This window comes from Serratia sp. GW822-FHT06E05 (genome assembly GCF_058799445.1).
In genome coordinates, this window is record NZ_JBXALM010000006.1 from 171,244 (window position 1) to 228,914 (window position 57,671).

Consider the following 57,671-nt stretch of genomic DNA (forward strand, 5'->3'; position numbering starts at 1 on the left):
CGAGGTCGACCTTTGCCCCATTGATGAATGAGCAAGCGCCGCAGGCCAGAGCCACGGCCTGTTTGCGATCGTCTATGTCTATGGCGATCACCCGTGCTCCCATTGCTGCAGCAGCGGCTATGGCCCCCAGACCAATGACACCGCAACCTATCACGGCCACCCATTCTCCAACCTGAATGGCACCACGACGGGCGGCGTGCAGCCCAACGGCCAGAGGTTCAACCAGAGCCAGTTCATCAAAGCTCAGGGCATTGCAAACAAGAATTTTATTCGCTGGGATAACCAGCCTTTGCGCCATACCCCCCTGACGCTGGACGCCGAGCGTTTGATTGTGCTTACAAGCGTTCGGCCTGCCAGCAAGGCAACTGCTGCAAACTCCGCATTCTGTGCAAGGCAAGACCACCACACGATCGCCCGGTTTGGCCGTCGTGACATTGCACCCTGTGCGGATAACTTCGCCGCTAATTTCATGGCCGGGGATGCAAGGGTAGATAACCAGGGGGTTAAACCCACGGTAGGTATTTAAATCGGAGCCGCAGAGGCCGACGCGCTGGACATCAATAAGAACATCATTATCACCGCATACGGCCTCAGGGATGTCGACGAACTCGGTATGGGAATTTTTATCAATGGTTAATGCTTTCATTATTATTGTTTCCTCAGGTTTGTTAAGGTGTCCGTGAGAGGTTGTGCTTTTTTATTTGAATTAATGGGTTTGACAAATAACGCTACGCTTAATGCGCCGAAAATACCTACGATACCAGCTAATACGAAGGCTGAAATAAAACTGCCACCGCTGTATTGAACAATAAAACCGGTCAGAATAGGGGCGATCATGCCTGAAGTATTCGCCAGCAGGTGAACAAAGCCGCCCACGCCACCCACTTTATCTGCGGAAATACTGTCGGAAATAATAGACCAGGGCGATGATGCTGCCAGATACATAAAGAATATGCCGAATGACATCATAATGACGGCAAAGGTCACGGAGTCTACGATCCCGGCAATACAGATGCATATAGACGAGGCAATTAGCCCGACAACAATAAGCAGCTTCCTGGAAAAAAGTAATCTTCCGCTTTTCTTGTAAATATAATCGGAGACAGCGCCTCCCATGACCATGCCCACACTGCCAAGTAACCATGGGATCGAGGAGGCAATGCTCATTTCAGCAATGTTCAGCCCTTTTGCCATTGAGAGGTAGCTGGGAAACCAGGTCAGGAAGAAATAAAGAATATAGTTGATAGCAAAGAACGCCATGCCGGTCGCCAAAACCAGTGGCTGTGTCAGATAAAAGCGAAACGGCAGCTTGGTCTGGGTATCATGGTTTACCGGCGCATTGTGCAGAGCCGTTTCAAACTCTTCAATTTCAATAGGCTGGGTCTTCGGGTGATCTTTAGGGTGGTCAGTAAAGTTTTTCAGCCAGAAGAAGGTCCACACAAAGCCAAGTGACATGAGGATGATAAAGGCCACTCGCCAGTTCCACATAATGATCAGGAATCCAACGATGGGGCCCGCGATAGCCCCTCCGAGTGGGTTGCCTGCATTGGCAATACCAATGGCGCGTGCACGCTGGTGAATCGGGATCCAGTGGGTGATGACCTTATTGATGTTGGTGCTGACCGGGCCTTCGCTCATCCCAAAAATGACTCTAATAATAAATAGGATGATGTAGCTGAAAGCGACCCCTGTCAGACCACAGAATAACGACCAGGTAAGCATGGCAATGGCCATCACTTTGCGCGGGCCGTAAATGTCAGACAGGTACCCCCCGACGAAGTTAAATAAGGCATAGCCGAAGAAGAAGCTGCTCAGCATTACACCAATTTCAGCAGGAGAGAGTTGTAGATAATCTTTTATATAGGGCATGGCAACAGAAAATGCAGCCCGATCCAGGTAGTTAATAATGCTGGCTATAAACAAGAGTGTTATTATTTTATTTCTCTGTTTCATGATTGCATACTCATATTGTATGACTAAATATAAACCCACCTTGCCAATCAATATTATGGGCTTAGTGAAATTACATTACGCCAAAGGTTTCGAATGCCTCTACCGTGCTCATGCCATTGCTGATGGCCGTCCTGACGCGATTCTCTGTGGAGACTTTTTCTAATGCCAAACTAATGGCGTCACGTTCAACTTCTTGCGGGATGATTAAGATGCCATCGCGGTCGCCATAGACGATATCGCCTGGGTTTACCCTTATTCCGTTAAATTCAATAGGAACGCGATAATCGATCACCTTTCCTCTGGGGCCTTGATCTTGTGCATAAGTGCCGTGTGAGAACGTGGGGAAATTTAATTCCAGGATTTCATTGCTGTCGCGTACATAACCATCCAGCACGGCGCCAGCCGCTTTCAGATGACGAGCCCGGGTTGACATCAGGCCGCCCCAAAGCGCGTAACGCAGAGAACTTCCTGTGGCGATGTACACCTCGTCTTCTTTCAACGAATCCAGTGCTTCAAACATTAACCCAAAAGGCTGTTGGGTGATTTCGTTATGCCCAGAGCTGGATTTGAGCTCGTAGACATCGGCTTCGAGCACCGGCATCGTTCTGCCGGCAACCACCATATTCATCTGAAGCGGTTTAATGGAGGGGGCAAAAAACTGATGTAAAAATCCCATAGTATCAAGAATATCCCCCACAACGGCGGGGAACAGCTTGGTGCGCATCAGTTGGAACAGCTCTTTATCATTCGACCACATTTTTTTCTCCTGAAAAGACAATTTCTATTTGGCCTTAAGAGCAGGCTCGGGTGTTTGCACAGGAAAAATTACGCGCAACCTATCAACCTGTCAAACAGGTTGATAGGGATGATTTTATATATGATATTAAGCTCACATTTTTAGTAAAATGGCGGCGAGAACCGCCCGGAAGGGGCCGTTGATGGTGTTGAATTGTGGTGGTGGTCTGAGAGAAGAAAATATCGTGATGTTTTCTGCTTTGCTTTCATCTAGTTCATTTGAAGTTGTAAATTTTGGAGTCGTTTAAAATGGATACAAAGATGCCGATTCAGAGCCACACATTGTCCTCGCAAATCAAGCATTACGTGCTGGATATGATAAGCCAGCAACAGCTGACGCCGGGGATGGCGGTTCCAAGCGAAGTAAAATTAATTGAGGAGCTGGGTGTCAGTCGTGGGGTGATCCGTGAGGCATACCGTTCGCTATCCGCTCTGGGTATTCTGGAGATAAAAAGCGGTAAAGTCCCGCGAGTGAAAGCGTTCGACAGCAGCGTGCTTGAGCTTATTTTTGGCTTTGCCATCGCTTCAAACCAGGTGTCGGTCTCCCAGATTTTGAGCGTGCGTCAGTGGCTTGAAATCGGCAGTGCCGGCATGGCGGCGACCAACGGCAATGAAGAGGATTTTCGCCAGTTACAGGATGAGATGAAGCAGATTGAGGATTGTATCTTCGATACAGACAAATTCATTCAGCATGACATTAACTTCCATCTCATTATTGCCAGGGCATCTCGCAACCCTCTGTCCGGTATTTTATTGCAATCCCTGCATGAACAACTCAGACGTTCTATCCATGCCGGTCTCGAAGCGCAAAGTGGAACCGACGCCGAAAGAAAACAGATTGTCTCTTTGCATCAGGATATTTGCGATTGCGTTTGCGCCAAGGACGCGGAAGGAGCGATGAAAGCGATGACGAACCATTTTAATACGGCGGTCAACTCTTTGATTGAAAAGGGCGAGAAGGCCAATGACGGGACCTGAAGAAGGGCATTTATTTTTGTGCGGCGAGCGCTTAAACACTCACCGCATTTGAGAGCGGCATCAGCCTTCGTGTTGAGTATGTACCATGTAGTTCACATCAACGTTGCCGCCCAGCTTGAAGTGGTCGGTGATCGGGTTGTAATGCAGGCCAATCATGTGTTTTTCGCGCAGCGGCGTGTGGTCGATCCAGCCGATCAGTTCAGAAGGGCGGATGAATTTCTTATGGTCGTGGGTACCCTGCGGGACCATCTTCAGAATATATTCCGCACCTATGACCGCCATCAACCAGGCCTTGGTGTTGCGGTTGATGGTGGAGAAGAACACATGACCTCCCGGTTTGACCAGGTGAGCGCAGGCGCGCACCACCGAAGCCGGATCGGGAACGTGCTCCAGCATTTCCATGCAGGTCACGACGTCGTATTTTTGTGGGTTGGCCTGGGCGTGGCTCTCTACCGTTTCCTGCACGTAATTCACATTCATGCCGGTTTCCAGCGCGTGTAATCGGGCCACTTGCAATGGCTCGGCGCCCATGTCCAAACCGGTCACTTTGGCACCTTCACGCGCCATGCTTTCCGCCAGAATGCCGCCACCGCAGCCCACGTCGAGGACGGTTTTATCAAAAATGCCGCCTGAACGTTGCAGGATATAATTCAGACGCAGCGGGTTGATACGGTGCAGCGGTTTGAACTCACCTTCCAAATCCCACCAGCGAGAGGCCACGGCCTCGAACTTGGCGATTTCCTGATGGTCTACGTTTTGCGCTTGGCTGGATGATTCTGCATTCATGGGCGTATTTTGCTCCTGGTTCTCGTTGCGCGGATTATACATGTTCCGGCGCAGCGCCGTCTGCGCCGATGCATTTTTAGCGCACATATATGCACAATTTCAGTGAATCGGCGGCGGTTATTTTCCCGTAAAGCGTGCTTTGTGATATAGTTTTACACCTTTGCCACTATGGCAGCGGGCAGATGAATCATTAGTAGAGGGATAGCAGCTCCATGAGCGACCTTGCCAGAGAAATCACACCGGTAAACATCGAAGACGAGTTGAAAAACTCGTATCTGGACTACGCGATGTCCGTAATTGTCGGACGTGCGCTGCCAGATGTTCGTGATGGACTGAAGCCGGTACACCGCCGCGTTTTGTACGCGATGAACGTACTGGGTAACGACTGGAATAAACCATACAAGAAATCGGCCCGTGTCGTCGGGGACGTCATCGGTAAATATCACCCACACGGTGACAGCGCGGTTTACGACACCATCGTGCGTTTGGCCCAACCGTTCTCACTGCGCTATATGCTGGTGGACGGTCAGGGTAACTTCGGTTCTGTCGACGGCGACTCCGCCGCGGCGATGCGTTATACCGAAGTGCGCATGTCAAAAATTGCTCACGAACTGCTGGCGGATCTGGAAAAAGAAACCGTCGACTTCGTGCCTAACTACGATGGCACCGAGCAGATCCCAGCCGTCATGCCAACCAAGATCCCGAACCTGCTGGTTAACGGCTCGTCGGGTATTGCCGTGGGTATGGCCACCAACATTCCGCCGCATAACCTGTCAGAGGTTATCAACGGCTGTCTGGCCTACATCGATGATGAAAACATCAGCATCGAAGGCCTGATGGAACACATTCCGGGGCCGGACTTCCCTACGGCGGCGATCATCAACGGTCGTCGCGGTATCGAAGAGGCCTATCGTACCGGGCGCGGTAAAGTTTATGTCCGTGCGCGCGCTGAAGTGGAAGCCGATGCCAAAACTGGTCGCGAAACCATTATTGTTCACGAGATCCCGTATCAGGTGAACAAGGCGCGTCTGATCGAGAAGATCGCCGAGCTGGTTAAAGAAAAGCGCGTGGAAGGCATCAGCGCACTGCGTGACGAGTCCGACAAAGACGGCATGCGTATTGTCATTGAAGTCAAGCGCGATGCGGTTGGCGAAGTGGTACTGAACAACCTGTACTCACTGACGCAATTGCAGGTCACCTTCGGTATCAACATGGTGGCATTGCACCAGGGGCAGCCGAAGTTGCTGAACCTGAAAGACATTTTGCAGGCGTTTGTTCGTCACCGCCGTGAAGTGGTCACCCGTCGTACCATCTTTGAACTGCGTAAAGCTCGCGATCGCGCCCACATTCTGGAAGCCTTAGCTATTGCTCTGGCCAACATCGATCCGATCATTGAACTGATCCGTCGCGCGCCGACCCCTGCGGAAGCGAAAGCCGGATTGGTTGCTCAGGCATGGGAACTCGGTAACGTGAGTGCCATGCTGGAACGCGCGGGTGATGACGCGGCACGTCCTGAGTGGCTGGAGCCGGAGTTCGGCATCCGTGACGGCAAATATCACCTGACCGAGCAGCAAGCTCAGGCAATTTTGGATCTGCGCCTGCAGAAACTGACCGGTCTGGAGCACGAAAAGCTGCTGGACGAGTATAAAGAGCTGCTGACCGCCATTGCCGAGCTGATCTTTATTCTGGAAAACCCAGACCGCCTGATGGAAGTGATCCGCGAAGAGCTGATTGCAATCAAAGAGTTGTACAACGACGGCCGTCGTACCGAGATCACCGCCAATACTTCAGATATCAATATCGAAGACCTGATCAACCAGGAAGACGTGGTAGTTACGCTGTCGCACCAGGGCTATGTGAAGTATCAGCCATTGAGCGACTATGAAGCGCAACGCCGCGGCGGTAAGGGCAAGTCCGCTGCACGTATTAAAGAAGAAGACTTTATCGATCGTCTGTTGGTGGCTAACACCCACGATACGATCCTGTGCTTCTCCAGCCGTGGCCGCCTGTACTGGATGAAGGTGTATCAACTGCCTGAAGCCAGCCGTGGCGCACGTGGTCGTCCAATCGTCAACTTGCTGCCGCTGGAAGCCAATGAGCGTATCACCGCCATTCTGCCGGTGCGCGAGTATGAAGAAGGGCGTCATGTGTTCATGGCAACCGCCAGCGGCACCGTGAAGAAAACCGCGTTGACCGACTTTAGCCGCCCACGCAGCGCCGGCATCATCGCCGTTAACCTCAATGAGGGTGACGAGCTGATTGGTGTTGACCTGACCGACGGCAGTAACGAAGTCATGCTGTTCTCCGCCAACGGTAAAGTGGTTCGCTTCCCGGAAACGCAGGTGCGTTCAATGGGCCGTACTGCTACCGGCGTGCGCGGTATCAACCTGGGTGAAGGCGACAGCGTTATCTCCCTGATTGTGCCTCGCGGTGAAGGCGATATTCTGACCGTTACCCAGAACGGCTACGGTAAGCGTACTGCGGTCACCGAATACCCGACCAAATCACGTGCCACCCAGGGGGTTATCTCCATCAAGGTGAGCGAGCGTAATGGTCAGGTAGTGGGTGCGGTACAGGTGGATACCACCGATCAGATCATGATGATCACCGATGCCGGTACGCTGGTGCGTACTCGCGTTTCGGAAGTCAGCGTGGTTGGCCGTAATACCCAGGGTGTTACGCTGATCCGTACTGCGGAAGACGAGAATGTCGTCGGCCTGCAGCGCGTTGCCGAACCGGTAGAAGACGAAGAGCTGGATAGTCTGGAAGCCGGCGCAGAAGCCGTAGAAGAAGACGCTACGCCGCTGGATGAAGGCGACGACGATTCTGAAGCGGTAGACGACGCGGAAGATGACAACGTCTAAGCCATAGTGGGCGGCATAACGCCCCTATCGCACAGATGAATACAGGGCCTGGCAGCGATGCTAGGCCCTTTTTCAGTTATATGGTTTAATTAGCGAACTCAAGCTAAAGCTCCCGGCTCTGCTATGAACGCGCTGGTCGCCACTCACATTCGTATGGTATCCGATTGAAATATTTAGCCTCTTTTCGCACCACGTTAAAGATTTCCCGCTATCTGTTCCGGGTGCTGGCGATAATGCTGTGGTCGTTGGGGGCGTTGCTCACCACTTTCTATATCCTGAATATCCTGCATCAGAAAGAGTCTGACATCCGCCAGGACTACAATCTCAATTTTGATCAGGCACAGGGCTATATCCGTCATTCGGCCGATATCATTCGTGATATCAAATATATGGCAGAAAACCGCCTCAATGGCTCGGTCAGCAGTATGGATATGTTCAGCGGCATTTTTCCCGGCAAGACCAGCTCGCCGGAGTTTTTCCCGCTGTATCCTGAGTCTAACTGTTCACTTAATACCACCTATCGCAACTCGCTCAATGCATTGAGCGGGCTGATCCAGTACTGGAAAGAGAACTTCGTCGCGGCTTACGATCTCAACCGGGTATTTTTCATCGGTGGCGATAGCCTGTGTATGGCAGAGTTCGGCAGCAGCAGCGGCGTGGCTAACCGCGCAGAGGCCTTGAAAACCCTGCATGAGCGTATCCTTAAATATCGCAACGCTAAGTACCAGGATAAAGACAATAACCTGTACTGGATCAGCCCAAGCCAGCAGCGACCGGATGTCGGCTATTTGTATGTGCTGACGCCAATCTATATTGGTTCCAAGCTGGAGGCGTTGCTGGGCATAGAGCAGACTATACGTCTGGAAGACTTCGTGACTACCGGCAACTTGCCCATTGCTGTGACCTTGCTGGACGAAAACAACGAACCGATACTGCAACTGGCGGATGGTGAACGCAATGCGCAAGCGCCCGACAGCTATCCGCCCGATCAGGCCTACTTTGGTTATGTCGATAATTACCACGACCTGATAATGAAAAAGGCGTTGCCGCCGTCCTCGCTCAGCATCGTGTATGCGGTGCCGGTGAAGACGGTGGTCGAGCGTTTCAAGATGTTGATTCTCAATGCGGTACTGCTGAACTTGCTGTCCGCCATTGTGCTGTTTACGCTGGCCTGGCTGTTTGAGCGAAAAATGTTCCTGCCGGCAGAGGATAACGCCTTCCGGCTGGAAGAACATGAGCAGTTTAACCGCAAAATTGTCGCCTCGGCGCCGGTAGGCATCTGTATTCTGCGCATCAGCGACGGCACCAATATCCTCAGTAACGAACTGGCACACAATTACATCAACTTACTGACCCACGAAGACCGTGACCGCATTACACGTATCATCTGCGAACAGCAGGTGAATTTTGTCGATGTGATGACCAGTAATAATAATAACCTGCAGATCAGCTTCGTTCATTCTCGCTATCGTAATGAGGATGTGGCGATTTGTGTGCTGGTGGATGTTAGCGCCCGCGTGAAAATGGAAGAATCGCTGCAAGAGATGGCCGCCGCCGCGGAACAGGCCAGCCAATCGAAATCGATGTTCCTGGCGACCGTTAGCCATGAATTACGTACGCCGCTGTACGGCATTATCGGCAACCTCGATTTGCTGCAGACCAAGGCGTTGCCGCAGGGCGTTGATCGACTGGTCAATGCGATGAACAACTCTTCCGGGCTGCTGCTGAAGATCATCAGCGATATTCTGGACTTCTCGAAAATTGAATCCGAGCAGTTGAAGATTGAACCGCGGGAGTTCTCCTGTCTGGAGGTGATTACCCACATCGCCGGCAACTATTTACCGCTGGTGGTGAAGAAGCGGTTGGGGCTGTACTGCTTTATCGAGCAAAACGTGCCTGAGCGCATTTCCGGCGATCCAGTTCGATTGCAGCAGGTGTTGTCCAACTTGTTGAACAATGCCATTAAGTTCACCGATACCGGCTGCATCATCCTGCAGGTCTGCACCCGTGGCAATTATCTGGAATTCAGCGTTCGCGACACCGGAGTCGGTATTCCTGAGAAAGAAATTACCCGCCTGTTTGACCCGTTCTTCCAGGTGGGCAGCGGTGTGCAGCGCCATTTCCAGGGTACCGGATTGGGGCTGGCGATTTGCGAGAAGCTGATCAACATGATGGACGGCGACATTGCCGTTGAATCCGAACCGGGATTAGGCAGCCTGTTCACCATCCGTATTCCTCTGTTTAGCGCCCAGTTCCCGATCCCGCAGCCGAGCGATACCTGGCAGGGCAAAACGCTGTGGCTGGATATTCGCAACCAACGGCTGGAAAGTTATCTGATGGAGATCCTGGGCGGTTATGGTGCGACGGTATTACGCCATCAGGGGCAGGACACCGCCGAAGGCGAAGTCATGCTCAGCGATCACCCGTTGATGATTAGCACGCCGCTGCTGGCGCAGATCCAATTTTCCATTGAACACATCGGCCCGTCGCAGGAAACGCGCCCGGGTTACTGGATGCACAGCACCTCTACGCCGCGTGAAACCCTGGTGCTGCTTAACCGGCTGTTTGGCACTCAAGGTGAAAGCGGCAATACCCTGGCACAATTGCCGTTGCCGGCCAAGGCTAGCTTGATCGACAACGGTGATATTCATTTACTGGTGGTGGACGACCATCCGATCAACCGTCGGTTGCTGTCCGATCAGCTTAGCTCGCTGGGCTACCAGGTGGTGACGGCCAATGATGGGGTCGACGCGTTGGATGTACTCAGTCGTAACACCGTCGACATCGTACTGACCGACGTCAATATGCCGAACATGGATGGTTATCACCTGACTCAGCGTCTGCGTGAGTTGGACTTTACCTCTCCGGTGATCGGTGTGACGGCGAATGCCCTGGCGGAAGAGAAACAGCGCTGTATTGAGGCGGGGATGGATAACTGCTTGTCGAAACCGGTGACGCTGGAAACGCTGGAGCAAACATTGGCGTATTACAGCCTTCAGGTGCGTAACATGCGTGCCGAATCGGAAAACGCCTGAAAGCAAAAGGGCGCAGCATTATGCCGCGCCCTCGTTAACTACCGGGAAGCTTACTCTTTGTCCAGCGGTGCCATGCTGACGGAAGAGAGGTAGTTGAGCAGTGCAATATCGTTCTCGACACCCAGCTTCATCATTGCCGATTTTTTCTGGCTACTGATTGTTTTGATGCTGCGGTTGAGCTTCTTGGCGATCTCGGTCACCAGGAAACCTTCGGCGAACAGACGCAGTACTTCGCTCTCTTTTGGCGACAGACGCTTGTCACCGTAACCACTGGCGCTGATCCTCTCCAACAGTTTGGAGACGCTTTCCGGCGTGAACTTCTTGCCTTTTTGCAATGCGGCCAGTGCTTTCGGCAGGTCGGTAGGCGCACCCTGTTTCAGCACGATACCTTCGATATCCAGATCTAGCACGGCGCTCAGAATCGCCGGGTTGTTGTTCATGGTCAGAACGATGATCGACAACTGTGGATAATGGCGCTTGATGTATTTGATCAGCGTAATGCCGTCGCCATATTTATCGCCTGGCATAGAAAGGTCGGTGATCAGTACATTGGCGTCCAGTTTGGACAGGTTGTTGATCAGTGCTGTTGAGTCTTCAAACTCCCCAACGACATTCACCCATTCAATTTGCTCAAGTGACTTCCGGATGCCAAACAGTACGATAGGATGGTCATCAGCAATAATTACGTTCAGGTTATTCATGTTGTTGGCTACCTTGCTCCAGCAGTCTGCTGACGAAAAAATCAATCTGACTGATGTTATTCTCGATCTTGAGCGCATCACCGTCTGCGATGTGCTGTTCTAACGATTCACACAGTTGCTTGCCGGGAAGCAGATTTAACATGGCAAACACGCCTTTCAGGCGGTGTGCTGTCTGTGACAGAGCATTGAAATCACTGCTGCCCGCCTCAGTATACAGTTTTTTGATATCGTCGGGTACTGTATCAACAAACAGGCCATAGTAATCACTTGATTTCAATTGTTTTTCATAGAGTTGGATGTCGTCGGCGGTCAGCGAAAGCGGGCTTTCCGGCTGTTCCAGGGCGGCCATTTGCTGCTCAATCAGCATCAACACGGCGTCTATCATTGCGCCACTCAGGTTATAGTTTACTCGAATATAGCGTTTCTCAAGCTGTTGCCATCCGGCCTCATCGCTGGTCAGCAGCAGGGTATAATCGTCAGCCCTGTGTGGATTGTCGGTCAGCAAAACATCGTAGTCGCGGTTAATCTGGCGTTCATCGGCAATGATGCAGCTCGCGCCATAGGCGTGCAGCAAGTGGGTAACAATGCCGCGCACTTCTTCGGACGTGATGTCCAACAGGGCGGTTACGCCGTCGAGCAGTTTTTCCTGCGCTTCCGTCTCCTTTTTCTCCATTTCCATCGGCACGCGAATGGTGTAGCGGGTGCCGATGTCGACCTTGCTGCGAATATCCAACTGGCCGTTGAGTTTCTTGCACAGCTGGTTGCACAGGAAGAAGGTCAGCCCGGAGCCATGATTAAAGCGATCCACCAGCGTCTGGCTGAGGAACGGATAGTTGAGGTTACTGATTTCCTCGTTGGAAATACCCGAGCCGGTATCATTGATGTGGAACACCAGGCGATCGGGATGCTCGGGTTCATGATCAACCACCAGAGAAATCTTGCCGCAGGCGGTAGTGATAATCGCGTAATGCACCAGCAGCGAGATCACCTTGCGTAGCGCGTTAGCGTCACCGATGTATTGCTGCTCGACATCAAGCTGGAAATGATTGAACAGCGACAGTCCTTTTTGATTGATGGAAGGCAGGGCCTCGCGCAGCAATTCATCTATCAGGGTCGAGGGGCTGAACGGGTGGCGCGAAGGTTGCCAATCCTGGGTTTCCAGCCGGGTGAGCAGGGTGATGTTTTCAATCAAGCCCAGCACCGAAGACGACTGTGCGGTCAACTCTGTTAGCAGCGCTTGCTGTTGTTCTTCATCCGGTTGCGTACGCAGGCGATCGGCCAGATCGTGCATTTGGCGCACCGGTTGGTTGAGCTCGATCCCCAGATTGTGCAGCATCAGTTTGCGTGCCTGTACATTTTTGTCGTACTCGCGCTGTGCCTGCTGCAACCGCTTGTTGACCATGACTTCCTTGTCCTGATCGTTTAACAGGAACAGGTAAGTTTCCGCTGAGAGCTGGCTGCGGAAAATGCGAATTTCATACACCTCATTGTTGACCGTCGCTTGAATCACCCCGTGGTGCTGTTCGGCCATATGGGCAATTTTTTGTAGGCTCAGGTGAGGCAGCAGATGTTGGGCAATCTTATTGCTGGCGATCACCGTATTGCTGGCAAAGTTGTACACCAGCAGGCCGGAAGGCAGGCTGGCGATAATCTCTTGATTCAGCGCGCGTTCGGCCTCCAGTTCAACCGCCATGTTCTCGCTAGGGCGAATGTATTGTCGACGAATAAAGTAGATGCCTGCCAGCGACAGCGCCAACAGCAACAGATTGATGGCGATTAACCAGATATTGTTACGCAGCAGGTCGATCGCCAGGCTGATGGCGGAAACCCGATAAACCACTTTTAGCGGTGCGTTGGGCAAGGAGGCCGTGAAGTCGACCCAGTTGCCACTCATCGTTATACCGGCGTTGGTGGTGCCTTCAATCGGCAGAGTTCCATCGTCCAGATTGCTGTTATCGGGCAGCAGCATAAAGTTGGCACGCGCCATATTAATCGGGATGATATCGTTAATCGGCAAATCGAAGGCGATCACCGTGGCCAGATGCCCCGGTTGATTGAAGGTCGTACGGATTGAAAACGAATAGGCGTTTTGGAAACGCTGCTTGCGTAAGGCGGAGAAGCTTTCGCGCTCGTCGAGCATATTTGCCTGTTGCAGCATTTCGGCGCGACGATCTTCCGCCGACGTCGTCAGGTAGTTTTCCTTGAAGCGAGAGGCCAACTCTTTTAACGGCTGAGTGGTGATCAGACTCAGGCTGTTGTCCTGACCATTAAGGTAATACATGGCGTAATTTTCGGTCTTGGCACCCCAGCGGGCATCCAGATAGTCTGAAATATTGGCGATCATCGCCAATGTGCTTTCTTCATGGCTGCCGAAAATCACCGCGTCGGTTTTCTTGTGAGGTTTTTCCAGATAGTAAACGTCTGGCCGCAGTCGGGTTTCTTGCAGGCTGGGATCGACGTTCAGGGAGGCCGCATTGCCGAATTTATCGTAGATCTGATAGGTGACGTAGCGATAGTTGTCGATGCGCTTTTGCAGCCCATTGGCGATGCTGTTCAGCGCATATTTTTTCTCCGCCAGCCAGGCGTTGGTATAGTTGTAGCCGTACAGGCCAATGGCAATCGTCAGCAGCACGGCAAATAGCAGGAAGCAACGGGTAATATTGCTTGAGCTAATGGTCAGTTGTTTGTTTTGCATAGTTGGCTGCGCATTTCCTGAATCAACGGGTTATCGCCCGGGCGCTGGCGGTAACAGCCAGGAGTAAGACGGCAACGCAGGCAAAGGCTACCGTCAGGCTGGAGAACTGGGCGATAAAGCCGATTAACGCCGGCCCGGCGAGAATGCCGGCATAGCCTACGGTAGTCACTGAGGCGATAGCCAGATTGGCAGGCATATCATGTTGATTGCCTGCGGCACTGAACAGGATCGGCACCACGTTAGAGGCACCCAACCCTACCAGCATAAACCCGATCAGCGAGACCATGGCATTATCGAACACAATCGCCATGCTCAGACCGATAGCGGCACACAGGCTGCCGAGTAGCAAGACCTTATATCTGCCCAGGGCGTTGACGATGCGGTCACCGTTCAACCTGCCGAGGGTCATGGTAATGGAAAACAGCGCGTAGCCTAAACCGGCCTGGCTGTGGTCAACCCCACGCAGGGTAGTGAGGAACAGGGCGCTCCAGTCAAGCATCGAACCTTCGGCCAGGAACATGATAAAGCACAGGATGCCGATAAACATCACCCAGCCACGTGGCACGACGAACATCGGTCCACCTTCTTCACCGCCGCTTTCACGCAGCAAATTTCGGCTGGCAACGGCCAGCAGTGCCGCGATGGTCAATACGGTGACACAGGTCGCCAACAGAGGGGAGAGTCCCAGCCACAACATGATGCTAACGCCCCCGGCGCCGGCAATGCCGCCAACGCTGAAGAAACCATGAAAGCCCGACATCATTGCCTTGCCGCTGGCACGCTCGACCACCACGGCCTGTATATTCATTGCCACATCGATCATGCCAATTGCTGCGCCAAACAGCAGCAGTGCCAACGCCATGCCTAGGGTGGTATCCATCAGCACCAACAGTGGCAAATCGATGCACAGCGCCAAACCAGCAAGCAAGATCACCGGCCGACAGCCCAATCTGCCGGTGAGATAACCGGTGAGCGGCATCGCCAGCATTGAACCCGCACCAATGCACAGCAGCAGCAGACCCAGGGAGCCATCATCAATGCCGATGCGCGCTTTGGCGAAGGGAACCAGGGGCGCCCAGGCGGCCATGCCGAAACCGGCGACAAAAAAGGCCAATCGTGTGGCGATCTGCGCCGGGACGCCGGGTTTTTGCTGTTCGTTGCACAAGGTGGATGTCATGTGGGCATCAGGATCTGTTGTGGAAATGCGGGCTGAAAGTTATGGAGTGTTTTTATCACAATCCGCGATCCGGGTCGAAAGGATTTGCGCCATCATCGGGCTTTGCTGCCGCTCGACGTTCCAGCCACAGGCTAATGATGTGCACAATATACTGCTTTTGCTGTTCGTCCAGTGCCTGTCCTTGCGGAATACTATGCCACTTGGCCAGACAACCGCGACAGCACGTGGCGGTGGCATGCTGGGCGACAAACACCGGGTGGCCCCGCATGGGGGTCTGCTTGCCGTCATTCTTCGGAAAAGGCGGCGCCAGGCGTTGTTCGATGAAATCTCGCGCGTGACTAAGGATCAGCGGCAGCCCTTTGGTATCAAAATAAAGCTGGTCTTTAGAATTCAGGCGAAATTTGGCGCGGAAAGGGGAACTTTGTAACCGACGCCACAGCGCTTCGGGTTGAAATAGCATGGGTCATCTTCTTCAGAGCATTTTGGGCAGGTTAACAAAATAGAAGGGGGACGGCCAATGTTGTCGCCTCAAACAGGTTGCCGCACGTAGTGTAAGATATTTCAGTAATCGGGGGAGTTTAAAATTAATGCGGTTAATAAGTAGTCTAAAATACGAGAAAAGATTAGCGATTAGTGCTGAAGTTAATTAGGGTAATGATATCTTTGTGTGATTATTTTTTGGCATAAAGTGCGCATTGAGGTGAAATGTGAGCAAGATTTTAGCCAATAAAAAACCGGCCATAAGCCGGTCGAATTGTACAGAGTGTACGAAAATTATCTTACAGATAATGAAGGTAATAATGAAAATAATGATGATAGCGGGATTATTATAACGTCAGCGTTATGTGATGCTTTTGGCACAATGTGCTTATTGCGAGTGAGTTTTGTATGGCTATCTTTTTTTTCTTAAGTTTTTGTATAACTCTATGATTTTATGTCTATAAGTATTTTTGTTGGCATTGCGTGCCTTATTTATTGTGTTTGTAATGTTCTGTGGAAGTTCGCTCAAGTTTACATTTGGAAACCTTTAATAATCACACTGAAACACTATCGGATACTTGGTATCATTTTCTTTCTGGATTAATATTATCCTTGTTACCAGAATGGTAATGCACAGTCGTGCTAATAATGCTCAAAAGGGCAGTGGCCATAGCTCGACAAAATAAACGAGGATAATAACAATGAAACTTCGAGTTCTTTCTCTGATCGTACCCGCACTGCTGGTTGCAGGCACCGCAGGCGCGGCAGAAATCTACAACAAAGACGGCAACAAACTGGATTTGTACGGCAAGGTTGACGGCCTTCACTATTTCTCCGACAACAATGGCTCTGATGGTGATATGTCTTATATGCGTTTCGGCCTGCGCGGTGAAACACAAATCAGCGACCAACTGACCGGTTTTGGCCAATGGGAATATCAGGCAAACCTCAATCACGCTGAAAGCGAAGACAACAAAAACTTTACCCGTTACGGTTTTGCCGGCCTGAAGTTTGGCGATTACGGTTCATTTGACTACGGCCGTAATACTGGCGTGCTGTATGACGTTGCGGCTTATACCGACTTGCAGCCTGAGTTCGACGGCTCCACTTACGGTGCCGACCAATTCATGTTCCAACGCTCCAGCGGTTTGGCAACTTACCGTAACACCGACTTCTTCGGTCTGGTTGACGGCCTGAACTTTGCTCTGCAGTACCAGGGCAAAAACGGCAGCGGCGAAGAGTCGAACAACGGCCGTGAAGTTCTCAATCAGAACGGCGACGGCTACGGCATGTCGGTGAACTACGACATCGGCTATGGCATCAGCGCTGCAGGTGCCTTCTTTAGTTCCAAACGTACCAGCGAGCAAAACGGCGGTGGCGCATACAGTGGCATCATGGGCCGTGGTGACCGTGCAGAAGGTTATTCTGGTGGTCTGAAATATGACGCCAACGACGCTTACCTGGCCCTGATGTTCACCCAGTCTTACAATGCCGCACGCTTTGGTTCTACCAGCAGCGATGCTTACGGTTATGCCAACAAGGCGCAAAGTATCGAAGCTTACGCACACTACCAGTTTGACTTCGGTCTGCGTCCATTCGTTGGTTATAACCAAACCAAAGGTAAAAACCTGGGTCTGGCCGCTAACGGCAAGGATTACGGCGACGAAGATCTGGTCAAATTTGTGGATCTGGGTGCGACTTACTTCTTCAACAAAAACATGTCCACCTACGTTGACTACAAAATCAACCTGTTGGACGACAACGACTTCACCAAGTCTGCCGGTATCAATACCGACAACGTGGTTGCCGTGGGCCTGGTTTACCAGTTCTAAGCAACAGAGTGTGAATGTGATCACGCGGCCTTCGGGCCGCGTTTTTTTTGCCTGCGCTTTGGCACGAATTGGCATGAATGAGGCACGGATTGCCATTCTGAGATCCTGCGGCTTACCTAAACTTTCTGCACAGTGATAAATCAGGAGGTTAGCATGGAACTCAGCATAAATCGGGTGGTTGAAACCGTACTGTACGTCAAGGATATCGAACGCGCTGGCGCATTCTATCAGCAGGTTTTAAAACTGCCGGTGATGGTGGCGAACGAGCGTTTCCGCGCTTACAACGTCGGTGAGCAAAGCGTATTGCTGTTGTTTATCGAAGGGGACTCGCTGAAAGGCGCGCATTATCCAGAAGGGTATATCCCCCCGCATGATGGCCGCGGGCCACTGCATATCGGGTTAGCGGTGGCGAAAGAACAGTTGCCGCATTGGGAGCAACATCTGACGACTCAGGGGATCGAGATAGAAGGGCGGATGAGCTGGGATCACGGTGGGGAGAGCATCTACTTCCGCGATCCCGATGGCCACCTGCTGGAACTGGTGACGCCGGGGATTTGGGCGAATTACTGATCACCCCATACTTTGGCTAATGACTTCAGCATTTCCCTCAGCAGCAATAAGGCATTCTGCGGTTGCTGCTCTATTTGCACCTTGACGATCGCCCCGTCAATCAGCATCGCCAGCATCTCTGCCCGTTGTTCTCGTTCCGGGCCAAGGGGCAGATAGCGGGCGATCTCCTCGGCCATTTGCTGCTTGTGTCGGCGGGCGATGTCCAGGCTTTCTGGCAACATATCCGCCAGTTCAACCGCCGTATTGATAAAAGCGCAGCCGCGGTAGTGCGGATCGCTAAACCATTCCTCGAGACAAGGCACCAAGGCAGGTAAGACATCCCCGAACTGCTCGACATACTGTGCCAGTGACTGACTGAACCAGCTCAACCATTGCTCATGGCGGTAAGCCAGAAACGCCTCAATCAACTCGTTTTTGCTGGGGAAATGGCGATAAAAGGTCACCTTTGCCACACCAGACTCGCTGATGATGCGATCGATACCGGTCGCTCGCACCCCATCGCGGTAAAACAGATCGTGGGCTGTCAGCAGGATACGCTGGCGTGGGGGCAGAACCTGAGGGGGAGCGGACATTGAAATATCTCCTGAGCATCGATTTCAATGATTGTAGACAACTCTGTCTACATGCGCTAGCTTAATGATGTAGACAAATCTGTCTACATCAATTTAACCTCCGAGGTAAGCTATGAGCATTAAACCCCCCTTGCCGCCCTTTACTCGTGAATCGGCGATTGAGAAAGTCCGTTTGGCGGAAGATGCCTGGAACAGCCGCGACCCGGAAAGGGTAGCGCAGGTCTATTCGGTCGATACCCATTGGCGTAATCGCGCTGAGTTTGTTGATGGCCGTGAGGCTGTCTGTGCTTTTTTGCAACGCAAGTGGGCCAAGGAGCTGGAATATCGGCTGATCAAAGAATTATGGGCATTTGACGGGGCCCGCATCGCAGTGCGTTTTGCTTACGAATGGCGTGATGACTCCGGGAATTGGTACCGCAGTTTTGGTAACGAGAACTGGGAGTTCAATGCAGATGGCCAGATGATCAATCGACATGCATGTATCAACGATATGCCGATCCGCGAGCAGGATCGGCAATTCCACTGGCCGCTCGGTCGCCGCCCGGATGATATTGCGGCCCTGAGCGAGTTTGGCTTCTGATTACCGTTAGTGATAATAGGGTTTAAGTTCCGCATGGAGAGTGGAGATCAGCCGTTTTTTCCACTCGATTTCACCCTGGCGATAGTGTGAAAACAGATAACCAATCGCCAGATCGTCCAGGATCGGCAGGGCGTACAGTCCCTGCTTGTCCTGCTGTGCATTGAACCAGGGTTGCGGAACTACCGCCATCAGTGGCGCTGCGCGCAGTACCGGTGGCAACTGCGCGTAATCGGCACAGCTGAGCTGGATCCTGCGTTGTAAACCCTGGCGTTCCAACTGACGGTCAAGTTCGTTCTCTGCTTGTGGCCAGGGATGGCAGTAATAGTGCGGGTAGTCTGCCAGTTCACCAAATGTCAGCCCGCTTTTGTGACCTAATACCTGGCGCAACGGCGATCCGAATACCGCCACCAGGCGGGTGCTGCCAATAAGCTCATAACGCAGCGCGCTGGTGCGCTGTTGGTGATCGCCAACGGCAATCACCATATCTACCGCGCCTTCCAGCAGCTCAGTGCGCCATGAGCGTCGCTCAAAATTTTGGCAGCGGATATCGGCATTGGCAAGCGTGCTTTTCTGCGCCAGCAACGGCAATAAGATCGGATGCAGTGCCGGCGGGACGACCAGGGTGAAATGCCGTGGCGCGTCCGGCACATGGCCGAACAATTCACTGTCCAGCGAAGAGAACAAGGGCGTTAGCGTTTCTTTAAGCGACAGGGCAAACAGCGTCGGCACCTGGCGATGCCCTTCCCGCCGGAACAGAGGCTCATCCAGCACCTCACGCAGGCGGGCCAGGGCGTGACTGACGGCAGAAGTGCTGATGCCGAGCTTATCCGCCGTTTTCTGGCTGGATCCGGTGCTGGTCAACAGGTAGAGCACTTTCAGCAGGTTCATGTCCATTTGCAGAATGTTCATTAATAGCCTTTTAAATTGAATACGCTTCAATATTAGGCTGAGTATACTTCAGCCCTGTTTTTCCCCGTAGAGCTGAAACATGAAAAAAAACATGGGTTATCTGATGGCTATGACATTCTCACTGTGCTTTAACGCTCAGGCACAGCTCGATCCTGCGCAACCGTTGTCCAGTGCGCCGCCCTATTCACTGTTTGAGCAATGGGCGCAGCCGGTGGCGCCATTCCAGATTTTCCCTCAGCTGTATTATGTCGGCACACGCAACCTTTCATCCGTGCTGTTCAGCACGCCGGAAGGATTGATTCTTATTGACGCGGGGTTGGATGCCAGTGCCCCGGTGATAAAATCCCATATTGAGGCATTGGGTTTCAACATCAAGGACTTGCGATTCATTCTTAACAGTCACGCACGTCTCGATCAGGCTGGAGGCATCGCTCGTTTGAAAGCCTGGAGCGGGGCGAAAGTGGTTGCCAGCGCCGCCAATGCCCAACAGTTGGCACGGGGAGGAAAACAGGATTTTGCCTTGGGAGATGCACTTGGTTTCCCTCCGGTGAAGGTCGACATTATCGTCGGGCAAGGGGATAGCGTTACTTTGGGCGGGCTGAAATTTACGGCGTTAATGACGCCGGGGCATTTGCCTGGTGCCACTTCATGGACGACCACGCTGCGGCAGAGTGGGAAAACCTATCGGCTGGTCTATGCCGACAGTTTGGCAACCCCGGACTACTATCTGGTCGATAACAAAAACTACCCGAGTCTGGTGCAGGACATCCGCAGCAGCTTTAGGCTTTTGGCCCAGCAGCACGCGGATATTTTTATCGCCAATAAGGGAACGCGCTTCGATCTGGAAAATAAAATGGCGCGACTTCAGGCTGGCGATCGGGATGCTTTTGTCGATCGGCTGGGGTTACAGCAATATGTGCAACAGTCTCAACGGGCTTTTGAGACGCAGTTAAAACAGCAGCAAAGTAAAGGTTAAGTTATCTTTCTATTTTATTTTGGCGCAATTAACCCTACCCAATAAAATAAGGCATGTGGTTTAGATATATTTAATAAAATTAATGAGGATGAAAGGTGGTGCTCGGGTTTGATAAGGCGGAAAGGTAGAGGGGATAATAATGTGAAAAAGATTTTGAATAAGGGATGGGGCGCGTTGAATATTGATCGCCGGGAGTGCTGACGGCAAAATGACCAGTGGCGGGCTATGATGAAACAGGTTGCAGTAGCCACAGAAGTTAAAACAGTCGCCGGTGCTCATGTCCGCCATGTTGTGCCCTGCCAGCGGGCTATCGGCGAGGTTCTGGCTCATCATTGTCCTGTGTCCAGCATGCTCCGCACTCATGGGCATGCCAGTCATCTCGCTGTTATCCATGCTATTTTTTGCAAGATGGGTGGAGATTGATGGCGCGATGAATATCATCAACATAGCGAACAGGCCCAGCCAGGCCAGCGTGCGCATATGTTGAATTGACAGTTTCACCAGGAGCGTCCTTGCAGGGTTAAAGCGTAAAGGAATGACAATGTCAGCAGTTGTTCCACTATTGTAACATTGATGAGAATTAAGCTAAACAGAGAAGAAATCTGTTTGTTAAATGAATTTAATTCGGGTAGATTCCGGGTAATTCCATTTGACCACGGATGACTTATCATGTCTGAACGCAATATTGCGTTGCCTGCTGCTGCGCAGAATATTAACCTGCAGGTGACTACTCGCAGTTGGTTTATTCCGTTGGCTATGCGGGTTCATTTTTATATTGGTTTTTTTGTTGGGCCGTTTTTACTTATTGCGGCATTGAGTGGCATATTTTATGCCTTGACGTCGCAAATTGAATCACGGCTTTATGCCCCGCAGTTGTATAACGACAGTACCGGTCCGGTACTGCCGTTAAAACAGCAGATTATGGCCGCTCAGGCGATAGCGCCATCAAAAGCCTCTCTGTCGGCGGTGCGTCCTTCTCCGACAGAGGGCGAGAATACCCGGGTTCTGTTTAACGTCGCGGGGCTTCAGGCTTCGGAACGTTTGGCGGTGTTTGTTGATCCGGTTACGGCGCAGACGCACGGCGTAATGACGGTTTATGGTACCAGCGGCGTATTGCCGTTGCGCACCTGGCTGGACCAATTTCACCGCAGTCTGTTGCTGGGGGATGTAGGGCGCAATTACAGCGAACTGGCGGCCTCCTGGCTATGGATTGCCGCGCTGGGGGGGCTGATCCTCTGGGGGGCGCGCAGGCGTAAGAAGGTAACGCGTCAGCGTGGTGGTTTACGCAGGTTACATGAAAAAAGTGGCGTACTGCTGCTGGTCGGCCTGCTGTTCTTTTCTGCCACCGGGCTGACCTGGTCACAGTGGGCTGGGGAGAATATCAGCGTGCTGCGCCAGCAATTCGGCTGGTCGACGCCCTCGCTGTCGACGGCGATTAACGGGCAGGACGCTGTACCTGCCGGCGATCATGCGGAACACCATGAGCATATGATGGTCAGGGCGGAACCGCCTCAGGATGGCGCCATGTATGACAGGGCCCTGGCCGGTGCACGGCAGGTCGGTATCGACGCCGCCAGGGTTGAAATCAAGCAGCCGGCGATGGCGGGGCAGGCCTGGACGGTCATGGAGATCGATCGCCGTTGGCCGACGCAGGTTGATGCTGTTGCTATCGATCCCGTAACCCTGGCCATTACCGATCGCGTCAGTTTTGAACAATACCCGCTCGCGGCAAAATTAACGCGTTGGGGAATCGATTTGCATATGGGCGTCCTGTTTGGCCTGGTTAATGAGCTGGTGCTGGTGGTCTTTGCCGCCGGGTTGGTGGCGATGGTGGTGATGGGGTACCTGATGTGGTGGCGAGGTCGGCCAACGCGAGTGGTACGTAAACCAGCCCGTTCCCCCTTTATGTTGCTGCGCAAAACGCCAAAAGGGCCGCTGTTGCTGATTGTCTGCCTGACGCTGCTGCTGGGCATTTGTTTGCCGGTGATGGGCGTCAGTTTACTGATGTTTCTGCTGTGTGATTTGCTGTGGTATCTGGCTACGCGGTGGCGTAAACCGCACCTATCGACAAAGTGAAATTTGTAGAAAAGCCTTTCCTCTTCTAGACTTAGAGTACAACAAACGTACTCCAAGAGGACAAGTCATGACGAACAAGCTGATTTTAGCCGTTTGCACAGCAGCGACATTTTCTATTCTTGCCGGCTGTACGGCTTATGACAGGGCCGCCAGTTACGTTCAGGAGCCTGTGGTCAGTGATGTCAAAGTGGGGATGACCAAACAGCAGGTTCGTGCCATTGCCGGTCCACCGTCAACCACGGCGACTTTGGTTCACGCTCAGGGGACTTGCGATACCTATGCGGTAGCGCCGCGTGACGGGAAAGTGCAAACCTATTTTGTTAGCTACAGCGATACCGGACATGTGATGAACAAAGGCTATCAGACCTGTTCTGATTACGACTCACAGCCTAAGTAATCCCCGATTAAGTGAGCAATCCAGCCCCGCTTTTGCGGGGTTTTTCATTTTTTAACCGTTAGCGGCTTGAAGTTTAAGCAAACGCACTTTTTCCTGCATTTTTTTTCATGAAACGATAGACATTTCATAACGGTAGCGCTAATATCTGCGCCCATTGGAAGGATGGCCGAGTGGTTTAAGGCAACGGTCTTGAAAACCGTCGAGTGTAACAGCTCCCAGAGTTCGAATCTCTGTCCTTCCGCCAAATTTAGCCGGCTTAGCTCAGTAGGTAGAGCAACTGACTTGTAATCAGTAGGTCACCAGTTCGATTCCGGTAGCCGGCACCATATAAGCAGTACAGGCGCTTAATCACGCCCACGAACCCCAGTAATCTTAACGGTTACTGGGGTTTTTCGTTTTGGCTCGCCGATGTACATCTGCATATGTATTATGTCAGTTTTACTGATAACAATAAAAAACCCGGCACAAACGGCCGGGTTTACTTTTTTGTACAAACTGATTTTTTCGGGTTCAGTCAGCGACTACTGAGCCACGATTCTTGGCCTCACTGCGACTAATCACACTCTTACCCAGTTTAATTCCTGGCTTCTCGATAAACTTATACAGTAGCGACGCGATCCCATAAGTGAGAGGGAGGATAATAGCGGCGGCGGCGATAAATCGTACGACGGAGGGCAAGCCAGCAAATTGGGTGTTTGACAGCAGGAAAGCGACGACGGGGAGTACGATTAACAAGTGCAGCAAATACACGGAGTAGGAAACATCCCCCATGTACACGCTGAACTTGTTCGTTAGTATCCAGCGCGGGAGGCGTAATAAGTTTGTCCACGTGCTGTCTTGGTTCCGAGGCCAAAGGATGGTTGCCATCATTAAAATCATGCCTATCTGGGCTAACAAGTGGGATGCTCGCAGGTCATTTTGCATATAGATACCGATGCTAGCGATGGCAGAAACTAACGCAAAGATAACATACCACATACTCTTTCTGCGTATGGCTTCAGCGATAAACATACCAGCAACAAACAGATGCAACTTAATCAGAATCATTGAGGGCATTGGAAAAGCCGCAAAATAACTGGGGAATAGGTATTTGGCTGCTGCGCAAAGAAGAATGACTGCGAAACACGCACCGGCAAAGCCCAATCTCATTACGGCTAGCATAATGAAGGGAAACAGGAAATAAAACTGCATTTCCAGGCCGATACTCCAGTCAGGTAGCACGGTATTAAATGAGAAACTTGGCAGGAAACCAAACAAAAACGTGACATGGGTGAATACGTTCAAGAATGAAGCATCACTGTAACGCGAACTGTTGGTTTGAGTTTCACTGTAAAAATGACCAATAATCTCGCGTGCTTCACCGAAATAGTTACCAAACCCAATGGCTACAATCAAAAGCACGTAGTAAAGCGGGGCGATACGAAAGAAGCGGCGGAGCCAAAACTTTTTGAAGGTTGCACTGTCGGTCCACGGCTCTTTGTCTTTTCGCTCAACATAGTTTTTTGCCATTAGGTATCCAGAGAGCAAAATGAACAAATCAACACCGATTGCTGGATCTGAAAGGATTGGAAAATGGAAACTGGTTAGAATACAAATATGACCCAAAACAACCCAGAGGGAGGCGAGACCGCGCAACCCCTCCAACTCCTGTGACCATTTTTTAACCGGCTGCATTGATGAGCCTCTCTGAACGGTATTTCATTAGCAATTACCCATACTGAGGTGAATTTTTGTTAGTTTTTCAGTATAGCATGGTCAATTGAGAACGTTTATCGGGGTAAAATCTGAATATAGGTCTGTTGAGTCGATTTAAAATGTTTTTTTAGAAGAACTTTATCGAGGCGATAGATATAAAAAAACCAACCGCAAAGGGTTGGTTTCTCTAAGGATTTTTGGTCGGCATGAGAGGATTCGAACCTCCGACCCCCGACACCCCATGACGGTGCGCTACCAAGCTGCGCTACATGCCGACGCTGTGGGAAATAATACTACCTGTTCCCCGATTCAAAGCAAGAGTGAATTCACCTGACTGATTGTATTTTAAGCGATTAGTTGGCGATAAAGCGTTTCACATCGGTCAAGACCTGCAGCAACAGAGCGAGTTGTGGTTTTTCGTCTTTGATCTCTTTGTCATTTTTATCGTACGCACGGTAGTTGCCGCTGCTGTCCAATACCAGAGTTTGCGTTGGGGTGGTGATCACCAACAGGCTGTTATCACCGGTCGCTACCCAATTGTTTCTGCGTTGGGCAGTAAACAGGTCTTCCCCCTGCGAATAATCATTCGGGGCGGTTTTTACGTGCAGCAAACGCTGCATGAGGGTCCGCATCACGTCGTTGTGGCCGGTCAATTTATTAATGGTCTGCGCTGGCGTACCCGGCCAGTGGATAATCAACGGCACCTGCAACTGTTGCTGGCTGAAACTGCTGCCTGCGCCCCAATAGCCTTTACCGGTGTCATTAAATTCAACGCCGTGCTCTGCGGTGATTACCACCACGGTTTTATCCAGTACGCCACGCTCTTTCAGCGTGTTGAGCACTTGGGCAATCTGCGTATCCACATCCTGCGCACCGGCTCGGTAGCGTTGAATAAAGTCAGCCGGGGCCAGTGTTTTATCATTGGCTACCGGTTCTGCACCCCGGAAGTTGATGTAAGAGAACCACGGGGCATTGCTGTTTTGATCGGCCAACCAGCGTTGCCACTGCTGCGTGGTCACCGCATCATTTTGCTGGGCAGGTGCCGGCAGTGTGAAATCGGTCAACAGCGCCTGGCGATACAGGCTGGCGTTAAAGCCGTCGGATGAGAACAAACCAAATTGATAACCCTGGGCGCTTAGCGCACTGATCAGAGCGGAAGGTTTGCGCGCGGCAAGAATGCTGTCCAGATAGGTCGGAGAAATGCCGTAGAACAGGCCAAACAGGCCGGTATCTGCATGATTGCCAGAGCTGTAGTGATCGCTAAAGCGGATGTTTTCCTGCGCGAAGCGGGTGAGGGCTGGCATATCCTGCTTCATATCCTGTTCGCGAACGCCGTCTACCACGATCATCAGCAGATTATAACCGCTGCCTTTGTCGCCGTAGCTAAGATCACTAAGGGGATACTCCACCGCAACGGCTTCCGGGTTCCCTTGTTGCACTAGCCGACGTTCATATTCTTGCGAATCGAGCAGGCCGTGTTTCTCAAGGAATTTACGCGCTGTCATTGGATAAGACAGCGGCAGGTTCGCCCGCTGCATGGTGATCGGGCGATAGAAATTGGCATCGGCCCAGATATAAATCAGGTGCGAGGCAAAGAAGGCGCTGATAAATAGCACCGCCAGAGGCTTGCCGAAACGTTGGCGGTTCAGGCTGCGCAGCTTTTGCCAGCTCCAGGTGCCAAACAGCATCTCCACCAGGAAGATCACCGGCACACAGATAAACATCAGCTGCCAGTCGCGCGCCAGCTCACTTTGATCCGGGTTGACCACCAGTTCCCACACCACCGGATTAAGGTGAAGGTGGAAATGCGTAAAGACCTCGCTGTCGACCAGCAACAGCGTCAGGCCGGTGGTGGCCAGCGCGGCGGAGATAAATCGCAACAACCGCTGCGACATCACCACAAAGGTGAGCGGGAAAATAACCAGCAGGTAGCCGGCGAAAACGATAAAGCTGAAATGCCCCAGTAAGCTGACCAGGGCATAAACCCGGCCCAACAGGGAAGAGGGCCAGTCAGTGACAAACAGGTAGCGGCTACCCAGCCCGAGGGCGAGCAGGATATTAAATAAGGCGAACCAGTGCCCCCAGCTGATCATCTGGGAGACTTTTTCACGATAACGCTGACGGTTTGTCACCATAAGTAATTATTAATGCGCTTTATCTTCACGAATAGAAGCTTGCAGGGCCTCTGCAAACGATCTGGCCAACGTCTTCCGCTGAACCGGAGCAACGCTGGTATTGATCAAATTAGTCACCATGTTGCCCAGCACCATCAAAGACAGATCGGTGGGAGTATGGTGTTTTTCCAGAACATTAACCAGCTCGGAGAGCAGTTGTTCAACGTGTTCGTCACTGTAACGGGATGATTGTGGCATAAAAATTGCGCTCAAAGCCTGACAAAGTCCCATATCTTACCGTATAGGACAGTGATTTTCTGCTCTTTTATCGATTCCCTTTGTCTTTCAAACCGTAGCGTGGCGGGGGCACCTGCGTTCCCCCGTCAAGGATTCTGCGCGATTGCCGGTGTATAGCCTGTAATACGTCGGTGAATCGAGGTATTTAGCGCCTGTATGGATGGTGGAAATATATTGATCGTCGACGGGTTGAACACTGCTTTAAAGTTGCAGCGCAGGGGCCTTCAGTGTTTGAATACGCGCTAAAAGAACAGGAGGATTTACCATGAGTCTGGATATCGACCAGATTGCTCTGCACCAGTTGATCAAACGTGACGAACAAACGCTGGACGTGGTGCTGCGCGATACTCTGCTGCCCACCAATGCGGCGGTAGAAGAGATGATGGAAGAGCTGCATCGTGTCTATAGCGCCAAGAGCAAGGCTTACGGCCTGTTCAACGAGGGCAGTGAACTGGCGGAAGCGCTGCGCACCTGCCGTAAGGAAGACAAAGACTTTCTGGCTTTCAGCCGTGCAGCGACCGGCCGTCTGCGCGATGAGCTGGCCAAATATCCGTTTGCCGAAGGTGGCGTGGTGCTGTTTGGCCAGTACCGTTACCTGGCGGTGGAGTATTTATTGATTGCGGTCCTCAACAGCCGCAACAGTTCGCGCGTTAACGAAGAGCTGGATATCAACACCACCCATTATCTGGACATCAACCACGCCGACATCGTCGCGCGTATCGATCTGACCGAGTGGGAAACCAATCCGGAATCGACCCGTTACCTGACCTTCCTGCGTGGACGTGTGGGCCGTAAGGTTTCCGATTTCTTTATGGACTTCCTGGCGGCGGCGGAAGGGCTGGACACCAAGGCGCAGAACCGCGGCTTGCTGCAGGCGGTTGACGATTATTGCGCCGATGCGCAGCTGGATAAAAATGAGCGCCAGTCGGTGCGCCAGCAGGTTTACAGCTATTGCAACGAACAGCTGCAGGCAGGCGAAGAGATTGAGCTTCAGGAGCTGTCGAAAGAGATAGCGCCGGTGGGCGAGAAAGATTTTCTGCAGTTTTCCAGCGAGCAGGGCTATCAGTTGGAAGACAGCTTCCCGGCCGATCGCGGTACGCTGCGTCAGTTAACCAAGTTTGCCGGCAGCGGCGGCGGCATCAGCATGAACTTTGACGCCATGCTGCTGGGGGAACGTGTATTCTGGGATGCGGCGACCGACACGCTAACCATTAAAGGCACGCCGCCGAACCTGCGCGATCAGTTGCAACGTCGTTTGGGCGGCGGCAACAAATAATTTCGCCGGATCGCAGACAATAAAAAACGCCGCAATTGCGGCGTTTTTTACTTCGGCGTCCCGAAAAGCTCGAATACGTTGCGATTACGCGCGAACGAAGTCGATGTGGGTCAGCTTCGGCTTGAACGGGTGACGCTGTACAGCCTGAACTTTAACTTTGGTTTCTTTACCGTCGATAACCAGAGTTACAGCTTCGCTGTAGAATTCTGCTTTAGCTTCCATGTTCTTAACAGAATCATGGTCCAGCTCGATGGAAACTGGAGCTTCTTCGCCACCGTAAACGATAGCTGGGAATTTATTTGCTGCACGCAGGCGGCGGCTCGCACCCTTACCCTGGTCTTTACGTACTTCTACATTGATAGTGAACATTGTTTTTTCTCTTAAAAGAAAATTTACCCTGCTACAGGCGACCCAGTAGCAAGTTCGATAACCTGCTTTAGCACCGGGCGAACCCAGGCAAAGCGGGCGGCATTTTAACGGAAAGCCGCCCACAGGGCAATGGAAACCTGCCTGATTTGCAAGGGGCAAAGATCAGTACAGCTCATTGGCGCGGCGGAAGCGTCCTTGATAATCGAACACTTTTTCTCGTACCTGCCAGAATTGCCCGCGTTTGCGCGCCACAACAAAATCCGGATGACGCAGCAGCGCTTGCTGAGCCAGCACGTCGGCGGCATTTTGCCAAGCGAACGGCACCCCAGGCGCACGCTGATGTGGGCGCAGGAACAGCATTTCGAAGGCTTTGCGCTGCGCCGGCGTTTGCAAACGAAAACGTTCGCTGGTGCTGGTGCCATCTTCGTCGTAATAGGTCGCCTTTAGCCACTCGCCTTTTTCATCGCGGCCGCTTTGCAACTCCATGCCGCCACAGCGTAATACCAGAGCGTCTTTCAGCTTCAGCGCCGCCTTCAGCATATCGTCGGGATCGACCAGCACCTCCTGACACTGATGGCAGCGGCGAGCGGCAATGTCGTTCTCCGCACCGCAGTGCGGGCAGCTTTTGAAACGAAAACGGTAATCGCACTGCTCGCGATGGCCTTCATCGTCCTCCAGCCAACCCTGACAACGGCGACCATAATGTTCAATGATATCGCCATTCTCGGTGCACTTGCCCCAGAACAGGTTGGCGAAGCCGCAGCCGGGACAAAATACCTGCACCGGTTGGCTATCGCTGTGCGGCTTGCTGACCCCCACCTCCGGCGTGAACAGGTCGTGCGGGTTCCCGGCGTAGTCGAGGATCAGACAATCTTCTTTACCGGGGGCCAGCCGCAGCCCGCGGCCGACGATTTGTTGATACAGGCTAACGGACTCTGTTGGGCGCAGGATGGCGATCAGATCAACATGCGGTGCATCAAAACCGGTGGTCAGTACCGCCACATTCACCAGATAGCGCAATTGCTGCTGTTTGAACGCTTCAATCAGGGCATCGCGCTCGGCGGCAGGGGTTTCTGCACTGACCAACGCGGCCTCGCCTGACGGCAACAGGCCGTGAACTTCACGGGCGTGCTCAACGGTGGAGGCGAAAATCATCACCCCCTTACGCGTTTCGGCGTATTCCACGATTTGGCTGATGATATGCGGAGTGATGCGATTTTGCTGCTTCAGTTCGCGGTTCAGGTCCACCTCGCTGAACAGGCCGTTGCTTCTGGCCTCCAGACGGCTGAAGTCATACTGCACAATCGGCATGTCCAGCCGTTCCGGCGGCACCAAATAGCCGTTCTTGATCATGTAACGCAGCGGCAGCTCATAAATGCAGTCGCGGAACAGGCTGCTGGCATCGCCGCGGGTAAAGCCGTGATAGTGATACTGATAAATCCAGCCTTTTCCCAGCCGGTACGGGGTGGCGGTCAGTCCCAGCAGCCGCAGCTGTGGGTTGGTTTTCTGCAGATGCTGAATAATCTGTTGGTACTGGCTTTCGTCGTCGTCACTGATGCGGTGGCATTCGTCGATGATCAGCAGGGAAAATGCGCCGTCGAACAGCGACAGATTGCGCGCCACCGATTGAACGCTGCCAAATACCACCTTACCGGCACTGTCTTTTTGCTGCAGACCGGCGGCAAAGATATCCGCCTCCAGCCCGTAAGCGCGATATTTGGCGTGGTTTTGCGCCACCAGTTCTTTCACGTGGGCCAGCACCAGGACCCTGCCGCGCGCGCGCTTCGCCAACTCGGCGATCACCAGGCTTTTACCGGCGCCGGTCGGCAGCACAATCAGCGCCGGCTGCGGGTGCTGACGGAAATGTTTAATGGTGGCTTCGACCGCTTCCAGTTGGTAGGGGCGCAGAGTAAAGGCCATAAATTAACGCCGTGGATTGAGAAGGGCCATCGGGAACAGGTTTTGTAACATCTGAACCCACAAAAACAGTGACATTCTACTCCCCTGATGGCTAAAAAATTTCTATTATTATGCCTTCTGAGCGCGCGCGGTGCGAGAAGCGTGGAAATTACCTCTGTCAGGGGGCCGTTTCCGCCGCTATACTCGTGTGACAGTAATCGCTGTTCCCCCCTCTTCGAACCTGCCCTGTTGCACCTGGTGCAACGGTGGGTGTCATATTTTAGCAATACGATCAATGCGATCATAACAACGACAGGCAAAGCAGATTCAATGCGACTGGACAAGTTTTTATCTCAGCAGTTAGGTGTTAGCCGTGCGCTGGTAGCGCGTGAACTTCGGGCCAAACGCGTCACCGTCGACGGTGAAGTGGTTAAGAGCGGAGCCCTGAAACTGACTCCGGAGCAGGTGGTGGCGTTTGACGGCAACCCGCTGCAGCAGCTCACGGGCCCGCGCTACTTTATGCTCAACAAACCGCAGGGTTACGTGTGTTCTACGGACGATCCCGATCATCCGACGGTGCTGTATTTCCTCGATGAGCCGGTTGCCTATAAGCTGCACGCCGCCGGTCGCCTGGACATCGATACCACCGGTTTGGTGCTGATGACCGACGACGGTCAATGGTCGCATCGCATCACCTCACCGAAACACCACTGTGAGAAAACCTATCTGGTGACGCTGGAGCATCCGCTGGCGGAAGACACCGCGCAGCGCTTTGCCGAAGGCGTGCAGTTGCATAACGAAAAAGATCTGACCCGTCCTGCGCAACTGGAAAAGATAGAAGACAACCTGGTGCGTTTGACCATCAGCGAAGGGCGCTATCACCAGGTGAAACGCATGTTTGCGGCGGTCGGCAACCGGGTTATCGAACTGCACCGCGAACGTATCGGTGCCATCGTGATGGATGAGGATCTGGCCGAGGGCGAATACCGTCCGCTGACCGAAGAAGAGATTGCCAGCGTGGGCGCACCGCACCTGCAGGATTAATTCATTACTTCACTACGGCTGATGAAGGAGTCGTTGAACGTGCAACAGAACCGGTCATCTCACCTCGGTTTGATTTTTATTCTGGGCCTGCTTTCCATGCTGATGCCATTGGCTATCGACATGTATTTGCCCAGTATGCCGGTGATTGCCAAACAGTTCGGCGTCGAGGCGGGCAGCGTGCAGATGACGCTCAGCGCCTATATGCTCGGCTTTGCTTTGGGGCAGCTGTTCTACGGGCCAATGTCAGACAGTATCGGCCGCAAGCCGGTGATCCTGTGGGGAACGCTGATCTTCGCGATTGCCGGCGGCGCCTGTGCAATGGCGCAGTCGATCGACCAATTGATCAACCTGCGTTTCCTGCACGGGCTGTCTGCGGCGGCGGCGAGCGTGGTGATTAACGCCCTGATGCGCGATATGTTCACCAAGGACGAATTCTCACGCATGATGTCGTTCGTCATCCTGGTGATGACCATCGCCCCTTTGCTGGCGCCGATGATCGGCGGTGCGCTGCTGCTGTGGTTCAGTTGGCATGCGATTTTCTGGACCATGGGCGCGGCGGCGCTGATCGGGTCGTTGCTGGTGGCGTTCTTTATCAAGGAGACGCTGCCGAAGGAGCGACGGCAGAAATTTCATCTGCGAACCACGCTGGGCAACTTCGCTTCATTGTTCCGGCACAAGCGGGTGCTGAGTTACATGCTGGCCAGCGCCTTCTCATTTGCCGGTATGTTCTCGTTCCTCAGCGCCGGGCCGTTTGTGTATATCGAGCTTAATCACGTATCGCCGCAGCATTTTGGTTACTATTTTGCGCTGAACATTGTGTTTTTGTTCCTGACGACGCTGGTCAACAGCCGCAATGTGCGGCGGCTGGGGGCGATCAAAATGTTCCGTTTGGGCCTGTTTGTTCAATTGGCGATGGGGTTGTGGTTACTGGCGGTTAGCGCAATCGGCCTCGGCTTCTGGGCGTTGGTGCTGGGCGTGGCGGTGTATCTGGGCTGTATCGCCATGATTTCGTCAAACGCCATGGCAGTGATCCTGGACGATTTCCCGCATATGGCGGGCACCGCGTCCTCTCTGGCCGGTACGCTACGTTTCAGTATTGGTGCGCTGGTGGGCGCGGTACTGGCGATGGCGCCCGGCAAGAGCGCCTGGCCGATGGTCTCTTCGATGGCGTTGTGCAGTATCGTTGCGGTACTGTTCTATTTATACGCCAGCCGGCCGCGCCATAAAGCCTCACCGAACACGCCGTAGTTCTCCTCCCTGACTCAGGCTCAACGTTACGTTTGGGCCTGAGTGGGTTGCACCTTCCGTTTTGCCTCCCTGAGCTTCAATGACGTCAGTCGATTTATTGCTAAGCCTCCACGCGCCAATCAACAGGTTGCCGTTCATGCTGTGTGCTTTTTGTTAAATAAATTGCTCTGCCTGTGGCAAGCGGCGGCGGGTATTTACACTCCGGGTTTTGAAGGGAAATCGGCGGGTGTTTAGGTTAGGGTCATTGATAATCAAGGCATTAACTTAAGGTTGAGCTAGGCGTCAAGAAGTTAAATGTTTCCACAATGTAAAATTATAAAGAGCGAAAAGTAACCGCATTGAGAGAAAAAAGAGTTGAGATTGCGGCGGGAAAGGGTTACATATAACGCAAAAATGCGAGCTGAGTCGCAAAATGCTGTGAAACGACAACGCAGAGTGTCTGAAAAACGGCAGGACATCAGTAAGCGCAGGGGTAAGTTAACTGTCTGTGACATTATTTACATTTAAATAACATTCATGGGCGGCAGAGTCGGGACGCAGCGGCTATAACTTAGTTACCCTGTCAGGTTAAAAGCGTTTCATTTTTCAAACTAGGGATTTCATGTGGAAAGTATCCAACTTTCGGTAGTGCATCGCTTGCCGCAAAGTTATCGTTGGCTATCAGGCTCTACCGGCGTCAAGGTCGAACCGATTCCGCTCAGCGGAATAGACGAAGATAACAACCTGATTGGCCTGAAACTGCTCAGCCATGAAGGGGCTGACGCCTGGCAGGTCATGCAGCAGCTTAATCTGTCTTTGCAGGAGATTCAGGTCGACTGCGCCATCGTGGAGTGGGAAGGGGAGCCTTGCCTGTTTGTGCAACGCTGTGACGAAAGCACCACCCTGTGCCGGCTCAAAAACGTCGGTGCCGCTATCGCCGAACCCATGAGTGCGCAATATCCTTTCTGACTCCCGCCGCTAGTCCGCCAACTGCAACAGCTGCTGCGTATAAGCGGCGGCGGGCGAGTTAAAGATCGTCTGACAATCGCCTTGCTCAACCACCTCTCCCTGTCGCAATACAATGACCTGATGACACAGCGAACGCACTACCTGTAAATCGTGGCTGATAAACAGATAGGCCAGCCGGTGGCGTTGTTGCAGTGATTTCAGCAACGTCAAGATTTGCGCCTGCACCGATTTGTCCAGCGACGAGGTTGGCTCATCCAGGATCAGCAACTGCGGTTGTAAAATCAGCGCACGTGCGATGGCGATACGTTGGCGTTGGCCGCCGGAAAACTCGGTTGGGTAACGGTGGCGCAAAGCAGGATCCAATCCCACTTCTTGCAATACCTCGATCACCCGCTGTTCTCGCTGCTCGGCACTCAGTTTCTGGTGTACTTCCAGACCTTCGGCAATAATTTGCAGCACGTTCAGCCGAGGGTTCAGCGCCGAGAAAGGATCCTGGAACACAATCTGTATCTGGCTGCGGTACGGCAGCATTTGCTTCATGCTGAACTGGTGCAGTGGCTGGCCGTTAAACCACATGGCGCCTTTGGCACTCAGCAGACGCAATAGCGCCAGCCCGGTGGTGCTTTTCCCCGAACCAGATTCTCCTACCAGCCCAACGCTTTCCCCGGCCTTCAGCTCAAAACTCAAATCCTTCAGTGCATAATGATGACCGACCGTGCGGCGCAGCAAACCGCGCTTGATTGGGAAGCTGACCTGCAGGTTTTCCACCTTCAGCAGCGGAGCGGCATCCGCCGGCAATGGCAGCGGATCGCCCACGTTCTCCGCCGCCAGCAATTGCTGGGTGTAAGGATGCTGCGGCTGGCTAAACAGGCGGACACGGTCGTTCTGCTCAACGCATTGGCCCTGGCGCATCACCGCCACGTTGTCCGCCAGGCGACGCACAATATTCAGGTTGTGGGTGATAAACAGCAGCCCCATGCCCATTTCCTGCTTCAGCTCCTTCAGCAGCAGTAGAATTTGCGCCTGGATAGTCACATCAAGCGCGGTGGTGGGTTCATCCGCGATCAGCAATTTGGGCTGGGTCAGCACCGCCATGGCGATCATCACCCGCTGCCGCTCGCCGCCGGAAAGCTGATGCGGATAGTCTTTCAACCGTCCTTTGGCATTGCGGATACCGACGCGATCCAGGCATTGGATGATCTCGCCGCGTGCGACGTCGCGCCGCATGCCGCGATGCAGCGCCAGTACTTCGGCCAGCTGTTTTTCAATGGTGTGCAGCGGATTGAGCGACACCATCGGCTCCTGGAAAATCATCGAAATCTGGTTGCCGCGCACCTTGCGCAGCTCGGCCTCTGGCGCATGCAGCAGCGAATTGCCGTTGAACTGGATATCGCCGGCGGTATAGACCACCGGAGGCGAGGGCAGCAGGCGTAATATCGACAGCGCAGTGACGCTTTTGCCTGAACCGGACTCACCCACCAACGCCAGCGTCTCTGCCTTTTCGATCTGCAGCGAAAGGCCATTGACCACCGGGTTCAATACCTCTCCCTGACGAAAAGCCACGCCGAGATCCTGAATTGAAAGCAGAGGAGTGCTAGCCATATTAATGCGCCTTGCTGGGGTCAAAGGCGTCGCGTACCGCTTCGCCGATAAAGATGAGTAAAGACAGCAGCACCGCCAGCACCAGGAAAGCGGTGATGCCGAGCCACGGCGCCTGAAGGTTGTTCTTGCCCTGCAGCAGCAGTTCGCCGAGCGACGGGGAACCTATCGGCAGGCCGAAGCCGAGGAAGTCGAGCGAGGTCAGGGTCGTGATGGAGCCGCACAGAATAAACGGCAAGAAAGTCAGCATCGCCACCATCGCATTGGGCAGCATATGGCGATACATAATGACCCGATCCTGCACCCCCATGGCGCGTGCGGCGCGGATATAGTCGTAGTTGCGGGTACGCAAGAACTCGGCGCGTACCACGCCCACCAGGCTCATCCAGCCGAATAAAATGGTGATGCCGAGCAGCCACCAGAAATTGGGTTGTACGATGCTCGACAACAAAATGATCAAAAACAGCGTCGGCATGCCCGACCACACCTCGATAAAGCGCTGGCCCCACAGGTCTATGCGCCCGCCGTAGTAGCCCTGTACGGCACCGACGCAAACGCCAATCACGCTGGAAAACAGCGTCAACGCCAGCCCGAACAGCATCGAAATACGAAAGCCATACAGCACGCGGGCCAGCACGTCGCTGCCGTTACCGTCGGTGCCCAACAGATTGTGGCGTGAAGGCGCGGAGGGGAAGGGCACTTCAGTAGCGAAATTGATGGTGTCGTAACTGAAGCGGATCGGCGGCCAAACCGCCCAGCCGTGGCTGTCGATCTGTTTTTTTACGAAGGGATCCTGATAGTCGGTGGCGGTGTTCAGCTCGCCGCCGAAGGTGGTCTCGCTGTAGTCGATGATGAACGGCAGATACAGGCGCCCTTCGTAGCGCACCAGCAGTGGCCTGTCATTGGCGATCAGGTTGGCCCCCAGGCTGAGGACAAACAGCACCAGAAAAATCCACAGCGACCAGTAGCCGCGGCGGTTGCTGCGAAAACGTGCCCAGCGCGCCTGGTTAATTGGGCTTAAGCGGCTCATTGGCGGGCCTCGAAATCAATACGCGGATCGACCAGGGTATAGGTGATATCGCTAAGAATATTCAACAGCAGGCCGATCAGGGTGAAGATATACAACGTGCCGAACATCACCGGATAATCGCGCTGCAGCGTGGCGTCATAGCCCAACAGGCCCAGCCCGTTAAGCGAGAACATCACCTCGATCAGTAAAGAACCGGTAAAAAACATGCTGACAAAGGTCGCCGGGAAGCCGGCGATCACCAGCAGCATGGCATTGCGAAACACGTGGCGATAAAGGATTTTGTTCTCGTCCAACCCTTTGGCGCGGGCGGTAACCACGTACTGTTTGCGGATCTCGTCGAGGAACGAATTCTTGGTCAGCATGGTCAGGGTTGCGAAACCGCCAATCACCGTCGCCAGAACGGGCAGGGTGATATGCCACAGGTAGTCGGTGATTTTGCTGTACCACGGCAGGGTATCGAAATTGCTGGAAACCAGACCACGCAGCGGGAACCAGTCGAGATAGCTGCCACCGGCGAACAGCACAATCATCAGAATGGCGAACAGAAAAGCGGGAATGGCGTAACCGATGATAATCAGGGTGCTGCTCCAGGTGTCGAAGGCGCTGCCGTTATGTACGGCTTTGCGGATCCCTAGCGGGATCGACACCAGGTAAATGATCAGCGTACTCCACAGCCCCAGCGTAATAGAGACTGGCAGGCTATGACCGACCAGTTGCATCACCGACGCGCCGCGGAACAGGCTGTCGCCGAAGTCGAGGCGCATGTAATTCCACAACATGGTGAAATAGCGCTCGTGCAGCGGCTTGTCGAAGCCATAGCGTTTGGTGATTTCGGCGATCACTTCCGGATCCAACCCGCGGGAGCCGCGGTATTGACTGTCCGTGGCACTGGCAACGCCGGTGCGCGCATGTCCCAGACCGTCGCCTATTCCGCCGCCGCCGAAGCCGCCGCTCTGGCCCATTTCGATAGTGGCGATGGCCTGATCGACCGGGCCACCGGGTGCAATTTGCACGATAAAAAAGTTAATGGTGATGATCGCCCACAGGGTGGGGATAATCAGCAGCAGTCTGCGAATTAAATAAGCCGCCATCGCAGATTCCTTATTGTTGTTGAGTCGGCAAACGCGCCGCCTTATTGACGTCAAACCACCAGTTATCGAAGCCGATCACATAGGCCGGGCGGATAGGCGGCGTGGAGAATTTGTCCCAGTACGCGTAGCGATCGTGATTGGAATACCACATCGGCAGCATGTACCTGTTCCAGGTCAGTACCCGATCCAACGCCCTGCCCAGCGGCAGCAGGGCTTTCTCGTCGCCCTGGTGCGCGGCGATCTGCCTGACCAGGCTGTCGACGGCCGGATCGGTGACGCCGGGGGTATTCCAACTGGAGTTGATGTATTTGGAATCCCAAAGCGTCTCAAGGCTGGAGCTTGGGAAGGGCATAGCCAAATAGACCGTCGGCATCATGTCGAAATCACCGTCTCGCATACGCTTAGTGAACTGGGATATGTCGATCTCACGGATCTGCATATCAATGCCCAGCCGTTTCAGGTTGTGCTGGAACGGCAATACGTACTGGAAGTTGCTGCCGCTCAGCAGCATCAGTTCGAAGCTGAAGGGTTGGCCGGTTTTGCTGTTCACCAACCGCTGGTTTTTCACTTCCCAGCCGGCCTGGTTCAGCAACTGCGTGGCTTTCAGCAGGTTCTGGCGATCGTTGCCGCTGCCGTCGGAGGACGGTGGCTGGTAGATACTGGTGAAGACTTCCGCCGGTACCTTGCCCTTCAGCGGTGCCAGCAGCGCCAATTCAGCCGCGTCAGGATAACCGCTGGCGGCGTAAGGCGTATTTTGGAAATAGCTGTTGGTGCGTTGATAGGCATTGTAATACAGCGCCTTGTTCATCCAGTCAAAATCAAACGCCAGTGTGATCGCCTCGCGAACCTTGGGGTCGGCAAACAGCGGGCGTCTCATGTTGAAGGCCATCCAGCGGGTATTTTGCGCCGACTGGTTGGTTTCGTCCTGTTTGATTATATAGTTGCGGGCGAAATTGCCCCCCTGGTACTGGGTTGCCCAGTTTTTTGGCGAGCCTTCAATGCGGAAGTCATAGGCACCGGCCTTAAAGGCTTCCAGCGCAACTTTATCGTCCAGGTAGTAGTCGTAGCGGATGCTGTCGAAGTTAAAACGGCCACGGTTAACCGGCAGGTTAGCCGCCCAATAATCTCGCACGCGCTGATAGGTAATATATTGGCCTAGGCGGTAGCTGGCAATCTTGTACGGCCCGCTGCTGAGCGGCGGCGTGCTCAGGGGTTCATTCAACTTGTGATCTTTCCAGAAGCTTTGCGGCAATATGGGGAGACTAAACAGCCCCAGCAGTTTGTCTTTATCCGGCTGCGGGAATTCGATACGAACCGTCAGACGTGAGATAGCCTTGACCGTAATACCTTTGTAAGCGACGCGAAACTGCGGTACGCCCTCGGTCATAAACTTGTTAAAGGTGAAGGCCACGTCGGCGGCGGTGATGGGCGTGCTATCGTGGAAGCGGGCGCGGGCGTTGATATCGATCTCTACCCAGCGCATGTCGGCCGGGAAGCGGGCAGATTCGGCAATCAGCGGGTAGTAGCTGCCTATTTCATCGTCCGAGGTAGTAAACAGAGAGTCATACAATGCGTCGGTGCGTTCGCCGGGTACGCCGCGGGGGGCGTAGCGGTTGAAGTTATCATAGGTGCCGATCGCTGCCAGCCGCACATCGCCACCTTTGGGCGCCGCCGGGTTAACGTAGTCGTAATGGCTAAAATCGGTGGAGTACTTGGGCTCACCGAGCTGGGCGAAAGCATAGCTTTCATTGAGGGTTTCAGCCTGCAGACCGAAACTCAGTGCTGAGAGCACCAGGGCAGCAAAAACGCGCACGGACATCTTGACGGTAAGCTCCTGCTGTAAAGTCAATTAAGCCTGCGGCCAGCATAACATTTGCCGCCGCGCCGCAGGGTAAAGAAGTTAAAAGATCAGCCCTTTAGCGCCTGATGATCCATCACGGTATGGGCATTGCAGAAGGCCACGAAGTTGTCGATGCTCAGTGGTCTGCTGTAATAATATCCCTGCATGAAATTCACGTCCTGTTCCTGCAGAAAGCTCACCTGTTCTGCGGTTTCTACGCCTTCCGCTACGGTTTGCATTTTCAGCTTTTTCGCCAGCGAAATCACCGCATCCAGGACCGGGGCGGTGACCGTGTCCTGGCCGATGGAGTTAACGAAACCACGATCTATTTTCAGATAATCCATGCTAAAGCGTTCCAGATAGATCAGCGCGCTGTGGCCGGTACCGAAATCATCAATGGCGATCTCGATGCCCTGCTGGTGCAGCCAGTCGAACTCCGCCAGCGCATTGCCTTCTTCCACCATGCCGCGCTCGGTAATCTCAAAGACCAACGTAAAGTAATCGCCCGGCAGTTGCGCCAGCAATTCATACACGTCGTGATGGAAGGAGGGGGCGCTAAGATGGGAAGGGGAGATGTTCAGACCGAGCTTGGCCCCCTGCGGTAGCGCCGTCGCCAGCTTGGGTGCATCTTCGGCAATCAGGCGGAACAGATGGCGCGTTAGCGGCACAATCAGCCCTTCGCTTTCGGCATAGGGAATAAACAGATCCGGCGGGATGCGGCCTTCAATCGGATGCTGCCAGCGGATCAAGGCTTCCAGTCCGCCGATGGTGCCGCTTTGGGTATGGAACACCGGCTGATATTCGATAAAGAATTCGTTGCGTTTGATACCGCGCATCAGGGCGCGTTCCGGGCTCTGGCGCAGCAACAGCATGTAATAACAGAGCACGCCGATCATTAATGACAGTACCAGACTGCCCATCAGGGTCAGACGAATATCGTTGGGCGTCAGCTTTTGGTTATAAAACAGAATGGTCATCGGCGTGCCGGCGATAGAGATGCGATCGGCTTTCTCGTTCGGTAACTGGTTCACCGGCATTAAATTCGGACTAAAGCTGGTCAGCGCACGATCGCCCAGGATAATAGCAATCGCCGGTGCCCGCTCCGGGCGAGAGGTAAACAACTGATAGGGCATAAGCGCGATATCCAGCGTCGCCAGCACACCGGTGTCTTCTTTTCCAGGTTGACGTAACCAGACGGCTACTGCCGGTTTCCCCGGTACCAGCGGCGTTCCCTGCTGCAATTTGAGATCCAACGACTGATGTGGGTCAATCTCCGGATAGATGTTTTTCAGCGCCAGCATCATTTCGCCGGTGGCCGAAGAGCAATAGGCAAAGCCATTTTTTACCAGCATAAAAGTGCGTACGCCGGAATGGAAAGCGGCCTGGTAAGTAATATCCGGTTGGCTGGCAGAACAGGGGCGGTCAATCAGCGGCATTAACTGCTGCATGATGGTTGTCAGATCATTAAGCGTATCGGCTGTGAATTTTTGTGTGCGTTGCTCGACCCGATGTTGATATTGCGTGCGCTGGTGGTCAATCAGAGAGAGTGTAATCGCCATGAACAGGATAAAAAAGACCAGGGCTACGATGGCGCTTTTAGCCAAACTGCGTCGTCTGTGAGAGACGTGGCGTGCAAATGCCCTTTTCAAGCCCATAAACCTGCCCCCTGAGCACGGCGTATCAATTTGTTTTTGTTATAGAGTGACTGCGTAATATATCCCAACGGCGCTGTTGCAGTCATTATTCATCGATTATTTAACGGTTGTTAATCGTTTAAATCAGGCATGACTACCATTATCCCATTTGACGATAATAGGTGAGTTTTTCATCGGTGCGTAGTTTCCTACAAATAATATCGCGAAATACTGGGGTAGGGGCAAAGCGCTGCGAACGGATAATAAGATCTCAATCCGGAGCAGACAGCGGTGCAAAAAAAAACGCTGCCCGAAGGCAGCGTTCTATCGCTCGTTTGGTATTCAGGACAATCAGGTCATGCGCCGTCAACTGCTGGTAAGCACCCGGCGGGCTTCGCGATAACGTTTATTCCAGTAGTTATCGCTCAGTTTCGAAATCATCACGCCGTTGCTGGTAGAGGCATGAACGAATTGATCGTTACCTAAATAAATGCCGACGTGGCGCCCGGTTGAGCCGGCGCGGAACAGCACCAGATCGCCAGGACGCAGTTTGGTGCGCAAGATTTTCTTGCCCATGTCTTCCTGTTCGTAGGTCGAACGCGGTAAGTCCATGCCAAACTGTTCGCGGAAAGTACGCTGTACAAACGCTGAGCAATCGATGCCGCGCTTGGTTTCACCGCCTAAACGGTAGCGAACGCCTTTCCAGTCTGCATACTGATCCATAATCTTTGACTTGACGTCAACGTTACGGACCATTGCTTCGAATTCATCCTGAGAGGCTTGCAGTAAAAGACCGTCTTTGTCATTAACTGCACGCATCTCAGTTTGTGCGTTATTCAAGTTCGAAGTGTGAGTCGTGCTGCACGCGGAGAGCATTACCGCTGCGGCAATTGCAGGTACTACCCGCAAAAAATATCTCAGAAACGGTTGAGATTTGACCATTGTTATTGTTTTCCCTTGAAGTCCTTAACGACGTCAGTCGCTACCTGAAAAATGCCAAACGGAACGAGACTAATCTGCAGCTGTTTTAACGACAATCAGTTACCTCTGAAAACGTGCTGGAACGCACATTTTTAGTGGATTTGAAGCTGAGTCAGGTTAAACCAGGCACAAACGCATCCGAGATTACCGTAACGAATTGGGGATTGCGAGCCTTTTTCCACCCTTTTTTATATGAATTTGTGATGTAACATAATGTAAATCTTCATATAAAAAACGCTGATTGTCCGTTGTGTTGGTTTTGCGTGAAATCAGGTGGCGAAAGCGTTAACGCGCTGATGGGGAAATAAACGAAATGCGGTGGGGAAATAATCAGGAGGCCGGCGGGCCTCCTGGGGATCATAACTATTGGTTATGACTATGCTGGACGGTGTTTACCGGGTAGCAGGCGATTCAGACCCCGGATCAGCACATCGCTAAACGGCGTCATCAGACACCAACTGGCGCCAACCAGCACCACCGACAGCGAGCCGACGGCAATATCGGTAAACCAGTGGGCACCAATCATCACGCGCGGCAATGAAAATACCACCGTAATCAGCAGCGCGACGGCGAATGCGCGACGGTTGAAGTAACGCAACATAAAGCAGGAAAATATCATCAGCATCATGCCGTGATCGCCGGGGAAGCTGTCGCCTGAGGCGTCTTTAGTCGGAATACCGGTCAGTTCGCTGACGCGGTTGATATTCTCAAAGCTCAGCGACGGGCTAGGGTGTTTGACCGGCAGTAAATGCCCAAGTTGGTTCAGCACCACGGCGGTCAGCAGCATAACAACGCCGGTAATCAACAAGCGGCGACGGCCGGCGCCATCCTGCTGCAGGTAAAAGCACAGGTACAACAACCCCATGGCCAGCAGCGAAATGACGTCAAAGGCGCGGTTATTGGTGATAGCCACCAGATGTAAAAAACCGGGATCGGTAGCCAGATGACGATTAAAGAAGAAGAAAATTTCCGAATCCAGAGTAAACCAATAACCGTGATTCGCCGGCAGGAACCAGGACAAGAACAGCACAATGCCCAATATATTGAAGAAAATGATGAGGGGTAAGTTGCGGCGAGTCATGGCATAACCTGTAGTCTGTCTAAAGAGTAAAAGGGCATTAACGGTAAAGATCTCAACTTAAACGAATACTAAACAGCTTGGATTGCAACGCGTTCCAGTCCGCATTCTCGCTGTGAATCAGTTCAATTCGGCTGTCCAGCGGTGTAACAGGGCGCGTTTCGATATTGAGATCTTGCCCCTGACGGTTGATTAAAAGTGTACCTTCAGCAATACGTACCACACCTTTGGCGCGTTCGACCGGCGCCAGACGTATCCACTCCATAATGCCAACGGTGTCGAACACCGTGTCGGCGTCAAAAATCCAACCACAGCTGTTAAAACCCTGGCCCTGGTTGAGCGCTCGACGCCAGCGGGAAGTTTCCGGCAGTCGCAATGCGGCCAGGCCCTGCGTTTTGGCATGACTATGATGATGTTGTGCATCGGGTAATTCTGTACGATTAGTGCGAGGTTGGTCGAGCCACGCGACATCGACCTGACCGCGTTCAATATGATAAAGCGGACGCTGGTGGCCATCCTGTTCCATCCATTGTTGCAGGGCCATCAGATCTTGCGGCTGATAGGTGTCGCTTTTGCTGGCCAGAATAATATCGGCGGCCGCCAGTTGATCGCGGAAGTTTTCGTTGTCGCGGTAGCGCGGTTCGCTGAGTTGACGCGCATCCAACAGGCACAGCGTGGCCTGCAGATCGATCCAACCGGCGTAACTGTCTTGCGTCAGCAATGACAGGATCTGTTTCGGATGACCGAGCCCGGTGGGTTCGATCAGCAAGCGATCAGGCTTGTTTTGTTGCAGTAACATGTTCAGCCCGACCTGCATCGGCAGCCCGTTCACGCAACACATGCAGCCACCAGGGATCTCCTTCAACACTGCCCCGCTGTCAGCCAGCAGCGCGCCGTCGATGCCAATTTCACCGAACTCATTCACCAGCACCGCCCAGCGTTCATGTTCCGGCTTGTTAGCCAGCAAATGACGGATGGTGGTGGTTTTGCCGCTGCCGAGAAAACCGGTGATCAGGTTAGTTTTAGTCATTAATTATTCCTGATGTTAATGAATTTAAGGGGCAATAGTTTGGCCATTCTACTTCACCAGGCAGGATGGCGCTGCTCTCCCTGCGTTAAGTCACAAATCCGACAGATTGCGATACGTCATTTTAAAGCAACCAAATGGCGGTCATTATTAGGAAAAATCCTAGCAAAAACCGGATATTACCTAAGGGAAATAGTTGTTAGTAGCTTGTTTTAACTTTGTTAATTGCCCGATTACCCGCCAAATAAATGCCCTTACCTTGCGATTATTCCTAAGAAGATCCTCTATGTTTAAATTGGCTTAACAAAAAATGAGGTTGCCATGAATGTCTTTCGGTTATTTTTGATCGCAGGAATGTTGTTTTCATGGACGGCAGTAAGTCATGCAGGAACCACTGGCGGAGTTATTCGTTTTGTCGGATCTATTGTGGAAAGCCCCTGTACGGTGAAAGTTACCGCTTCAACGGCCAATACGCAATGTTACCGAAATGGGCAGCACTATCAAGACCAACAGGCCCTGTCGAAATTTGATGCTACACGCAAAGAACTGCCGCTGAATTTAGGTTCGACCGAAATGAAGTGGGTGGATCAACAGAAAAAACTTGCAGTGATGACGGTAGTTTATCGTTAAGTCGTTCGGCGATGCCGGATGATATCCGGCATCGTCATTTTCCCCGTTTTACTTCTTGTTCAATGGCTAAGCCAACTGAGTCGACACCCAGTTTTGCACCGTTTGACGCGCACCGCGATCGCGTAATGACAAGTAGGCGCGGGTGACCGCCGTGACAAATTCCTCGTTGGCCGCCAACTGCTCACCAAAAATAGCCGTTAGCCCCAACAGGCCTTTTACCCGTTGTTCATCATCCGGCGTTGAAGCCACAGTCTGTTGCAGCGTAGCCAGTAACGGATCGCGGATGTCTATTGGCTGCCCGGCATCATCCACGCCGCCGACATAGCGCATCCAGCCCGCCACCCCGAGAGCCAGACCGGCATAGCTGCCGCCATGCTGCAGATGCCAACGCACCGAGTCCAGCATACGCTGCGGTAATTTTTGCGTGCCGTCCATGGCGATTTGCCAGGTACGGTGTTGTAACGCCGGGTTGCTGTAGCGCTCAATCAGCTGTGCTGCATAGGCGGGCAAATCGATGCCGCTAACGTTCAGCGTCGGCGCCTGTTCGGCCAGCATCAGGTGGAGTGCGGCGCGGCGATAAGACTCATCGCCCATACAGTCGTTGATGTATTGATAACCCCCAAGATACCCGAGATAGGCCAGGAAAGAGTGGCTGCCGTTCAGCATGCGCAGTTTCATCTGCTCAAAAGGCAGCACGTCATTGACCAACTGCGCACCGGCCCGTTCCCAGGCCGGGCGGCCGGCGACAAAGTTATCCTCAACGACCCACTGGATAAAGGGTTCGCAGGCGATGGCGCATTCATCACGAACGCCACCGAGCGCCTCGGCCACTTCATCCAGCGTCTCTGGCGTAGCGGCTGGGACGATACGGTCTACCATGGTGCTGGGGAAGCTCACCTCGCGGGCAATCCAGTCGGCCAGCGCGCCGTCGCGCGCTTGAGCCAAACCGACGATCGCGTTACGCAACACGTGGCCGTTTTCCGGGATGTTGTCGCAAGAGAGTAGGGTAAAGGCGGGCAGCCCACGTTCCAGACGCAGGCACAGCGCTTCCACCAGTATGCCCGGCACGGTGGAAGGCTCGCCGGGATTCGCCAGATCGGCGCGGATCGCCTGATGTTGAAGATCCAGTTTTCCACTGCCGGGTTCAATGCAATAGCCTTTTTCGGTAATGGTCATCGAGACAATCGCCACCTGTGGCTCCGCCAGCTTTTCCAATACGGCGCCAATCCCTTCCAGCTTGCGGTGTACGCTCTCATACACCGCACCGATCACGATAGCCTGATTACTCGCCGCGCCTTTTTCCAGCACGCTGTAAAGATGGTCCTGCTGGCGCAGCGTCCGGAACAAATTATCACCGCCGAACAGGCTGATTTCGCAGATCCCCCAGTCGCCGCCCTGACGATTCAACACTCGATCGGTCAGTAGCGCCTGGTGGGCACGGTGAAAGGCACCAAAACCAATGTGCACCATGCGGCTCTGTAATGCGCTGCGATCGTAACCTGGCTGCTGGACGGCATCCGGAAGCGACGTGTTGGCGATAGTTTTCATGCAAAGCTCCAAGGCTGAGTAAAGGTGTTGGCGGTTAACTTTAAAAGTTATCAGACCAGTTTTTTTGTGCAGAATACGGCGCTCCTTCTGCCGGGGATGCACGAATTTTCTGCTGCCAGTGTAAGGCTGTAAGCGCACTAATTACATGCACGCGTGCAAAATAAGCCAGATCCGTGAAGTGGATCAACCAATCACGGTTTCACTTTTGACAGCAATTGGCGAAAGAGTAAGGTGAAAGATAACCGATATCTATTTTATTTTGGTATAACAAGATGGCCGAAGCAGGGCGATCTTTATCACTTCCGCGATACTGGGCAATTTTTACAAGGATAAATAATGGAACAAACATGGCGTTGGTACGGGCCGAACGATCCGGTCTCTCTTGATGATGTGCGCCAGGCCGGCGCCACTGGCGTCGTCACCGCCTTGCACCATATCCCGAATGGCGAGGTGTGGCCGGTCGAAGAGATCAAGGCTCGTCAGGCCCTATTGGCGGAGAAAGGCTTGGTGTGGTCGGTAGTGGAAAGTATCCCGGTGCATGAGGAGATCAAAACCCACAGCGGCCATTACCGGCAGCATATCGCTAACTATCAGCAATCGCTGCGTAACCTCGCGGCCTGCGGCATCGACACCGTGTGCTACAACTTTATGCCGATCCTGGACTGGACGCGCACCGATCTGGAGTATTTACTGCCGGACGGGTCGAAAGCGTTGCGTTTCGATCAGACCGCCTTCGCGGCTTTTGATCTGCATATCCTGCAACGCGCTGGCGCAGAGCAGGATTACACGCCGCAAGAACAGGAGCAGGCTGCAACCTATTTTTCCGCGATGAACGATGCGGAGGTTGCCAAGCTAACCGGCAATATTATCGCCGGATTACCGGGGGCCGAAGAGGGCTATACCCTCGATCAATTCCGCGCCCGCCTGGCGGAGTACGATGGGATCGACAAGGCGCAGCTGCGAGAGAATATGGCGGTGTTCCTGCGCGCCATTGTGCCGGTGGCGGAGGAGGTTGGCGTGCGTTTGGCGGTGCATCCGGACGATCCGCCGCGGCCGATTTTGGGGTTGCCGCGCATCGTCTCTACCATTGAGGATATGCAGTGGTTCAAGCAAACGGTCGACAGCCGGTATAACGGCTTCACCATGTGCACCGGCTCTTACGGCGTACGGGCGGATAACGATCTGGTACGGATGATCGAAACCTTCGGCGATCGCATCCACTTCACCCATTTACGTGCTACCTGTCGCGAAGAAAACCCGAAAAGTTTCCACGAGGGGGCGCATCTGCAAGGCGACGTGGACATGGTGGCGGTGATCGAGGCGATCCTCACTGAGGAGCAACGGCGCCATCAGGCAGGCGATCGCCGGCCGATCCCGATGCGTCCCGACCATGGGCACCAGATGCTGGACGATCTGAAGAAAAAAACCAACCCGGGCTACTCGGCGATTGGTCGTTTGAAGGGGTTGGCGGAACTGCGCGGGGTGGAGCTGGCGCTTAAACGCCGCTTCTTCCCGGATTTGCTCTAAGCCATTAAAAAGGGGCCACATTGGCCCCAGAATATCGACTAGTCAGCGCGGCTCATGTAGCGGCGCTCGGCAATATGAATGCGGATTTTGTCACCGGCGCTGAGGTATTCCGGTACCTGAATGGTCAGGCCAGTCGCCATGGTGGCCGGCTTGTTGCGGGCACTGGCAGAGGCACCTTTGATGCCCGGTGCGGTGTCGACAATTTCCATGTCCACGGTCTGCGGCAGTTCCAGCGCCAACACCTGGCCATCCAGGGTCAGTACCTGCATGCCCGGCAGACCGCCTTCGGGAATAAACAGCAGTTCATCTTCGATCTGGTCTTTCTTAAAGATATACGGGGTGTAATCCTCGTCATCCATAAACACGTATTCTTCGCCGTCGATATAAGAGAAGTTCACCTTGCGGCGTGACAGGCTAATGGTGTCCAGAATATCGTCGCCCTTGAAACGCTCTTCAACCTTCAGCCCGGTGCGGACGTCGGAGAAGCGCATTTTGTACAAGGTGCTGGCGCCGCGCGCGCTTGGGCTTTGCACATCAATGTCTTTCACCAGCAGCAGTTTGCCGTTGTAGTTGATCGCCATGCCGCGCTTAATTTCGTTAGCTTTTGCCATATAAAATAACCTGCAATGAAGAGTATTTGGGAAGTTGCGACAAGTTACTCGCGCCGCTGATTTCAGGCAAGCAGATCGAGCAAAAACAGTGACAGAAAAAGGGGACGGCGGCCGCCATCCCCTCAAATTGCTGACAACGTCCTTTGCAGTTAAAAGTTCTGTTCTGGGGGCAAATAAAAACACAGGATGGTGTCTTCTGATTTACCTCAAACATCCGAAAACCACGTTTTTCGGGTGTTTGTCATCAGACTAAGGGGACGGCGGCCGCCATCCCCTACGGTATTACTGGAACACCGGTAACAGACCCAGCAATGCCAACACGTGCGCGACGGCGTTGATCACCCCGAACAGAATGATGAACAGGATCATGCCGTAGCCACCGGGAGCGCGATATTGCGCTTCGGTAAAGCGGCGGCGGCTGGCACGCGCCATCATGGCCGGCACTATTACCGCCCAAACGGTGGCGGCCAGGCCGGCGAAGCCGATGGCGTAAAGGAAGCCGTTCGGGAACAGCAGGGCGGCAATGGTCGGCGGGGCGAAGGTCACCAGCGCGGTTTTGCTGCGTCCGACGGTGTCATCGCTGAATTTGAAGAAGTCTGCCAGGTAATCGAACAACCCCAGCGACACCCCCAGGAATGAGCTCGCCAGCGCCATATAAGAGAAGGCGTTCAGTAGCTGGCCGACGGTCTGGCTGCTGGTAACGTTGCCCATCTGCTTGAGCAGGCTGCCAATGTTGCCGCCTTCGGCAATCACCTGTTTGAAGGCATCGCGGGCGATGTTGCCCTGAATCACATACTGCCACAGGATATAGATCGCCAGCGCCAGCAGGGTGCCGTACACCAGGCTGCGCACGACTGCGCCGCTGTCTTTGTGGTAGTACTTCACCAGTCCCGGCACGTTGCCGTGGTAACCGAAGGAGGTCAGCAGATAAGGCAGCGCCGCCAGGGCGTAAGGCAGATAGCTGGCCTGGTCGTCACCGCGGTTGAACAGTACTGCCGGCTGCACATGCGTGAACATGTCGCCCACCGACATCACAAAGGTGATCACCATACCGCCGATCAGGATCGTGCTCAGGCGATCAACGGCGCGTGTGGAGAGCCACACGATAAACGCCACTACCACGGCAAACACCAACCCGGCGGTGGACTGCCCGACGCCGACGATACCTTCCAGCGTATGGGCGATAATAGAGCCACCGGCGGAGATATAGGCATAGGTGAGGATGTACAGGACAAAGGCGATGGAAATACCGTTAATGGCGTTCCAGCCTTTACCCAGCAGATCTTTGACGATGGTGTGGAAGCTGGCGCCGCTTGGGTAGTGCAGGGCGGCCTCCAGGATCATCAGGCCGGAAATCAGCATGCAGGCCCAGGTATAAACCAGCAGCGCGACGGAGCCGCTGAACCACACGCCAGAAGTGACGATGGGAATGGAGAACATGCCGGCGCCGACGGCGGTGCCTGCAATGATCATCGCGCCGCCAAGCACTGAAGGGCGGGAAAGCTTCTGGATGGTGTCCGCGGACATTTTTGCTCCTGATTGGCCTCGTCGGCCGTGGATTCTTTTGTACTAGCTCAATGGTACATGTGCGGTTAGCGCATGTAAAGCCGCTAATGCGCTTGTTTCATGCATTAATTGGCGGCGGAAGGGGAGCTTATGGCAATTTGCGGGCGGGTGAGAAAACGGGGCGATTCACGATTTAAAACGCGAGATGTAAAGATTCGCGCGCCAACACGGATTATGCTGGCGGCCGATGAGCGCGACTGATATTGTCGCGCTTCAATTCCGCCAGCCCACCGGGAGACTCGCTGATGGACTGTCGTACCGACTGTGGCGCCTGTTGTATTGCGCCTTCAATATCCAGCCCGATCCCCGGCATGCCTAACGGCAAGCCCGCCAACACCCGCTGCATTCATCTGAGCGAGCAGCTGCGTTGCGGTCTGTTTCATTCACCGCTGCGGCCCAAGGTCTGCGGCAGCCTGCAGGCCAGCCGCGAAATGTGCCATGACCACCGCGACCAGGCATTGGTCTATCTGATCAAGCTGGAAGCGGATACTGCACCTTAAGCGTCTTTCAGTTTCCACAGGCACAGCACCGCGCCGACCACCATCGCCAACGCGGAATAAAACACCGCGTGATAGTTCCAGACCTCTGCCACCACGCCGGCGATTGAACCGGCAAAAATCCAGCCCACGCGCGTAGTGTTGGTAAACAAAGTGGTTGCCGCCCCGGCCTGACCGGGCATCAAATCTTGAAAATAGAGCATACCAATGCCTGCCAGCACGCCAATAAACGCCGCGTTGAGCAATTGCAGGGCAATCAGTTGCCAGGTACCGGTGATAAACAGTAACCCGAAGTAAAACAGCAGGCCCGCCGCCACCGCGCAACGCATCAGGAAACGTTTACCGAAGCGTTTCGCCACCATGCCGGCCAGCAACATGGTTGGTATCTCCAGCCCGGCCGCCGTCCCCATCAATATTCCGGCCAACCTTTCCGGCAGTTGCAGCTCATGCACCATATACAGCGGCATATTGATTAAATACATGCTGTTGGCGGTCCACATAAAGGTGCAGGCTAAAAACAGCAGCAGCGTATCGCGGCGATTTTTCCGCGGAGCTTCCAGCGTAGTGCTGGAAGCTACCGGCGTTTTACGCATCGACGGCAGCATTTTCCACACCAGCACGCCACACAGGATAAACGCTGCGGCGGCGGCCAGATACATCACCTTAAAACCGAATCCCAATGCCAGCGCAAAGGCGATAGGCGGCCCAATAACCCAGGCGAGAGAAACCTGAGCCCGCAGGATAGAGCTGAACATTACCGCTTCGCGGCCGGTGCGGTCGGCGTGTTCGCGCGCCAGAGCGAACATCTGCGGGTTGGCGGTGGAGCCGAAGCTGGTCAGCATTACGCCGACTGCCAGCAACAGATAATAATTACGGTTCCAGGCGAACAGTACGCAGCCCAGTGCCCCTAACATGCAGCAGAGGAAGATCAGCGTTTTGCGATCCCCTTTTTGATCTGAGCGGCGAGCCAGAAACTGGCTGACCAGGATGCCGATCACCGCGCTGCCGGTGAAAAATAACCCAACCATGGAAGGGCGCACCTTCACCTCGGTTGCCAGGAACAGGCTCAGCGTTGGGGTTTGTAACGCACCGGCAATCCCGGTGAGGAACGCCACCACTAAAAAGGCCAGCGAGGTCAGATCGGGCGAGCGTCGCGTTACCGCAGTTGAAGTAGGCATAGAGGTCAGCAAATAGCCGTAAATGAGGGAGTCGCGCGCATAATACGCCTGTTTAAAAAGAACAAAAACCGGTTTCATTCTGCTTAATGGTAAAAAGTTCTTTCCTGCATCAGGCTAAAAAAAGGGCGATGTCACCATCGCCCTGGGTATGACAAACTTCGACGTTAGGCGCCAGCCGGCACGTCGTGCGCGGTGTTTTTCAGCACCTCGCCCTGATACTTCTCGATCTGAAGCTGTGCCATTTGCCCGCAGTTACCCTGAGCCAGGCTGGAGGAGCCGACGTCGAAGGTCAGGCAGTTGACGTTGCCGTTCTTGCACAGCGAACCCGGCTGTGACGGATCGGCCGGATCGAACCAGGCACCTTCGCTGATGCGCACCACGCCAGGGCGCACGTCTTCGCTCACCACCGCACCCACCAGGATCTGGCCCCGATCGTTAAAGGCCCGCACCAGATCGCCATTGGCAATGCCGCGTGACTGGGCGTCCTGCGGGTGGATCACAATCGCTTCCCGATCGGCTACCGCGTATTTCTTGCGCAGTGGCGTGTTGTCGAGCTGCGAATGCAGGCGGTTGATCGGGTGCGCGGTGTTCAGCGACAGCGGGTATTTCACCGCTTCCGGGCCGCGATACCATTCATGCGGCGGCATCCAGGTCGGAATGCCTGGGCAATCCTGATACTTCATTTTGGCAATGGCGTCGGAGTAGATCTCGATTTTACCGGATGGCGTCCCCAGTGGATTGAGCAGCGGGTTTTCGCGATAGTCGGCGAAACGCACCCATTGGGTATTGGCCTCCGGCACCGGGAAGCGCACGTAGTTGTTGGACTCCCAGAACATATCGAACGGTGGCAGGGCTACCCGTGCAGCACGTGCCTGAGTTTTCATGTCATCGTACATGCCTTTCAGCCATTGGGTTTCATCTTTGCCTTCGGTAAAGGCGTCCTGCACCCCCAGCTTAGCCGCCATGGCCGCGAAAATATCGAAATCGCTGCGTGATTCATGCTGCGGCGCGACGCACTGGTGCATCGGGAACACATAAAGCTGTGAGTAATCGCCGCCCATTTCGAGATCGTTGCGTTCGTAGCTGGTGGTGGCCGGCAGAACGATATCGGCATGCTTGGCGGTGGCGGTCCAATAAGGTTCGTTCACCACGATGGTGTCCGGCCGCTGCCAGGCCTTGACCAGATTGTTGGTGTCCTGATGCTGGTGGAAGGTGTTGCCGCCCGCCACATACACCATTTTCACCTCGGGGTAGGTGACCTGCGCGCCGTTGAAATTAATTGTCTTGCCCGGGTTGGTCAGGCATTCGGCGATGCGCGCCACCGGGATCGGTGCCGGTGAGTTCTTCGGTGCGTTACCGGCAGAGATACCGGAAATGATGCCGCCTTTCGCCGTCGGGCTGCCGCCGGAGGAGTAGTGATAGCTGAAGCCGAAGCCGCCGCCCGGCAGGCCAATCTGGCCGAGCATCGCCGCCACGGTAACCAACAGCCAATGCTGCTGTTCGCCATGATGCTGGCGTTGGATCCCCCAGCCGCCCATGATCATGGTGCGATTTTTCGCCATGTCGCGTGCTAACTGACGCAGCACATCAGCATCGACGCCGCACACATCGGCCGCCCATTCGGCAGTTTTCGGCGTACCGTCGGTTTCACCCAACAGATAGGCCTGGAACTTGTCGAAACCGGCGGTGTAGGTTTTCAGGAAGTCCGGGTTATGCAGCTTCTCGGTCAGTAGCGTGTGGGCGATGCCGATCAGCATGGCGCCGTCGGTATAAGGACGCGGAGCGATCCACTGCGCATCGACGAATTTGGCGCTGTCGTTGTGTACCGGATCAATGCTGATCACTCGGGTACCTTTCTTCTTCAGCGCCTCAAAGCCCGTCTGGCCGTAGTGGTCCGGGACGTTCCAGCTGTTTTTCAGCGTGATCATCGGGTTACAGCCCCACAGCACCACCAGTTGGCTGTTTTCAATCACGTTCGGCCAGGCGGTCTGCTGTTCGTAAACCTCCATGGAGCCCACCACGTGCGACATGATCACCTGCGCGGCACCGGTGGAGTAGTCGCCCGCGTAACCGAGGAAGCCGCCGGTCAGGTTCATCAGGCGTTGCAGCAGCGTGCGGCTGTTATGCAGCATTCCGACGCTTTTCCAGCCATAAGAACCGGCATAAATGGACTGCGGGCCATGGTCTTTCTGCAAGCGGGTGATCTCACCACAGACCAAATCAATCGCCTTGTCCCAACTAACGCGTACCCACTCGTCACGACCACGCAGTTCGGTACGGCTGCCAGGGCCGCCTTCCAGCCAACTTTTGCGCACCATCGGGTATTTGATACGGTTTTCGGCGTGCACCTGATAGGGCGCCATGGTGATCAGTTCGTTCGGATAAGGATCGTCTTTGACCGGCTGCACGCCGACCATTTTACCGTCCTGGACGATGGCTTCGAAGGCGCCCCAGTGCGCGCCGGTCAAAATGCCTTTTTGTGCCTGACGCAACACGACGAATTGCGGCAGCGCCTGGCTGATGGCCTGGGCCAACGCTGACTTGGGCCACAGGCCCGCCAGTAGCGGTGCTGCGGCCAGCGCGGTCGCGCCAGTCAGGAAGCGGCGGCGGCTCATTTTTAACGCTTGTTGTTGATATTTGCTCATTTCGCTTCTCCCTTAAAGCTTGGCTGGTGCGGCTGGCTGCATGTCACTGGCGTGTTTCTGCACGTACTGTGTCAGAACGCGCAGCTGTTCCTGCGTCAGCGAAGTGCGTGGAGCCATACCTTTAATTACGCCGATCCACTGGTTGGCGTTGAAGCGATCGAGGGCTGTGAGGCCGTGACAACCGGTGCAGTTGGCCGACATCATATCTGCCGTGTAGCGCCAGATTTTTTGCTGATCGTCGATCAGTTGTTTGCGCGGCAGCCAAACTTGCAGAGAAACCTGATGCCATACCAGACCGGTTTCGGCATCGGTCATGGTGGTGCCGGTTTTCAGCAGTTTGCGAGCGTCTTCACCCAGCAGCACGCTGAGGATGCGCTTGCCCTGCGCGGCGTAGAACACTTCAGCGACACCGTCTTGCTGCCAGCCGGTGACGTTGGCCAGCACTTTGTCGCCTTCCTGTTTCACCACCTGCACTTCGGTGGATGGCATCAGGTTGCCGGCATTGTGGCTGTCGTCCGGTTTGAGGAAGAAGGGTTCTGTGGCAATGGTGTACAACGTGGTGGCGGTTGGCGAGGTTTCAGCGGCGGCTTTCGCCAACTCGGCGGCTCCGGCCTGGGCTGCACCGCTCATGTCCGGCAGGATATGTGCGACGCCTTTATGGCAGTCGATACAGGTTTCACCCTGCTTGATGGCCACCGGATGCTGGATACGCGCTTCAGGCCGTTGGGCGGTGATGTCCATTGCGTCAAAGCTGTGGCAAGAGCGGCAGGTGGCGGAGTCGTTTTCTTTGAGCGTTTTCCAGACCGACTGCGCCATGGCCAGCTTGTGCGCCTCGTATTTCTCAGGCGTATCGATGGTGCCCACCATCTCGCCATAAATGTCTTTTACCGCGCGGATTTTGGTCCACAGGTAGTCGAGTGGCTCATGGGGAACGTGACAGTCGGCACATTCAGCGCGAATGCCCTTGGTATTTTGGAAGTGAACGCTGCCCTGATATTCGGCCAGCGGTTGTTGCATGGTGTGGCAGGAGACGCAGAAGGCGGTGTCGCTGGTTTTATGGAATACGGTGGCGGTACCCGCCAATAATGCTGCCCCGAGGATAATTCCGAGCAGCAAAATCCACAGCCATCCCCAGCGGTGCTTTTTTATCAAGCCAGTGAGTTTATTGGTCATATTGAATCCGCTTATAATTATGAAATACCAAGGAAAACCTTGCCAAAAAAAAAGTGCCGGACGAGCGCCGACATACCTGAGGAAGTATAGGTACTATTGGTAAAGTCATCTAATACTATAGGGGTATTTTTAGAAGAAAAATGGTCGTTCGGGGGATTTTTCAGCGTTATATTCTGGATTATATAACGCATTTTTCATGTGGATTTATCAGACTATGAGCGAGATCACGGAAAGGAGAGCTAAACCGTGATTGAAAACAGCTATTTTGCCGGTAGGTAAGTTTGGCCCGTCTGCCACAGATGAATGGCATTACGGCTGGCTTCAAAATGCGGTTCAGGTAATGCATCCGGCAGGCACCAGCGCCATTCAGCACATTTTTCCGGTTCTTTCAGCTCGGCTTCCCCGCCAGGATGGGGCGTCAGCAAACAGATGGAAACCGTATGCTTTCCCTCGGCGCGCCAGGTTTGCAGATTATTGCTGATGCCGACAAAGCTCGGTGGGGCGATGATCAGCCCGGTCTCTTCGGCGATCTCGCGCTGTGCGCACTGTTCAAAGGTTTCGCCGGCATCCAGATGCCCGCCCGGGATGGACCAGAAGGGGGCGTGCTTACCGCAGCGTTTGCCCAGCAAAATTTCCCCTTGTTCATTGACAATGATTACGCCTACGCCCGCCACTACAGTCATGTTTCCCTCCGTCAGCAAAATTTCAGCACAGTATGTCATTTTAGCGCTGCGACGGGTAACCCTAAGGGAAAAGTGTGCGTAAGGTCAAAAATCTATCACGTCAAAATTGAGAAAACTTGCTTTCGCTCATGGGGGCTTACACACTCCTTGAAACGTTTCAGCGTTATGGGCGCGATAATGTCGTACCGGTAACGCTCCTTTTTCCCAACGAAGCTGAAACGATTCAATTCAGCAGGAGAGGAGAATCATGTTCCAGTTGTCACAGCAAGATATTCACCTGGGTGCTACCGCGAGTAACAAACAGGAGGCCATCCGTCAGGTGGCTGCCGCACTGACCGAGGCCGGCTGCGTCAGCGCGCCTTACGTGGACGGCATGTTGCAGCGTGAGCTGCAAACTTCCACTTATCTTGGGAACGGTATCGCCATCCCGCATGGCACTACCGATACCCGCGATCTGGTGCTGAACACCGGCGTGCAGGTGTTTCAGTTCCCTCAGGGTATCGAGTGGGGCGAAGGCCAAACTGCTTACGTAGTGATCGGCATTGCCGCACGTTCCGATGAACACCTGGCGCTGTTGCGTCAGTTGACCCACGTTCTGAGCGACGACAGCGTAGCCGAACAGCTGGCGAAAACCACCTCGGCAGAAGAGTTACGCAGCTTGTTGATGGGCGAAAAACTGACGGCGGAATTCAAGTTCGACGCTTCCTTGATTGCGCTAGACGTGGCCGCCGACAGCCTGATGACGCTGCAGGCGCTGAATGCGGGCCGCCTGCAGAAAATCGGTGCGGTTAACGCTCAATTCGTCAGCGACGTCATCACCCGCAAGCCGCTGAATCTGGGGCAGGGCATTTGGCTAAGCGACAGCACCGAAGGCAACTTGGCTAGCGCGGCTACGGTAAGCCGTCCGGCGCAGCCGTTTGACGAAGAGGGCGAGCAGGTTGCGCTCTTGCTGACGCTGTCGGTGGCTGACCAGCAGCCGCTGGCAGTGCTGAATTACCTCAGCGATCTGCTGTTGGCGAACAAAGCTGAACGCTTGCTGAACGCGGATGCCGTCACCCTGTTGGCAT

Annotated in this window: 48 protein-coding genes and 3 tRNA genes (2 of these 51 only partly in view); 19 read left to right on the forward strand and 32 right to left on the reverse strand. The window is 53.8% G+C overall.

What is annotated here, in order from left to right; all coding sequences use genetic code 11:
• From AC1RKC_RS15700 to AC1RKC_RS15710, 3 genes are all read right to left on the reverse strand, one after another.
• A protein-coding gene (locus tag AC1RKC_RS15700; RefSeq protein WP_493092284.1) for a zinc-binding alcohol dehydrogenase family protein crosses the window boundary here: on the reverse strand, window positions 1-646 show its 5' portion. The gene continues 368 nt to the left of window position 1, outside the view; only the first 646 of its 1,014 coding nucleotides appear in the window; its start codon is at window positions 644-646; the stop codon falls past the left edge of the window.
• A 2-nt stretch (window positions 647-648) separates the two neighbouring features.
• A complete protein-coding gene (locus AC1RKC_RS15705; protein WP_046373069.1) occupies window positions 649-1,953 on the reverse strand; it encodes an MFS transporter in 1,305 nt (434 codons plus the stop codon).
• Between the two features lie 70 nt (window positions 1,954-2,023).
• Window positions 2,024-2,710 carry an RraA family protein gene (locus AC1RKC_RS15710; RefSeq protein WP_493092285.1) on the reverse strand — a complete coding sequence of 229 codons (687 nt, stop codon included), beginning with the start codon at window positions 2,708-2,710 and terminating at the stop codon, window positions 2,024-2,026.
• A gap of 287 nt (window positions 2,711-2,997) precedes the next feature.
• On the opposite strand from AC1RKC_RS15710, the gene AC1RKC_RS15715 reads away from it, so the two are divergent.
• A complete protein-coding gene (locus tag AC1RKC_RS15715) occupies window positions 2,998-3,726 on the forward strand; it encodes a FadR/GntR family transcriptional regulator (RefSeq protein ID WP_420284473.1) in 729 nt (242 codons plus the stop codon).
• Window positions 3,727-3,786: 60 nt separating this feature from the next.
• Here the strand turns inward: AC1RKC_RS15715 and ubiG are convergent, their stop codons facing one another.
• A complete protein-coding gene (ubiG, locus tag AC1RKC_RS15720) occupies window positions 3,787-4,512 on the reverse strand; it encodes a bifunctional 2-polyprenyl-6-hydroxyphenol methylase/3-demethylubiquinol 3-O-methyltransferase UbiG (RefSeq protein WP_115058429.1) in 726 nt (241 codons plus the stop codon).
• A 212-nt stretch (window positions 4,513-4,724) separates the two neighbouring features.
• On the opposite strand from ubiG, the gene gyrA reads away from it, so the two are divergent.
• Window positions 4,725-7,376, forward strand: a complete 2,652-nt coding sequence (gyrA, locus tag AC1RKC_RS15725) for a DNA topoisomerase (ATP-hydrolyzing) subunit A (protein WP_020827804.1) — start codon at window positions 4,725-4,727, stop codon at window positions 7,374-7,376.
• A gap of 164 nt (window positions 7,377-7,540) precedes the next feature.
• Window positions 7,541-10,411, forward strand: a complete 2,871-nt coding sequence (rcsC, locus tag AC1RKC_RS15730; RefSeq protein ID WP_020827803.1) for a two-component system sensor histidine kinase RcsC — start codon at window positions 7,541-7,543, stop codon at window positions 10,409-10,411.
• A 50-nt stretch (window positions 10,412-10,461) separates the two neighbouring features.
• Here rcsC and rcsB read toward each other — a convergent pair whose 3' ends face one another.
• Genes rcsB through AC1RKC_RS15750 form a run of 4 tightly spaced genes read right to left on the reverse strand, consistent with a single transcriptional unit; the run spans window position 10,462 to window position 15,444 of the window.
• Window positions 10,462-11,112 (reverse strand): response regulator transcription factor RcsB, encoded by a 651-nt coding sequence (gene rcsB / locus AC1RKC_RS15735; protein ID WP_004947156.1) that lies wholly within the window; start codon window positions 11,110-11,112, stop codon window positions 10,462-10,464.
• Window positions 11,105-13,807: a phosphotransferase RcsD gene (gene rcsD / locus AC1RKC_RS15740; RefSeq protein WP_020827802.1), complete on the reverse strand. Its 2,703-nt coding sequence runs from the start codon at window positions 13,805-13,807 to the stop codon at window positions 11,105-11,107. Before rcsD ends, rcsB begins: the two co-directional genes overlap by 8 nt.
• A gap of 22 nt (window positions 13,808-13,829) precedes the next feature.
• Window positions 13,830-14,984, reverse strand: a complete 1,155-nt coding sequence (locus AC1RKC_RS15745; RefSeq protein WP_493092286.1) for an MFS transporter — start codon at window positions 14,982-14,984, stop codon at window positions 13,830-13,832.
• A gap of 55 nt (window positions 14,985-15,039) precedes the next feature.
• Complete coding sequence (locus AC1RKC_RS15750) at window positions 15,040-15,444, reverse strand: DUF4186 domain-containing protein (protein WP_493092287.1); 405 nt, start codon at window positions 15,442-15,444, stop codon at window positions 15,040-15,042.
• A 721-nt stretch (window positions 15,445-16,165) separates the two neighbouring features.
• Between AC1RKC_RS15750 and ompC the strand changes: the two genes are divergently transcribed.
• Entirely contained in the window at window positions 16,166-17,296 is a 1,131-nt protein-coding gene (gene ompC / locus AC1RKC_RS15755; RefSeq protein WP_149572642.1) for a porin OmpC, read from the forward strand.
• 153 nt (window positions 17,297-17,449) lie between these two features.
• Window positions 17,450-17,866, forward strand: coding sequence for a VOC family protein (locus AC1RKC_RS15760; protein ID WP_129983413.1), 417 nt, complete (start codon window positions 17,450-17,452; stop codon window positions 17,864-17,866).
• Here AC1RKC_RS15760 and AC1RKC_RS15765 read toward each other — a convergent pair.
• Window positions 17,860-18,438, reverse strand: a complete 579-nt coding sequence (locus tag AC1RKC_RS15765) for a TetR/AcrR family transcriptional regulator (protein ID WP_493092288.1) — start codon at window positions 18,436-18,438, stop codon at window positions 17,860-17,862. The genes AC1RKC_RS15760 and AC1RKC_RS15765 overlap by 7 nt on opposite strands.
• Before the next feature lie 112 nt (window positions 18,439-18,550).
• On the opposite strand from AC1RKC_RS15765, the gene AC1RKC_RS15770 reads away from it, so the two are divergent.
• On the forward strand, window positions 18,551-19,018 hold the full coding sequence (locus AC1RKC_RS15770; RefSeq protein ID WP_197821163.1) for a nuclear transport factor 2 family protein: 468 nt from the start codon (window positions 18,551-18,553) through the stop codon (window positions 19,016-19,018).
• Window positions 19,019-19,024: 6 nt separating this feature from the next.
• Here the strand turns inward: AC1RKC_RS15770 and AC1RKC_RS15775 are convergent, their stop codons facing one another.
• The gene (locus tag AC1RKC_RS15775; protein WP_493092289.1) at window positions 19,025-19,927 is read right to left on the reverse strand and encodes a LysR family transcriptional regulator; all 903 of its coding nucleotides are present in this window, start codon (window positions 19,925-19,927) and stop codon (window positions 19,025-19,027) included.
• Between the two features lie 79 nt (window positions 19,928-20,006).
• Between AC1RKC_RS15775 and blaSPR the strand changes: the two genes are divergently transcribed.
• Complete coding sequence (blaSPR, locus tag AC1RKC_RS15780) at window positions 20,007-20,903, forward strand: SPR family subclass B3 metallo-beta-lactamase (RefSeq protein WP_262258724.1); 897 nt, start codon at window positions 20,007-20,009, stop codon at window positions 20,901-20,903.
• Window positions 20,904-20,963: 60 nt separating this feature from the next.
• On the opposite strand, the gene AC1RKC_RS15785 is transcribed toward blaSPR, so the two are convergent.
• Complete coding sequence (locus AC1RKC_RS15785) at window positions 20,964-21,404, reverse strand: DUF2946 domain-containing protein (RefSeq protein WP_493092290.1); 441 nt, start codon at window positions 21,402-21,404, stop codon at window positions 20,964-20,966.
• Between the two features lie 168 nt (window positions 21,405-21,572).
• Here AC1RKC_RS15785 and AC1RKC_RS15790 point away from each other — a divergent pair, with 168 nt between their 5' ends.
• The 4 genes from AC1RKC_RS15790 to AC1RKC_RS15805 all read left to right on the forward strand — a co-directional run bounded on the left by AC1RKC_RS15790 (window position 21,573) and on the right by AC1RKC_RS15805 (window position 23,702).
• Window positions 21,573-22,979 (forward strand): PepSY-associated TM helix domain-containing protein, encoded by a 1,407-nt coding sequence (locus AC1RKC_RS15790; protein ID WP_493092291.1) that lies wholly within the window; start codon window positions 21,573-21,575, stop codon window positions 22,977-22,979.
• A gap of 67 nt (window positions 22,980-23,046) precedes the next feature.
• The gene (gene osmE / locus AC1RKC_RS15795; RefSeq protein WP_041414766.1) at window positions 23,047-23,376 is read left to right on the forward strand and encodes an osmotically-inducible lipoprotein OsmE; all 330 of its coding nucleotides are present in this window, start codon (window positions 23,047-23,049) and stop codon (window positions 23,374-23,376) included.
• A gap of 156 nt (window positions 23,377-23,532) precedes the next feature.
• Window positions 23,533-23,620, forward strand: a tRNA-Ser gene (locus tag AC1RKC_RS15800).
• 6 nt (window positions 23,621-23,626) lie between these two features.
• Window positions 23,627-23,702, forward strand: a tRNA-Thr gene (locus AC1RKC_RS15805).
• Between the two features lie 184 nt (window positions 23,703-23,886).
• Here the strand turns inward: AC1RKC_RS15805 and AC1RKC_RS15810 are convergent.
• From AC1RKC_RS15810 to AC1RKC_RS15825, 4 genes are all read right to left on the reverse strand, one after another.
• Window positions 23,887-25,050: an acyltransferase family protein gene (locus AC1RKC_RS15810; RefSeq protein ID WP_197821161.1), complete on the reverse strand. Its 1,164-nt coding sequence runs from the start codon at window positions 25,048-25,050 to the stop codon at window positions 23,887-23,889.
• Window positions 25,051-25,269: 219 nt separating this feature from the next.
• Window positions 25,270-25,346, reverse strand: a tRNA-Pro gene (locus AC1RKC_RS15815).
• A 78-nt stretch (window positions 25,347-25,424) separates the two neighbouring features.
• Entirely contained in the window at window positions 25,425-27,206 is a 1,782-nt protein-coding gene (yejM, locus tag AC1RKC_RS15820) for an LPS biosynthesis-modulating metalloenzyme YejM (protein ID WP_261102639.1), read from the reverse strand.
• A gap of 9 nt (window positions 27,207-27,215) precedes the next feature.
• Window positions 27,216-27,443 (reverse strand): YejL family protein, encoded by a 228-nt coding sequence (locus AC1RKC_RS15825; RefSeq protein WP_020827787.1) that lies wholly within the window; start codon window positions 27,441-27,443, stop codon window positions 27,216-27,218.
• A gap of 304 nt (window positions 27,444-27,747) precedes the next feature.
• On the opposite strand from AC1RKC_RS15825, the gene yejK reads away from it, so the two are divergent.
• The gene (gene yejK, locus AC1RKC_RS15830) at window positions 27,748-28,758 is read left to right on the forward strand and encodes a nucleoid-associated protein YejK (RefSeq protein WP_046373082.1); all 1,011 of its coding nucleotides are present in this window, start codon (window positions 27,748-27,750) and stop codon (window positions 28,756-28,758) included.
• 84 nt (window positions 28,759-28,842) lie between these two features.
• On the opposite strand, the gene rplY is transcribed toward yejK, so the two are convergent.
• Both rplY and radD read right to left on the reverse strand, forming a co-directional pair.
• Entirely contained in the window at window positions 28,843-29,127 is a 285-nt protein-coding gene (gene rplY, locus AC1RKC_RS15835) for a 50S ribosomal protein L25 (protein WP_020827785.1), read from the reverse strand.
• A gap of 162 nt (window positions 29,128-29,289) precedes the next feature.
• Window positions 29,290-31,047 (reverse strand): DNA repair helicase RadD, encoded by a 1,758-nt coding sequence (radD, locus tag AC1RKC_RS15840; RefSeq protein ID WP_020827784.1) that lies wholly within the window; start codon window positions 31,045-31,047, stop codon window positions 29,290-29,292.
• 309 nt (window positions 31,048-31,356) lie between these two features.
• On the opposite strand from radD, the gene rsuA reads away from it, so the two are divergent.
• From rsuA to AC1RKC_RS15855, 3 genes are all read left to right on the forward strand, one after another.
• On the forward strand, window positions 31,357-32,070 hold the full coding sequence (rsuA, locus tag AC1RKC_RS15845; RefSeq protein ID WP_020827783.1) for a 16S rRNA pseudouridine(516) synthase RsuA: 714 nt from the start codon (window positions 31,357-31,359) through the stop codon (window positions 32,068-32,070).
• A 39-nt stretch (window positions 32,071-32,109) separates the two neighbouring features.
• Window positions 32,110-33,318, forward strand: a complete 1,209-nt coding sequence (locus AC1RKC_RS15850; RefSeq protein WP_115060986.1) for a Bcr/CflA family multidrug efflux MFS transporter — start codon at window positions 32,110-32,112, stop codon at window positions 33,316-33,318.
• A 603-nt stretch (window positions 33,319-33,921) separates the two neighbouring features.
• Window positions 33,922-34,266: a YejG family protein gene (locus AC1RKC_RS15855; RefSeq protein WP_020827781.1), complete on the forward strand. Its 345-nt coding sequence runs from the start codon at window positions 33,922-33,924 to the stop codon at window positions 34,264-34,266.
• 9 nt (window positions 34,267-34,275) lie between these two features.
• Here AC1RKC_RS15855 and yejF read toward each other — a convergent pair whose 3' ends face one another.
• The 8 genes from yejF to AC1RKC_RS15895 form a co-directional block, all read right to left on the reverse strand.
• Window positions 34,276-35,868, reverse strand: a complete 1,593-nt coding sequence (yejF, locus tag AC1RKC_RS15860; protein WP_493092292.1) for a microcin C ABC transporter ATP-binding protein YejF — start codon at window positions 35,866-35,868, stop codon at window positions 34,276-34,278.
• Window position 35,869: 1 nt separating this feature from the next.
• A complete protein-coding gene (locus AC1RKC_RS15865) occupies window positions 35,870-36,895 on the reverse strand; it encodes an ABC transporter permease (RefSeq protein WP_020827779.1) in 1,026 nt (341 codons plus the stop codon).
• Complete coding sequence (locus tag AC1RKC_RS15870) at window positions 36,892-37,986, reverse strand: microcin C ABC transporter permease YejB (protein WP_046373086.1); 1,095 nt, start codon at window positions 37,984-37,986, stop codon at window positions 36,892-36,894. The genes AC1RKC_RS15865 and AC1RKC_RS15870 overlap by 4 nt, the downstream gene beginning before the upstream one ends.
• A gap of 10 nt (window positions 37,987-37,996) precedes the next feature.
• Entirely contained in the window at window positions 37,997-39,805 is a 1,809-nt protein-coding gene (locus AC1RKC_RS15875; protein WP_116690094.1) for an extracellular solute-binding protein, read from the reverse strand.
• 89 nt (window positions 39,806-39,894) lie between these two features.
• The gene (locus tag AC1RKC_RS15880) at window positions 39,895-41,481 is read right to left on the reverse strand and encodes a cyclic di-GMP phosphodiesterase (RefSeq protein WP_046373088.1); all 1,587 of its coding nucleotides are present in this window, start codon (window positions 41,479-41,481) and stop codon (window positions 39,895-39,897) included.
• A 345-nt stretch (window positions 41,482-41,826) separates the two neighbouring features.
• Window positions 41,827-42,402, reverse strand: coding sequence for a bifunctional murein DD-endopeptidase/murein LD-carboxypeptidase (gene mepS, locus AC1RKC_RS15885; RefSeq protein ID WP_041414762.1), 576 nt, complete (start codon window positions 42,400-42,402; stop codon window positions 41,827-41,829).
• A 415-nt stretch (window positions 42,403-42,817) separates the two neighbouring features.
• Window positions 42,818-43,522 carry a phosphatase PAP2 family protein gene (locus tag AC1RKC_RS15890; RefSeq protein WP_020827774.1) on the reverse strand — a complete coding sequence of 235 codons (705 nt, stop codon included), beginning with the start codon at window positions 43,520-43,522 and terminating at the stop codon, window positions 42,818-42,820.
• Between the two features lie 52 nt (window positions 43,523-43,574).
• The gene (locus tag AC1RKC_RS15895; protein WP_493092293.1) at window positions 43,575-44,549 is read right to left on the reverse strand and encodes a CobW family GTP-binding protein; all 975 of its coding nucleotides are present in this window, start codon (window positions 44,547-44,549) and stop codon (window positions 43,575-43,577) included.
• Between the two features lie 318 nt (window positions 44,550-44,867).
• Between AC1RKC_RS15895 and AC1RKC_RS15900 the strand changes: the two genes are divergently transcribed.
• A complete protein-coding gene (locus AC1RKC_RS15900) occupies window positions 44,868-45,176 on the forward strand; it encodes a YmdA family protein (protein ID WP_041414761.1) in 309 nt (102 codons plus the stop codon).
• A 66-nt stretch (window positions 45,177-45,242) separates the two neighbouring features.
• Here AC1RKC_RS15900 and AC1RKC_RS15905 read toward each other — a convergent pair whose 3' ends face one another.
• Window positions 45,243-46,724 (reverse strand): mannitol dehydrogenase family protein, encoded by a 1,482-nt coding sequence (locus AC1RKC_RS15905; RefSeq protein WP_493092294.1) that lies wholly within the window; start codon window positions 46,722-46,724, stop codon window positions 45,243-45,245.
• Between the two features lie 336 nt (window positions 46,725-47,060).
• On the opposite strand from AC1RKC_RS15905, the gene uxuA reads away from it, so the two are divergent.
• Window positions 47,061-48,251 carry a mannonate dehydratase gene (uxuA, locus tag AC1RKC_RS15910; RefSeq protein ID WP_493092295.1) on the forward strand — a complete coding sequence of 397 codons (1,191 nt, stop codon included), beginning with the start codon at window positions 47,061-47,063 and terminating at the stop codon, window positions 48,249-48,251.
• A 38-nt stretch (window positions 48,252-48,289) separates the two neighbouring features.
• On the opposite strand, the gene yeiP is transcribed toward uxuA, so the two are convergent.
• Window positions 48,290-48,862 carry an elongation factor P-like protein YeiP gene (gene yeiP / locus AC1RKC_RS15915; RefSeq protein ID WP_020827769.1) on the reverse strand — a complete coding sequence of 191 codons (573 nt, stop codon included), beginning with the start codon at window positions 48,860-48,862 and terminating at the stop codon, window positions 48,290-48,292.
• Between the two features lie 282 nt (window positions 48,863-49,144).
• Window positions 49,145-50,389 (reverse strand): tryptophan permease, encoded by a 1,245-nt coding sequence (gene mtr, locus AC1RKC_RS15920; RefSeq protein WP_261157823.1) that lies wholly within the window; start codon window positions 50,387-50,389, stop codon window positions 49,145-49,147.
• Between the two features lie 284 nt (window positions 50,390-50,673).
• On the opposite strand from mtr, the gene AC1RKC_RS15925 reads away from it, so the two are divergent.
• Window positions 50,674-50,928, forward strand: coding sequence for a YkgJ family cysteine cluster protein (locus AC1RKC_RS15925; protein WP_044552526.1), 255 nt, complete (start codon window positions 50,674-50,676; stop codon window positions 50,926-50,928).
• Here AC1RKC_RS15925 and AC1RKC_RS15930 read toward each other — a convergent pair.
• The 4 genes from AC1RKC_RS15930 to AC1RKC_RS15945 form a co-directional block, all read right to left on the reverse strand.
• Window positions 50,925-52,103 carry a sugar efflux transporter gene (locus AC1RKC_RS15930; RefSeq protein ID WP_115060988.1) on the reverse strand — a complete coding sequence of 393 codons (1,179 nt, stop codon included), beginning with the start codon at window positions 52,101-52,103 and terminating at the stop codon, window positions 50,925-50,927. The genes AC1RKC_RS15925 and AC1RKC_RS15930 overlap by 4 nt on opposite strands.
• A 164-nt stretch (window positions 52,104-52,267) precedes the next feature.
• The gene (torA, locus tag AC1RKC_RS15935) at window positions 52,268-54,748 is read right to left on the reverse strand and encodes a trimethylamine-N-oxide reductase TorA (protein WP_020827765.1); all 2,481 of its coding nucleotides are present in this window, start codon (window positions 54,746-54,748) and stop codon (window positions 52,268-52,270) included.
• Between the two features lie 12 nt (window positions 54,749-54,760).
• Complete coding sequence (locus AC1RKC_RS15940) at window positions 54,761-55,921, reverse strand: NapC/NirT family cytochrome c (protein ID WP_020827764.1); 1,161 nt, start codon at window positions 55,919-55,921, stop codon at window positions 54,761-54,763.
• A gap of 260 nt (window positions 55,922-56,181) precedes the next feature.
• Window positions 56,182-56,604, reverse strand: coding sequence for a nucleotide triphosphate diphosphatase NUDT15 (locus tag AC1RKC_RS15945; protein ID WP_020827763.1), 423 nt, complete (start codon window positions 56,602-56,604; stop codon window positions 56,182-56,184).
• 247 nt (window positions 56,605-56,851) lie between these two features.
• Between AC1RKC_RS15945 and fruB the strand changes: the two genes are divergently transcribed.
• Window positions 56,852-57,671, forward strand: partial view of a fused PTS fructose transporter subunit IIA/HPr protein gene (gene fruB, locus AC1RKC_RS15950; protein WP_122079869.1) — the 5' portion only. It continues 314 nt past the right edge of the window; 820 of the gene's 1,134 nt are visible here — the first part of the coding sequence; it begins with the start codon at window positions 56,852-56,854; its stop codon lies off the right edge, out of view.

Excerpts from the sequence above, each read along its gene's own strand:
- AC1RKC_RS15705 (WP_046373069.1), bottom strand. The coding sequence starts at position 1,953 with ATGAAACAGAGAAATAAAATAATAACACTCTTGTTTATAGCCAGCATT.
- AC1RKC_RS15710 (WP_493092285.1), bottom strand. The coding sequence starts at position 2,710 with ATGTGGTCGAATGATAAAGAGCTGTTCCAACTGATGCGCACCAAGCTG.
- AC1RKC_RS15715 (WP_420284473.1), top strand. The coding sequence starts at position 2,998 with ATGGATACAAAGATGCCGATTCAGAGCCACACATTGTCCTCGCAAATC.
- ubiG (WP_115058429.1), bottom strand. The coding sequence starts at position 4,512 with ATGAATGCAGAATCATCCAGCCAAGCGCAAAACGTAGACCATCAGGAA.
- gyrA (WP_020827804.1), top strand. The coding sequence starts at position 4,725 with ATGAGCGACCTTGCCAGAGAAATCACACCGGTAAACATCGAAGACGAG.
- rcsB (WP_004947156.1), bottom strand. The coding sequence starts at position 11,112 with ATGAATAACCTGAACGTAATTATTGCTGATGACCATCCTATCGTACTG.
- rcsD (WP_020827802.1), bottom strand. The coding sequence starts at position 13,807 with ATGCAAAACAAACAACTGACCATTAGCTCAAGCAATATTACCCGTTGC.
- AC1RKC_RS15745 (WP_493092286.1), bottom strand. The coding sequence starts at position 14,984 with ATGACATCCACCTTGTGCAACGAACAGCAAAAACCCGGCGTCCCGGCG.
- AC1RKC_RS15750 (WP_493092287.1), bottom strand. The coding sequence starts at position 15,444 with ATGCTATTTCAACCCGAAGCGCTGTGGCGTCGGTTACAAAGTTCCCCT.
- ompC (WP_149572642.1), top strand. The coding sequence starts at position 16,166 with ATGAAACTTCGAGTTCTTTCTCTGATCGTACCCGCACTGCTGGTTGCA.
- AC1RKC_RS15760 (WP_129983413.1), top strand. The coding sequence starts at position 17,450 with ATGGAACTCAGCATAAATCGGGTGGTTGAAACCGTACTGTACGTCAAG.
- AC1RKC_RS15765 (WP_493092288.1), bottom strand. The coding sequence starts at position 18,438 with ATGTCCGCTCCCCCTCAGGTTCTGCCCCCACGCCAGCGTATCCTGCTG.
- AC1RKC_RS15770 (WP_197821163.1), top strand. The coding sequence starts at position 18,551 with ATGAGCATTAAACCCCCCTTGCCGCCCTTTACTCGTGAATCGGCGATT.
- AC1RKC_RS15775 (WP_493092289.1), bottom strand. The coding sequence starts at position 19,927 with ATGAACATTCTGCAAATGGACATGAACCTGCTGAAAGTGCTCTACCTG.
- blaSPR (WP_262258724.1), top strand. The coding sequence starts at position 20,007 with ATGAAAAAAAACATGGGTTATCTGATGGCTATGACATTCTCACTGTGC.
- AC1RKC_RS15790 (WP_493092291.1), top strand. The coding sequence starts at position 21,573 with ATGTCTGAACGCAATATTGCGTTGCCTGCTGCTGCGCAGAATATTAAC.
- osmE (WP_041414766.1), top strand. The coding sequence starts at position 23,047 with ATGACGAACAAGCTGATTTTAGCCGTTTGCACAGCAGCGACATTTTCT.
- AC1RKC_RS15810 (WP_197821161.1), bottom strand. The coding sequence starts at position 25,050 with ATGCAGCCGGTTAAAAAATGGTCACAGGAGTTGGAGGGGTTGCGCGGT.
- yejM (WP_261102639.1), bottom strand. The coding sequence starts at position 27,206 with ATGGTGACAAACCGTCAGCGTTATCGTGAAAAAGTCTCCCAGATGATC.
- AC1RKC_RS15825 (WP_020827787.1), bottom strand. The coding sequence starts at position 27,443 with ATGCCACAATCATCCCGTTACAGTGACGAACACGTTGAACAACTGCTC.
- yejK (WP_046373082.1), top strand. The coding sequence starts at position 27,748 with ATGAGTCTGGATATCGACCAGATTGCTCTGCACCAGTTGATCAAACGT.
- rplY (WP_020827785.1), bottom strand. The coding sequence starts at position 29,127 with ATGTTCACTATCAATGTAGAAGTACGTAAAGACCAGGGTAAGGGTGCG.
- radD (WP_020827784.1), bottom strand. The coding sequence starts at position 31,047 with ATGGCCTTTACTCTGCGCCCCTACCAACTGGAAGCGGTCGAAGCCACC.
- rsuA (WP_020827783.1), top strand. The coding sequence starts at position 31,357 with ATGCGACTGGACAAGTTTTTATCTCAGCAGTTAGGTGTTAGCCGTGCG.
- yejF (WP_493092292.1), bottom strand. The coding sequence starts at position 35,868 with ATGGCTAGCACTCCTCTGCTTTCAATTCAGGATCTCGGCGTGGCTTTT.
- AC1RKC_RS15865 (WP_020827779.1), bottom strand. The coding sequence starts at position 36,895 with ATGAGCCGCTTAAGCCCAATTAACCAGGCGCGCTGGGCACGTTTTCGC.
- AC1RKC_RS15870 (WP_046373086.1), bottom strand. The coding sequence starts at position 37,986 with ATGGCGGCTTATTTAATTCGCAGACTGCTGCTGATTATCCCCACCCTG.
- AC1RKC_RS15875 (WP_116690094.1), bottom strand. The coding sequence starts at position 39,805 with ATGTCCGTGCGCGTTTTTGCTGCCCTGGTGCTCTCAGCACTGAGTTTC.
- AC1RKC_RS15880 (WP_046373088.1), bottom strand. The coding sequence starts at position 41,481 with ATGGGCTTGAAAAGGGCATTTGCACGCCACGTCTCTCACAGACGACGC.
- mepS (WP_041414762.1), bottom strand. The coding sequence starts at position 42,402 with ATGGTCAAATCTCAACCGTTTCTGAGATATTTTTTGCGGGTAGTACCT.
- AC1RKC_RS15890 (WP_020827774.1), bottom strand. The coding sequence starts at position 43,522 with ATGACTCGCCGCAACTTACCCCTCATCATTTTCTTCAATATATTGGGC.
- AC1RKC_RS15895 (WP_493092293.1), bottom strand. The coding sequence starts at position 44,549 with ATGACTAAAACTAACCTGATCACCGGTTTTCTCGGCAGCGGCAAAACC.
- AC1RKC_RS15900 (WP_041414761.1), top strand. The coding sequence starts at position 44,868 with ATGAATGTCTTTCGGTTATTTTTGATCGCAGGAATGTTGTTTTCATGG.
- AC1RKC_RS15905 (WP_493092294.1), bottom strand. The coding sequence starts at position 46,724 with ATGAAAACTATCGCCAACACGTCGCTTCCGGATGCCGTCCAGCAGCCA.
- uxuA (WP_493092295.1), top strand. The coding sequence starts at position 47,061 with ATGGAACAAACATGGCGTTGGTACGGGCCGAACGATCCGGTCTCTCTT.
- yeiP (WP_020827769.1), bottom strand. The coding sequence starts at position 48,862 with ATGGCAAAAGCTAACGAAATTAAGCGCGGCATGGCGATCAACTACAAC.
- mtr (WP_261157823.1), bottom strand. The coding sequence starts at position 50,389 with ATGTCCGCGGACACCATCCAGAAGCTTTCCCGCCCTTCAGTGCTTGGC.
- AC1RKC_RS15925 (WP_044552526.1), top strand. The coding sequence starts at position 50,674 with ATGGACTGTCGTACCGACTGTGGCGCCTGTTGTATTGCGCCTTCAATA.
- AC1RKC_RS15930 (WP_115060988.1), bottom strand. The coding sequence starts at position 52,103 with ATGCCTACTTCAACTGCGGTAACGCGACGCTCGCCCGATCTGACCTCG.
- torA (WP_020827765.1), bottom strand. The coding sequence starts at position 54,748 with ATGAGCAAATATCAACAACAAGCGTTAAAAATGAGCCGCCGCCGCTTC.
- AC1RKC_RS15940 (WP_020827764.1), bottom strand. The coding sequence starts at position 55,921 with ATGACCAATAAACTCACTGGCTTGATAAAAAAGCACCGCTGGGGATGG.
- AC1RKC_RS15945 (WP_020827763.1), bottom strand. The coding sequence starts at position 56,604 with ATGACTGTAGTGGCGGGCGTAGGCGTAATCATTGTCAATGAACAAGGG.